Origin of the sequence: Clostridium sp. 29_15 (assembly GCF_001916075.1) — a bacterium.
GTDB classification, from domain to species: Bacteria; Bacillota; Clostridia; order Clostridiales; family Clostridiaceae; genus Clostridium; species Clostridium lentum.
In genome coordinates this window covers 571-58,241 of the sequence record NZ_MNRT01000022.1, presented here as the reverse complement: position 1 = coordinate 58,241, position 57,671 = coordinate 571, and the positions used below count along the sequence as shown (strand labels likewise).

Here is a 57,671-nt window from a genome sequence, read left to right as displayed (position 1 = left end):
TTATTTTTACAAGATGACTTCTGCTTTTGAGTATCTGAAGAGAAACCATTTCCTTCACTAGCACTATTATTAGTAGGTTGAGTATTGCTTGAACATTTAACTATAGGACTTGGAGAACTAGAACTTGAAGCAGAGCTTGAGCTAGTCAAAAATGATAATTGTCCGTTATTTTCCAAAATTGCATACTCAATTTCATTTAAATCAAAGTAACCAGCTAGTCTAAGTTCTTCCATAAGCTCATCTAGATTGATTTGTTGTTTTGAAAGAGCCTTCATATTTATCTTGCCTTTATGAACTAAAATTACTGGCTCACCTTCTAATATTTTTCTCGCCAATTGGCTTTTAAGTTGAAGTTGAGTCAGAATTGTTTTTATAAATAGCAATGTAATTATAGGTATTATACCTAAAATTAAAGGAAGACGCGTATCTTGCATTGGAAGTGCTGCTAAATCTGAAATCATTATTGTTATTACAAATTCGTAAGGTTGTAACTCTCCTATTTGACGTTTTCCCATCAATCTCATCACCAATATTACCAGTGAGTAGAGAATAATGGTTCTTATTAATACTATAAACATATGCTAAAACCACCTCAAAATAAGTATTTGTAAATATTACTCTTTTATGCAAAGTATATCTTTTATAAGCAGAAAGATTTTAAGACAAAATAATATAAAATGATAGAAAAAAATCTTTTTATGTATATAATAAAAATAAGAGGTGAACAGTTTAGGAGGAAGAATTATGGACAATATACGAAATAATTCTAGAACACTACAATTTATATTTATAAAAGCAGTTTTAGATTTATATAAAGATGCAACAGTAACTATGGAACATAGTATAGGAAAATGGGTATTTGGAGAAATTCATAAGAAAGATCCTTTAACTGCTGAAGAAGTAAATGATATTAAGAAGGAAATACAAAAACTAATTGATAAAAATTATCCTATAAAGCGAATTAAGGTAAAAAGAGAAGATGCAATAAAAATTTTTCAAAACTACGGTATGGAGGATAAAGTAAAGCTATTGCAGCAAACAAGCTTTCAAGTAGTAACTTTATATGAATTAGATGGAAGATATGATTATTTTTATGGACCAATGTGGGAATCAACAGGTGTCATTAAAAATTTTGATGTTAAGTTTTATAATGGCGGATTTATTTTAGGATATCCAATAGATGAAAATTTAATGATAGTAAATAAATTTGTAGAACAAAGAAAGCTCACCAATATATTTAGAGAAACTGAAAAGTGGTTAAATATTTTAGGAATAGGGGAAGTTGGCTCATTAAATGAAAAAATATCAAATGGAGAGCTAATTGATTTGATTATGATAAGCGAAGCTCTTCATGAAAAGAAAATTGCTCAAATATCAGATATGATAAGTGATAAAAAAGAGATAAAAGCTGTTTTTGTATCTGGACCAAGTTCATCAGGGAAAACGACCTTTGCCCATAGATTAGCTATTCAGTTGAAGGTAAATGGATTAAGTCCAATACCAATATCTCTTGATAATTATTTTGTTAATAGGGAAGAAACTCCAAGAGATGAAGATGGAGAATATGATTTTGAGTCAGTAAAATCTATAGATGTAAAATTTTTTAAAAATCAAATGAAGGAATTATTTGAGGGTAAGGAGGTAGAAATACCTATATTTAATTTCTTAACAGGATATAGGGAAAAATTAGGTAACAAGGTGAAAATGCCTAAAAATGGCATCCTGATAATTGAAGGAATTCATGGACTTAATCCAATTTTGACATCTTCCTTAGATGAAAATAATATCTTTAAAATTTATATTTCAGCATTAACACAGTTAAATTTGGACAATCATAACAGAATTTCCACAGCTGATGTAAGACGTGTGAGAAGAATTGTTAGGGATAGTTTATCTAGAGGTAAAAATGCAGAAGAAACATTGCTTATGTGGCCAAGTATAAAGAAAGGTGAGGAAAAAAATATTTTTGTTTATCAAGAAGAAGCAGATGTTATGTTTAATTCTACTTTAGTATATGAATTATGTGTATTAAAGAGAAAGGCCCTAGAAGAATTAGATAAAGTAAGTGCAGATAGTAGTGTTTATGATGAAGTAAAAAGGCTAAAAGCATTTTTAGGATTTTTTGATGAGATAGATAAAGCACTGGTACCAGAGAATTCAATTTTAAGAGAATTTATTGGAGGGAGCATCTTTTATAAATATTAATTAATATTTATAAATTGGTAATGGATAATTAGTAATTGATAATTGCTGATGAAAGTCTTGGACTTTCTGAAGAATATATTTGTGAAATTTTCTTAAACAGTTTCATCCATACTTAAACAGTTTCATCCATAATTATCAATTATCCATTATCAATTAAAAAGACTGGGGGTAGTTTATGAAAAGCGTAGGTGTATTTGATATTTTAGGACCAATAATGATTGGACCATCATCATCTCATACGGCAGGTGCAGCTAGATTAGGGAAGATAGCAAGGGCAGTTGCTGGAGGTGATATAAAAAAAGTTATCTTTTTATTACATGGATCTTTTGCTAAAACATATAAGGGACATGGCACGGATAGAGCTCTTGTAGCTGGTATATTAGGTATGGAACCTAGTGACTTAAGGTTAAGGAATGCATTAGATATTGCAGAAAAAGAAGGAATTAAAATAATTTTTCAGGAAGCTGATCTTGGTGATGTTCATCCTAATACAGTTAAAGTATTAATTGAAGGTCGAGAAGGTGAAGAATATGAAATGGTTGGTTCATCCATTGGTGGTGGAAGTATTAATGTTACAGAAGTAAATGGAAGTAATGTTGAGTTTACAGGAGCATATCCAACACTAGTGATTTCACATATGGATGTTCCAGGAGTTGTATCACAAGTTACAGCACTGTTATTTGAGTTAGATATAAATATAGCTTTTATGAAGGTAATTAGAAGCCAAAAAGGAAAAGAAGCAACTATGGTTTTTGAATTAGATGGAGAAATGACTGAGGAAGCTGTAGAACAAATTAAAAGCTTTGGATACATAAAAAAAGTTATTATGATTAATCCAATTAAGGATGGTGAGTAATATGCTAGAAGCTAAAAATGGTGAAGAATTATTAAGAATATGTGAATCAGAAAATATTTCTTTAAGTGAATATGCTATTAGAATAGAAATGGAAAATAGAGAAATAACGAGAGAAGAAGCTTATGCAAGAATGAGAGATGTATTGCAGGCTATGAAAGATGGAGCTAATGAAGGTAGGGCTAAAGAAGTTTATTCAGTTAGTGGACTTATTGGTGGAGATGGTTATAAAATGCAGAAATACCTAGAAAGTAAAGAGACTTTAACAGGTGATGTAATTGTAAAAGCCATGGCCATGGCGTTATCGTCATCAGAGGTAAATGCTTCTATGGGAAGGATAGTGGCTTGTCCTACAGCAGGATCTTGTGGAATATTGCCAGCAGTAGTTTTATCAGCAGGAGAAAGACTTAATAAAAGTGATGATGAATTAATAAATGCTTTATTTACTTCTTCAGCAGTAGGAATGATTATAGGAAGAAATGCAACTCTTTCTGGAGCAGAAGGAGGATGTCAGGCAGAATGTGGTTCAGCATCAGCTATGGCAGCAGCTGCTGTAGTTGAGATGATGGGTGGAACTGCAAAGATGTGCTTAGATGCAGGAGCTATAGTATTAAAAAATATATTAGGATTAGTATGTGATCCTGTAGCTGGTTTAGTGGAGATACCATGTGCTAAAAGAAATGCAGCAGGTGCTGTAAGTGCATTATCAACAGCAGAGTTAGTTATGGCAGGTGTTAGCTCTCATATTCCTTTTGATGATGCAGTAACAGCTATGTATCAAGTAGGTAAAAGTCTTCCATCTTCACTGAGAGAAACTGCTTTAGGGGGAGTTGCAATTACTAAAGCAGGATTGATTTTAAAGAAAAAAGTTTTTGGTGATGAAGAATAAGAAAATAATAAAAAGAAATTAGCTTTTAAATAAATATTAGATATAAAGTTTAAAATAGAAGTGGGCAAATTAATTTGTCCACTTTTATAATCCTTAAATAAAGGTATAATCCTTTAACACTATTGATTAAATATGAATACTATATTATAGGCATGTTGCACTCTAGATAATAAAGTGAGGATAATAAAAAATGAAACTTAGCAAAGAGTCGATTGCTGGTATTTTAGAAAAAGAAAGAAAAACTAACCCGAAAGTACATTATATTTCAGATATGACTAAAGCCAATGACTTTGCAGAAGCAGTGAGGATTTTTAATGGAAGAAGTATAATGGCTTATGGAATAGAAGAAATTCATGAAATAACTGCAGCAAGTAATTCATTAGTAATTGGATTAGAAACGCTGGATAATGGAAAGGTATTAGCAATGGAGAGAGCATTAAGGATAGCTAAGAAACGAAAAGTACCAGTATTATTGGATTTAACTGAAGTAAATATTTCATTATATAGAAAAAATACAGCTTTAAGCTTTTTGAATAGATACACAATAGATCTTGTAAAAGGAACGGTAGAAGAAGTACAGGCCTTGATAAGGTCACAGAAAAAAAATAGATGCAAGAAAAAAAATATAAAGGACGAGTATAGAGATTTTGCCATAAAAAATAAGACTTTTTTAATTGTAGAGGCAGAAGAATACTATATAACTGATGGATATAGTGAGTTTTATATAGAAAATAATAGTATGGATTTAAATAAAAAAATAGGATTAGGCTATATTTTCACTGCACTATTAGCAATAGCTATAGGAGGGGTTGATAATAGGAAAGAAGAAATGGTAGCCATATTGATAGCTGTTATGATATTTTCTATTGGATGCAGTTTAGAGGGAAATAAAATTAATGAGTGTTATAAGGATGGCTTTTTTAAGTTAAAGGAGTTATTTTTGGATGAAATAAAAAATATAGATGAAGAAAGGATATATGCTTTAGGAAAGATTATTTATAATTTTAAAAGTAAAAGAGTAAATGGATGAGAAATATAATAGATGCTTTAGTATAATATTAAAGCATCTTTTTTTGAAAAATATAGAAAAAATGCTACATGTTAATATTTACATAAAAAGATATTTGTATTAAAATAGGATATAATTACCAATGCAATATAGATAATTTTAAGATGTCAATTATAGATTAATGGTTAAAAGAGGAGAGGGAATTATGAAAGAAAAGAAGTTTACATGTGATGAAGAAATATTAAAATGGCTCACTGAAAAAAATTTATCAGGAATAATTAAGGGAATTAATCAAAATAAGGGAATTATAAATGAAAAAATAGCTTCTGTAATATATTGTAGGAGCTTTATTAAGAAATTTGAAGATGAGTATAATAAGATATTTAATAGTTTAGGATTTAAAATATCTAGGATTACTGATGATTATATTTATATAAGCTATATTGATAGCAAAATTGAGTTTTTTATAGCTAGTAGCGAATTTATGAGAAGATATGCTAGATTATTATTTAATAATAAAAATACTATTGATGATGCAATTTTAGACAAGTTTCAGCTTGTTAATACAGAAGAAAATATAAATAAATTTATTGAAAGATGCAATAATATTTTAGAAGATAGTCAGTATAAGTTAAAATCAGAAGTTGTAGATGGGAAAATAAGTAATATTATGAACATATTTAAAGGGGAATTATTGGCAAAAGTAAATGCAGAGATTTTTACAAGGAATATAAAGAAGTATTTAGTGAAAATAAATGGGGATGCTAAAAGAAATACAATTGCTTTCATTGATAGAATTAATACATGGAATAAAGTTACAGTAGAAGTATAGATTATTAAAATATATAATGTTAAAATAATTTTGTATTATTAAGTTTTAGGAGGAAATATTATGGGTGCAAAAATGTTACACACATGTATAAGAGTTGCTAATTTAGAAAAATCTTTAGAGTTTTATAAAGAAGTATTAGAGTTAGTTGAAACACGTAGAAAGGATTTTCCAGAGCATAAATTTACATTAGTTTATTTATCAGATAAGGAAGATGGATATGAGTTAGAATTAACTTATAATTATGATCCAGAAAAGCCATATGATATAGGTGATGGATTTAGTCACATAGCTATAGGAGCACCAAATATTGAAGAACTAAGAGAAAAGCATTTGAGTCTTGGTTATGAAGTTACCCCATTAAAAGGTCTTCCAGGAGAACCACCAAAATACTATTTTGTAACAGATCCAGATGGATATAAGGTTGAAGTTATTAGAACAGAGTGCTAATTATCATAATAGCTTAAGTAGGGTGTTTACTTTTAGTAGTGCTCTACTTAAATTATTACAAGTACTAAAATAAATTAAACAGTGCATATAGCTTTGATTATTCACTTAATTATCGAAGCGTTTAATTTAAAAAAAGGGGGAGGTAATTTTGAGTTTTGAGTATTTGAACTTTAAGTCTATATTAAATGAGCATGAGGAAGTGTTGCAAGAAGATGTATGCTTTGTTTTTTATGAAGGACAATTAATAGTTAAGTTTAATGCTAATGAAATAAATATTCCTAGGAGAAGGGAAATAGAAGAATTAGGTTTAACTATTAATAAAGAGTATTGCTTTGGTGAATTTAATATAGGCAAATGTTACATAGTTGAATGTGAAGACATAAAAAGACTGCCAATGAACTTTCAAATTATATCGTTATATCAATTAGGACAAATTGTAGATGAAGAAATTTTCTTAATAGCAGGAAGGGCTAATCATTTATTAAACTGGGATAATAGCCATAAATACTGCAGTAGATGTGGTTCGCCAAATATAAATAAAGAGGATGAAAGAGCTAAAGTTTGCACAAAATGTGGGACAGTAACATATCCAGTTATATGTCCAGCTATAATAGTAGCTATTACTAGAGGTGATGAAATACTTTTAGCACATAATAAAAATTTTGAAGATAATATGTACAGTATAATTGCTGGTTTTGTAGATGCTGGCGAAGATTTAGAAAGTACTGTGAAAAGAGAAGTTTTGGAAGAAGTAGGAATTAAGATAAAGAATATTAAATATTATGGAAATCAAACATGGGCTTTTCCTAATTCATTAATGATAGGGTTCTTTGCTGAATATGAAAGTGGAGAAATAAAGGTAGATGGCAAAGAGATACTGGATGCAGCATGGTTTAAGAAAGATAATTTACCTAATCTACCAAAGAAGATGTCCATTGCAAGAAAAATGATAAATAATTTTATAGAAAATAAATAATAAAGAAGAGCTACTTAATGGTTAATATCATTAATGTAAAAATTTTATGATAGGTATTTTCGCTTTTAATATTTAATGGTATAATCATATTCTAGTCATTCCTTATGTGATGTATTTTGGTTTTTAGCGAAAGTATTATATCACAAAAGAATGATTTTATTTATGTTTGATGCCTTGCTTGGACAAGCTTCATTGTGTGGGAAATTTTACTATTAAACTCTTTTTTGATATCATTGCATTCATAATACTTTCTAAGTGTTTTAACTGTAACTTAACTAGATATAAATCAAAATTTAATTGTTTAAAAAATTTGTATAATGATAATTTATCTGATATAATTGTATCTTGAAACATTTATGTATAGCTACTTGCTGTCATTGTTGTGTGTAAACTTAGTTATAGCAATAGTTTATCATAAATGTTTTTTATTTTATCTATTTGTAAAATTATTCAAGTGTTTTTGCATTATTATAGAAAATAAATATACATTACAATTTATTTGACAAAAAAATATATAAAATGAGATAATATGACTTGTGTCGAAATATAGGAGGAGTTATGTATAATTTTATAATAATTTTCAATAAAATAATGTTATTTTTATTTTTAACATTATACTCATATCAAATTTTTTATGCCATTATAGGTGTTTTAAAGAAAAGTAAAAATTTTAAAACAGATGTTAAAAATAGATATGCAGTTATAATAAGTGCTAGAAATGAAAGAGTTGTAATAGGTCAATTATTACAAAGTATTAAAAATCAAAATTATCCAAGCCAATTGATAGATATATTTGTGGTAGCTGATAATTGTTCAGATGATACTGCACAAATTGCTAGAGAAGCAGGTGCTATTGTTTATGAAAGAAATAATAAAAAGTTAGTTGGTAAAGGATATGCTTTAGATTATATTTTTAAAATAATAATGAGAGATTATAAAGAAAAAGAGTATAAAGGCTATTTTATTTTTGATGCAGATAATATTTTAGATAATAATTATATTTTAGAAATGAATAAGGTGTTTAATAATGGGTATAAAGCAATAACTAGTTATAGAAATTCAAAGAATTTTAATTCAAATTGGATTTCAGCAGGATATGCATTGTGGTTCTTACGTGAATCTAAATATCTTAATAATTCAAGAATGATTTTAAATACAAGTTGTACTATATCAGGTACTGGATTTTTAATAAGCCATGAAATAATAAAAAAGAATAATGGATGGAAATATCATTTGCTTACTGAAGATTTAGAATTTTCAATGGATATTGTATTAAATAATGAAAAAATAGGATATTGTCATAAAGCGAAATTTTATGATGAGCAACCTTGTACTTTCAAGCAATCTTGGAATCAAAGACTACGTTGGTCTAAAGGATTTTATCAGGTGTTTAAGAAAGATGGATGGAATTTATTTATAAATATATTTAAAAATAAATCTTTTTCATCCTTTGATATGTTGATGACTATAGCACCAGCTATGTTTATTTCTTTACTAGGATTGCTAGTTAATTTTACAGTATTTATAATATCTATATTAAATAAGACTGATATGTTATTAGTACATCAAGCTACATTAAGTATAATATTCACTATTTTTAATTATTATTTAACATTATTTGCTTTTGGTGCATTAACAACAATAACTGAATGGAAAGAAATTAGAGCTACAGCTTTTGAAAAAATACTATATACTTTTACTTTCCCTTTATTTATTGTAACATATATACCAATAGCAATAGTTGCTTTATTTAAAAAGGTTGAATGGAAACCGATAGAACACACAATAATAATAGAAAATACATAATAAGAAAGAGCTGCCATTAAGCAGCTCTTTTAATGTGGAAAAATTAAGCTTTGTTAATTGATCCGAATAATTCCATTTTTTCTTTAACTGTAGCTTTGATAGCTTCGAATCCAGGATTTAATAATTTTCTTGGGTCAAATCCTTTTCCTTCTAAGTCTTTACCAGCTTCTACATATTTTCTAGTAGCTTCTTGGAATGCTAATTGACATTCAGTGTTAACGTTGATTTTAGAAACTCCTAAAGATATAGCTTTTTTGATCATATCTTCTGGAATTCCAGTTCCTCCGTGTAATACTAATGGCATATTTCCGCAAGCTGTATTGATTTCTTCTAAAGCATCAAAAGCAAGTCCTTGCCAGTTTGATGGGTATTTTCCGTGGATGTTTCCGATACCAGCTGCTAACATAGTAACTCCTAAATCAGCAATTGATTTACATTCTTGAGCGTCAGCAACTTCACCTTTACCAACAACACCGTCTTCTTCTCCACCAATTGATCCAACTTCTGCTTCTAAAGATAATCCTCTTTCAGAAGTAACTTTTACTAATTCTTGAGTCTTTTCGATATTTTCTGCTATTGGGTAGTGAGATCCATCGAACATAACTGAAGAGAATCCAGCTTCCATAGCTTTGTAGCATCCTTCGTAGCTACCGTGGTCTAAGTGTAAAGCAACTGGAACTGTTATGTTTAATTCTTCTAACATTCCGTTAACCATACCAACTATTGTTTTGTAACCACACATATATTTTCCAGCACCTTCAGATACTCCTAAGATTACTGGTGAGTTATTTTCTTGAGCTGTTAATAATATTGCTTTTGTCCATTCTAAGTTATTAATGTTGAATTGACCAACAGCATATTTACCTTCTCTTGCTTTGTTTAACATTTCTTTAGCTGAAACTAACATGGCAATACCTCCGTGTACTTTAAATATTAATGGAGAATTAATTTAACTTATGTATACAAAATTCTCCCAAAGTTTATTATACCCTAAATATACAGGAAAGAAAACATAAAATAACAAAAATTAGCTGTTATATAGTATGAATTGTGGACAATACTAGATTAAATGATTAAAATTTAATTATAATAAAATATAAAAAGGGGAGAAAAGTTATGTTAGCAGATTTACATATGCATAGTTATTATTCAGATGGGACAATGTCTCCAAGAGAAATAGTGGAGGATGCAAAAAAAAGAAATGTTCAGTTAATAGCAATTACTGATCATAATGTTTTAGATTCATATACGGAGCTTAAAGAAGCAGCTGAAGAGTTTGGCATTAAGGTTATTAGAGGAGTAGAAATAGATGCAAGATTTGAAGATATAGTAGTACATATATTAGCATATAACTTTAAGGATAATGAAAAGTTATTTAATTTAGTACATAAAGCAAAAAAAGAATTATTAGAAACGAGTATTGAGCTTATAAAGAGAATGGAAAATGATTATGAAAATATAAGCAGTGAAGATTATGAAGCATATGATTATGATAGAAGAAAAGGAGGCTGGAAGGGAATTCATTATTTATTTGACAGAGGTATAACTAGTGAATTGTTCGAAGGTGTAAAATATTATGGACAATATAAATGTGGGCATGAGTATTTTGATTATCCAACTGTTGAAGAAGTGATAGACGCTGTTCATGAAGCTAATGGATATGTAGTTTTAGCACATCCATGTAATTATTATAAAAATAATACTAAAGAAGAGGTATTAGAAAAGTTAGAGAAGTTTAAAAGTATAGGTATTGATGGAGTTGAATGTTATTACCCTGCCAATAGTGAGATGATGACAGAAACTTGTATAGAATTTTGTAAGAATAATAATATGATTATAACCGTAGGTTCAGATAGCCATGGAGATTTTGGAGCTGTAAGTAAGGGCATTGAATACTATATAGGAGCAGTTAAGAAAGATAGTTCTGAATTAAATTTAAAAGATATGATTTAATAGAAAGAATATACATTTTAGGTAATTTTATTAATAGATTAGAGGACAAGAATCTAGAGTTTACAAAGATACTAGTATAAAAATTTTATGCAGTGAAATTTATTATAATAACAAAGTAAAAACTTGATATAGTAAGCACCCTTTAGCACTATAATATGTTATAAGGGTGTTTATTTTATAAAGAGGGTGGTTAGAAAATGATAAGAGCTGCTATAATTTATTTTTCAGGTACAGGAAACACAAAATTTGTAGCATGTAATATGAAAAAAAAGTTGGAAGAGAAGAATATATATACAGATTTGATAAACATTGAAGAAGATACTGTACTTCCATGTAATTATAAATATATAGTTATAGGGGGTCCTATATATGTTGATTTATATCCAGATATATTAGTTAACTATATAAGGAAGAATTTATATGGATATACAGGTAGGTGCATGTTATTTTCCACTCAATCCTCCAATGAGCCATCATCGGCTTTTCAAGATGTTTTAAATAGAGCTTCTTTTCTTAATGTGAAATACTGCCAATTTGTACAGATGCCTAATAATTTTTATAACTTTATGTTTAAAAAGACACCTAAAGATGAAGAAGAAAAACGGATAAAAGATGCTATTAAGGTGGGAAGTAAAGCTATAGAAGATTTTTTAAGTGGTGAAGAAAAAATATATCATACAAATTTTTTAAAAGTAGATTTTGTAAGAGCAGTCTATAAAATATTTTATCCCTATATCACAAAAAGATTAATAAAAAATATAGAAGTTGATTTGAAAAAATGTATTCATTGCAGGATGTGCGAAATTAGATGTCCAAGAAAAAGTATTCATATAAGCAATAAAGTAAGATTTAATGATAAATGCTTATTATGCCAAAGGTGTATGAATAGTTGTCCAAGAAATGCATTTTTATATAAGAAGAAAGTTTATGATAAATATGAACCTAATTTCAAAAAGTATTAATAAAAAATATAGGTTACTAAGAAATTAAGAGGGATACATTAAGTTTATGTATCTCTCTTAATATAAAGTCTATAATATATTAAATTAAAGTAATGTAAGCTTCACCAAGTAATTTAAGTATTGATTTTTCAGGTTGACTTTCTGTTATTATGGCATTAAAGTCAGAAATATTTGCAAAGATAAAACTGCCAGTAGTTTGGAATTTTTCATTTAATGTTACGATATAAAGTTCTTTAGAAATACTCATTATGGCACTTTTAGTATAAGCATCTTCTGAAAGAGCTGTACTGACAACACCATCAGCTAGGCTTATACCTGTACATCCAATAAAAGCTTTTGTACATCGATATTGTTTGATTTGTGCAATAGAATGAGAACCAATACTTCCACCAACAAATGGATTGTAGTCACCACCAATAAAAATAAAGTTTGTTTTACAGTTTTCAGGTATAAGTGATGATATTTCAAGCATATTTGTAATTAATGTTACATCTTTGTTGTTTTTTACAATTAATTTAGCAATCATATAGGAAGCAGTAGAGGCATCTAGAAAGATGGTATCTTTATCAGTAATTTCATTATAGGCTTTAATGGCTAACTTTTCTTTTAAATCTATGTTTTTAGAAACTCTCTTGTTAAATGATTCTACATTTGAATAGGATTGTTTTATATTAATGGCACCACCATAGGTGCGCTGCAATAAATTTTTCTTTTCTAAAAATTGTAGATCTTTTCTAATCATGCTTTCGCTGACATTAAACTCTTTGCTTAAATCTTTCACTAGAACTTTACCGTTGTTATTTAATAAATTTAAAATATGTTCATGACGTTCCTCAGTAAACATTATATGCAGCCCCTTATTAATATTATTTATTATCATTATATTATAAAAAAAATGGGAGTTCAATTGACTAAGTAGAATAAATAATATAAAATGATAATAAATGATAAAAAATGATAAAGAGAGGGAATATATGAAGAAGATAGTTTTTATGAGAAGGTTGGTGTGAATAGTCAATTAATTTTATCAGAATATGATTTATTGTTAATAAGGAAAGTAGGTAGAAATAAGTCTATCTACTTTTTTGATTTTATAAATATGCTGAACAATTATTATGTGAAAAGAAATATAAGTCTATAAAATTTTCAAAACTAGTTTTAAAATAGAATAAAATGGATATAATTTACAGTAAAGAATAATTGTTAATTAAGGAGTGTATTTTATGAGGTTAAAAGGGACAAGAACCGCTGAAAATTTATTAAAATCATTTGCAGGAGAATCACAAGCTAGGATGAGATATACTTATTATTCAAGCTTAGCTAAAAAAGAAGGTTATGTGGAAATTGCTAATATTTTAATGGAAATAGCAGAGCAAGAAAAAGAGCATGCCAAGAGATTTTATAAATTCTTAAAAGAAGATTTTAAAGATGAGGGGATTGAGATAACATCTACTTATCCAGTATCATATCATGATAATACTTTAGATAATTTAAAAGCTGCGGCATCAGGAGAAAATGAAGAATGGACAGTTCTTTATCCAGAGTTTGCAAAGGAAGCAAGAGAAGAGGGGTTTTCTGTTATTGCAACAGCTTATGAAAGAATTGCAGAGGTAGAAAAGAATCATGAAAAGAGATATAAAAAGCTAATTAATAACTTGCAAAATCATACTGTTTTTAAGAAAGAAGAATCAGTGCTATGGATGTGTACTAATTGCGGATACATCTATGAAGGGAAAGAAGCACCAAAGTCGTGTCCAGCATGCTTACACCCACAAGGATACTTTAAAGTTTATAATGAATAATTATAAATTAATGATGAATTATGAATGACAAAACTCACAGAGCTTTTAAATTATATTTTTTAAACTCCCCTAGGGGAGTTTATTACTTAAATTTATCATTTAAATATAAGTTCATAATTCATGAACTATTTTACTTCAATAAAAATTCATTGTTGATTCCAGCCATTATTATCACTCCTTGGAAAAGTTTACATTAGTACAAAGAAAAAAGCTAGTTAAAGTAAGAAACAATAATTTTGAAATTTTATTAACTAATGCTCAATGATAAATTAATAATTATCAAATATAAAATGCACTATTATAGATGTTATTATAAATTTGTTAATTATGTGAAAATAGTATAAAATTAATGATAATATTATTATGAAGGAGTAGGTTTAATGTCAGAATTAGATTTTATTTATAAGAGAAAAAGTATAAGAGATTATAAAGATGCAGTAATTCCAAAGGAAGATATACTAAAGATGTTAGATGCAGCAACTCATGCACCATCACCAAAGCATCAACAAAATTGGCATTTTGTAGTGGTACAAGATAAAGAAATAATAAATAAAATGGCTGAGGCAGTAAGCAAGAGTCATGAATATATTGCTTCATTAACTAAAAATGAAGATGAAAAGAAAAAATTTATGAGAGTATTGCCTTATTATATTAATTTCCAAAGATCATCATGTGCCATATTAGTTTATGCCAATGAATATAAGATGGTGGAAGAGAAAATATTAAGAGAAAATAATGTAGGTGAAGATATAATAGAAGTTATGAAATCTACACAATCTGCAGCACAAGGAATTGGAGCAGCAGTAGAAAACTTTATGTTAGCAGCAACAGCTATGGGATACGGTACTTGCTATATGACGGGTCCAGCTCATGCTAAAAAAGAAATTGAAGAAATAATCAATTTTGAAAAACCTGAATACTCATTAATGTCCATAATTTCACTAGGAGTTCCAGCAGATGAAACACCAGATAGTCCTAAAAGAAAGTCATTAGAAGAGGTTGTAACATTTATCTAAAAAAAATTCTGAAGTAATTTAAGCTTCAGGATTTTTTTCTATTAGTTAAGATAGAGCATTAATTTTGAAGTTTAAAAAGCTCAAAAGGAAATAGATAAATATCTTACCTATCTAGGGTGTATATTATCAGCAGTAAGTGCAATAGTAGTATTAATTCCTTTTATTATCAGTATTATGAGAATTTGATACAATTTTTATTAGATAATCTCTATCTAAAATGGTGTAAGACTTTCCATCTTTAGATAGTATATTTGTATTACAAAATAAGTTAACTACTCTTAATAAGTGACGATAGCTTGCACATAGAAGTTCTGCACATTCTGTTAAGTTATAAGAAAATACTCCATTTTTTTCAGTTCTTAATATAAAAGATGCTAATCTACTTTCTAAGGATTCATAAAGATTTGTACAAGTAGTATTATTCATATAGCTAAGTCTTTTACTAAGATTTTCACAAATATATCTTAAAAAGATAATATCATTTAGAAGTAATTGTCTATATTTCATAGATATGCCTATACAGTGTACCATTGAAGTTGCTTGAACTGAAGCAGTTGGGGATTTTTGCCAAAGGCTACAAGCTTCACCTATAATTTCAAATGAATTAAAATGAGATAAATACATTACTTTACCAGATGTTGAGTATGAAAAAACTTTAATAGTTCCACTTACTAAAAAAAATAGATATTCTGAACATTCTCCTTCGTTAATTAAAAAGTCACCTTTTTTAAATGAAAATAAATCTAAATATTTACTAATATTTTGTGAAAATAGCTTAGTTATACCTGTGCTATTTATATATTCATCTAATAATGCCTTATTCTTAACTTTTGCCATAATTTCCTCCCCATATATATGTAGATTAATTATTAATTGTTCGTTAATTTATAGTAAATATTTTAGCATAACAAAAAATATATAACAATAAAGATGTAAGTTAATAAGTGAAAGAAAATATAATTATATTAAAAAAATGCTGAAAAAATGGCTAATAAAGACGATTTTACAGGAAAAATACGAATAATAAATAAAAAAAATAAAAAAATATACAGATTTTTTCGTAAAAACATGACTTGCGTCATATTTTTTTGTGTTTATAATAATTATAATATAATTGATAAATGAACTATAGGAGATGAAATAATGAAAAAAATAGTAAAGTCTTTATTACTTGTTATGACTGTATTTCTTTTTGCTGGATGTTCTAATTCAAGCAACAATCAATCAGCAGGAAGTGAAGGAAATAATGGAGATTATTCTAAATTAAGAGTAGCTCTAATTTCAGATACAATAGGAACAGAACAGTTTATTCTTCAAGCATATGAAGCTTTAAAAAAAGCAAGCGAAACATATGGATTTAAAATGACATCAATTGAATGTACAGATACTGCAGCATGGGAAGAAAATACAATTGCTGCATCAAATGAAGGATATGACTTAATTATAGGTATAGGTTGGCAAGCTGCTGATCCATTTAGTGCTGCTGCTGACAAATTCCCAAATACAAAATATGCTGTAATTGATACAACTGCGTCTAATGAAAAAGTAACAAGCTTTGGATTTGATGAAGCACAAGGTTCATACGTTTTAGGAGCAATGATTGGAACAGCTTTCCCTAACGAAAGCTTATATGGATATATATCATCATTCCAAACACAAGCTACATACAAATATAGATATGGATTCTCAGAAGGAGTAAAATCTGTTAATCCAGCAGCTAAATTTATGTATAACTATACAAACTCTTACAGTGATACTAACTTAGCTTATGAATATACATTACAACAAAAAGCTGCAGGGGCTAATTTTATATTTGGTGGAGTATCTGCTAGTGCAAACTCAGGTATATATCAAGCTGCTCAAGAATTAGCTAAAAAAGGTACACCAATATACACAACAGGGTTAAGTATTGATCAAACAACTTCTGAAAACCCAAGTATAATAAGTGGATTATTAAAGAATACTGGAGCAGTTATGAATACTATAATTGATAGATTCTTAGTTAATGGGTTAAATGGTGGTGCACAAGTTCTTGGATTAAAAGAAGGTGCATTTGGAGTTGTTGGTGTTTCTCCAGAAGAAATGAACTATAGAAACACAGAAATTATGACTGATGAAGTTTTAGCAGCTGGTAAAGCAGCAGCAGAAAAAATTATTTCAGGAGAATTAGTAATTGAAGTTCCTGAAGAATCTGCAAACTAATAAGAATATAATAAGCACTTAGTGCAGTTATATAAAGAGGTGAAGCAATTTTCGCTTTGCCTTTTATTATATTTTCCTAAATTAATTTAGAAAAGGAGTAAGTTTTACATGATTTTAGAAATGAAAAATATTGTTAAAACCTACGGCAATGTTGTAGCTAATAACAAGGTTAATATTAATCTAAATAAAGGAGAAATACTTGCTGTTGTTGGAGAAAATGGTGCTGGAAAATCTACAATAATGAAGATTCTTTATGGGTTAGAAAAACCAGATTCTGGAGAAATATTTATAAATGGAAAGAAGATGAACTTCCATAATCCATCAGATTCAATGGCACAAGGAATAGGTATGGTTCAACAACATTTTATGCTTTTTGAATCAATGACTGTTGCAGAAAATATTGTATATAAAAATGAAATGAAAAAAGGAGTATTTTTTGATTATAAAAAGAATATTCAAATGGTTGAAGAACTTTCAAAGCGTTATATGTTAAAGGTGGATCCTAATGCTATTGTGGAAGAGTGTCCTGTAGGACTTCAACAACGTGTTGAAATCTTAAAAACTCTTTATCAAAATGCAGATATTATTATTTTTGATGAACCATCAGCAGTTCTTACACCTATTGAAGTAGACGAGCTTTTAAAAACAATGAAGCAATTAGCTAAAATGGGTAAAAGCTTAATAATTATTACTCATAAGCTTCATGAAGTTATGGAAGTTGCAGATAGAGTAGTAGTAATGAGACTTGGTCAAGTTGTTGCTGAAAAATTAAAAAAGGATACAAGTGTTGAGGAATTATCTTATTTAATGGTAGGAAGACAAATTGCCAATAGGGTAATCCCTGAAAAAGAAACTAAAGAAGTTCTTTTAGAAGTTAAAGATTTAACTTTAAAAGGTGAGCATGATAAAAATATTTTAAATAAAGTTAATTTACATATTAAAAAAGGTGAAATAGTAGGTATTGCAGGTGTATCTGGAAATGGTCAATCTGAGCTTATTAGATGTATTACAGGATTAGAAAAGGTTGATGGTGGTAAAGTTACTATTGATAAAAAAGATATTACAAATAAAACTGTAATGAACATAAGAGAAGCTGGTATTGCACATATTCCAGAAGATCGTTATATGTGGGGAAGTGCACCAGAAGCTACTTTAGCTGAAAATGCCTTAATGGGATTTGAGGATACTAAAGAGTTTTCTAAAAGGGGAATATTAAATATTCAAAAAGTTACATCTCATGCAAAAGAATTAATTTCTAAATTCCTTGTTAAAGCAGATTCACCTTCGCAAAAAATAAAAGAACTATCAGGTGGAAATGCGCAAAAACTTATTGTTGCAAGAGAGATGGCCATGGAGACGCCTCTTATTATTGCTTGTGAACCTACAAGAGGTATTGATATAGGGGCTATAGAGTTTATACATGATCAGCTTGTTGCAAAGAGAAATAGCGGAGATAGTGTTTTATTAGTATCTTCTGAATTAAGTGAAATTATGGATTTAAGTGATAGAATTTATGTAATTTATGATGGTGAAATTGTTGGTGAATTTAAAAGAGGAAGCATTGATGAAAAGGCATTAGGTCTTTTAATGGTAGGAGGTAAAAATAATGAAAAGTAAAAACTCGTTATTGGAAGGCAGTGCAAAAAGTAAATTTTTAGCTGTATTTGAACCATTAAAACATCCATTGCAAGCTATATTTGTTGGATTGTTATTAGGTGGAGTAATTATTGCACTTTCAGGATTTAATCCTTTTGAAGCAATCATAGGAATGTTTAAAGGTGGATTTGGTTCAGCTTATTATTTAACTACCACATTAACACGTTCAGTTCCAATTATATTTGCCGGGCTTGCTGGTGCATTAGCTTGGGGATCTGGTTATTCAAGTTTAGGTGCAGCAGGGCAAATGGTTTTAGGTGCTTTTACTTCAGCAGTTGTAGCAGTTATATGTCCAGGACCACCAGCTTTTGTTGTGGCAATGTCTCTTGCTAGTGGAGCTTTAGTAGGTGTTTTATATTCACTTATTTCAGCTTATGTAAGTGAAAGATTTAAATTAGATTTACTTATTATAACACTTATGATGAATTATATTGCTGATTACATAGCTTCTTACTTTACAACATATGTAGTAAAAGATCCTTTAGGAGCAGATTCTTCAGCAATTCAAACTCAAAAATTAATAGACAACATTTTACCTAAAATGTTTGAAGGATATTCATTGCACTGGGGATTTGTAATTGCGGTTATTTGTGTTTTAGTTGTACTTTTCATAATGAAAAGAACAAGCTTCGGATATAAAGCAAAAATGGGAGGTTTAAACGCTAATTTTGCAAATTATGGTGGAGTTAATAGTACTAAAATGATGTATTATGTATTAATGCTTAGTGGAGCTTTAGCTGGACTAGGTGGTGCATGTGAAGTTTTAGGTACAAGATATCGTTACGTAGATAATATGATTACATCTCCAGGATATGCATGGACTGGTATTATAGCTTCATTAATGTCAAGCAATCATCCAGTTGGTATTTTAGTAAGTGGTATTTTCTTAGCTGGAATTACTACAGGGGGAAGTACCATTGAGCGTAGTATGGGAGTACCATCAGAAGTAACAACAATTATTCAAGGTATAATTACTTTATTAATCACTGCAAAGTTTGCTGTTAAGTGGTATAAGAAGAAACAAAATACAACGGATAAGGAAGGAGTAAAATAATGGAGTTAAGTGTAGATTATTTAGCAGTGGTGGCTAATTCAACTCTTCGTATGATGACACCTATTTTATTAGTAACTTTAGCTGCAGCTATATGTACTAGAGTACGTATTTTTAATATTGCAATGGAAGGAACAATGTTAACAGGAGCATTCTTCAGCATTGTTGCCAATTATTATACTCATAATGTATTTTTATCTGTTCTTGCAGGAGCAATTAGTGGAATGATAGTTTCTGCCATTGTAGGATTTTGTATTATTAAGCTAAAAGCATCTCCAGTTGTTGTTGGTATGGCTACTAATACCATGATGGGTGGAGCTACAACATACTTACTTTATATAATTTTCAAAACAAAGGGAGTATTTACAGATCCAAGTTTAGTTAGTCTTCCAAAGATTGATTTACCTATAATTAAAGATATTCCTGTATTAGGAACTATTCTTTCAGGTTTAACATTTATTGATTATTTAGCTTTTATATTAGCAATAGGAATATATATTTTCTTATATAAAACAGTATTAGGCTATAGATTACGTGCTATAGGAATTAATAAAGAAGCTGCAAGAAGTCTTGGTACTCCAGTAGAAAAGTATCAATTCTTAACAATAAGTTTATCTGGAATATTATGCGGGTTAGGTGGAGTTCTTCTTTCTATGGGAACTGTAACTTTATTTATGCAAAATATGACTTCAGGACGTGGATATATTGCCATGGCTGCTAATAATTTAGGAAAGTCTCATCCAATAGGAGTTCTTTTATCAAGTTTATTCTTTGGATTTTCACAAGCAGCAGGAAACGTACTTCAAAATACATCATTAAAAACACAAATTACTGCATCTATTCCTTATGTAGCAACAATTGTTGCACTTATATTATTTAGCATACAAAATAAAAGAAAAAAGAAAAATAAGTAGGTGAATAAGTATGAGGTTTTTACACTTATCAGATATTCACTTTTTAAGAAAATATCATAAAGCTGAAAAAGGATATAATTCTATTTTTAATAATATGACAAACCCTGTAGAACAAATTAAAAGTTGTCTAAAGAAAGTAGATTTAAAAACTATAGATTTTATTATTATTACTGGTGACTTAGTAGAGTCAGGGAGCGCTGAAGACTATAAAGTTTTAAAATATGAATTAGATAGGTTGTTTAAAGGTATTCCATATGTAGTTACATTAGGAAACCATGATAATAAAGAAGCTTTTTATAAGGGTTGGTTTAATAAGGAATCTAATAAATCCTATAATGTTGTTAAAGAAATAGGTGACTTAAGGATAATAAGTTTTGATAATTCCAACTATAAAAATAGTGATGGATTTATTTCAAAAGAACAATATGAATGGATAAATAAACAATTAAAAACTGATTGTAAAAAAGATACCATATTAATGCTTCATCACCACCTTTTAAAAGACCAATTCACTACTCCATCAATAGATTTTGATGATAGTTTTGAGGAAGTTATAAATAGTAGTGATATTATTGGAATTTTTACAGGCCATACTCATCATCCCTTTAAGGGTGTTTTTGCAGACAAGCCTTATTTTACAGCAGGAAGCTTGAGTTTTGTAGGTTATGATGAGAATAATGGTATTGTAAGATTTGAAGAATATCCTAGATTTAGTCTTTGTAAATATAAAGAAGGAAAAATTTCAGTAGAAGTAATTTCAGCTTTAGATGAAAGTAAGTTATTGACAGTAGTTAATTTTAAAGAATAGATTAAACTAGTATGAGTTTTTATAAAATATACATAAAAGTTCATTGAAATAATATAGAGATGTTAAATTACATTTTTGTAATGTTAATGAAAGATAAATCCCTATGATGTAAAGATAAGATAAAGATATAATAACTAATGTAATATAGAAATATATTTCATTAGTTATTTTTTTATTATAAAGAATATGAAAAGAGGAGATAAATATGAAAAATATTTTAACCTTGTACAATAGTAATAAATGATGATTTTTGTGATAAAGCAGAAGTAATTTTAAGTAGGGTGAATGTTAACTTTAAATTAGATAAAGATAAATCACAAGATGAATTAATGAAGCTTATAGATGATTTTAATGATAGAAGATATAGTTACTAAGAAGGTTAGGGGTAAGTAAGAAAAGTATCAATAAGACGATATTTATGCAAACTTTAGTTTACTTTAGTATTCCAGTTGTTTTGGCTTTTGTACATTCGATAGTGGGTATAAAAGTTACAAATACTGTAACAAGATTGCGTAAAAAGTTAGATGGATTAGGTATTCAAAATGTCATTGAAACTAGAAGAGGACTTGGGTATATAATTGAATGAAAGCAAGTGATTTTTTAATAGCAGAATAAATAAATAAGATAATAAAAGCATTAAGCAGAGATATGCACGAAAATGTTAAACATTATCGAGAAATACAAGAAGAGTATAGGGAGTATATTGAAACATGGGTACATGAAATAAAAACTCCAATAGCATCTAGCAAACTTTTAATAGAAAATAATAATAATGATGTTACCAAGAAGATAGATATTCAAATTGATAAAATAGATAATTATGTGGAACAAGTTTTATATTACTCTAGAAGTAATGAAGTTGGTAAGGATTATATTATAAAAGAAGTTAGTATAGAAGATGTAGTAAAAAGGAACTATAGTGATGATAGTATTTCCTAAAAATAATTTTGTAATTAAATAGAATAAAAAATATGGATTGTATAAATAATTTATAATAAGTAAAAAGCAGGCTAATTAATATATACTGTTAATTAGACTGCTTTTTACTTATATATAAATGTCTGATAGTTCAATTTTTACATTTTCACTAAGGTTATCATATGAAGTATATTCAGTTTCTATATTGGAAGTTTCTGTTAAAGGTAATTTTATTAAAAAGCTAGTTCCCTTATTAAGCTCTGATTTAACAGAAATTTTTCCATTATGTAATAATACAAATGATTTTACAATAGATAATCCAATACCACTACCTTCATTTTTTCGAGAAAAGCTAGTATCAAGCTGGGTGAATTTATCAAAAATTCTATTTAAATCTTCTTTAGCAATTCCTATACCATCATCTTCCACTGATATATATAAGTAATCTTTAAAAATTAAATTTATTCTTATTTCACCATAAGGTTTAGAAAATTTAATAGCATTTGATAATAAATTTAATATGATTCTTTCAATTTTATCTGAGTCGAGTTTCAAGATTATATCTTCTTTATTAGTATCAAAAATTAAATTTAAATTTTTAGAGTTTGCATAAGGAATTACAGAACCAACTAATTCTTCTATTAGATTTACTATATTAACAGAAGATAAATTTAGTTTAGTATCATCTAACTCATGTTTTTGTACATCAATTAGATTATTTATTAATCTTAATAATCTTTTACAATTATTATCAATAATAGTTAAAGTATTGTTAGAATAAGAATTATACTCTATATTATTATAATTTATTAATTGTATAGCAGACATAATTACATTAATTGGAGTTTTAAGTTCATGGCTAATGTTAGATATAAAATGAGTTTTTATTTTGTTTGCTTCTTCAGCCTTATGCATAGCATTTATAATTGCTTTTTCATACTGTTTTTTGTAAATAATATACAAAATTAAAGCGCATATCATACTTAAAAGTGCAAGCAGTAATATCAATGAAGCAATAAATATATTTTTATATTCTTTTATTATATTAATTGGATGATTTAGTATAACAGAATCTTTAGGTAGATTAGAAATATTTATATTAAATTTTTTTAAAGCTTTATAATCAAAATAATATTCATTTGCTGTATCATCATCAATTAATAAATCCTTAGCATCATATCCATTTAAAAGATTCAATGCTATGGAGCCAGCTTTTTTTCCTTGTATAAAATGATTTATTACCTTTCCACCAATACTTCCATAACCTACATCATAATTTAAAGTGGAGTAAATTGGAGTAGATGCACAATTTGCAGCAATTAATTTGTTAAGTGAATTCTTATCAAAAGCATCAAGATCTTTAAATTTACTTATGTAAAGTTGTATTATAGCATTATTATCAGAAAGATTAGATAATGTAAATAATACTTCTGATAAAGTTTTATCTTTTGTTAAAATCCATTTAAAATTAATATCAGGATAATCTTTAAGAATTTCTTCATAAGTTGAGTCACCATATGTATCAATAAATGTTATAGTATCTACATTAGGATGAAAAGTTTTAATTAATTCAATATTATCTTTAATAGATTCAACTTCATATACTCCTGAAAAAAAATCACATTCTAAAGCTCGATTTAATCTTTGAAAATCTTGTACACCTAAGAATGAAATGGGAATATTTTTAAATAAATCATCTCTATATTTAATACAAAATTCTGTTGCATCATCATCACCAGCGATTACAGCATCAATTTCAGTATAGTTTTCTAATGAATATTTAAGTAAATTATAGAATTTTTCTTCGTTTTCAATACTATCAAAAGTTTTTGAATTCATATATTGAATTATTACATTAGAGTCTGCAGTTAATCCTTTTTTTATTCCGTTAAATTGGTCTTCAATACTTATAAAACTAGGATCAAATGAACTGATAAAAAGAATGTTTAATACATTTTCTTCTGTGCTTAAAGCAAAAATAGAATTTGTTTTAAGAACAAAGGAATTGCTTATGAATATTAGTAAAAAAATAAATACTTTAAATTTTTTCATATGTTTCTCCAAAATAAATGTTAAAAATTATAAGCATAATTATAACAAATAAAAAAAAGAAAAAATGTAAATTTTTGTCGATGGAAAAAATTAATTTTTTAACTTTCTAAAAGATAATGGAGTTTTTCCGTGAAGTTTTTTAAACATTTTTATAAAATTACCACTATGGTTATAGCCAACTTTTTTTGCAATTTCATCAATGCTTAACTCAGTGGTAGAGAGTAAATTTTCTGCTAAAGCCATTTTAAGTGATGTTGTATATTGGCTGATAGACATATGATATCTAGATGAAAAACCTGCTTTTAATTTTTGCTCATTTAAAAAAATAGTTTTACTTAATGCACTGATAGTTGGTGGATTACAAAACTCATTGGTTAAAATATCATGAGCTTTTTGAATAGCATTTACATCAGAAGCTGTTAAAGTTACAGTGCGATTTTTTCCAATTGTTACATGTCCATAATTTAATTGGTTAGTAAAAACATTTTCTGGAGATGATTGAATTTCTAAATTAATTAAAGCAATACATTCTAAAATTTTACTTTCTAAATATAAAGATGAAAGTTGACCTTTTTCACCACGACTTATTAAAGTTTGAATAATGGCAGTTACTTCAATGGGCAGATAATTATAAGTAAAATTAGTAATGAAAGCATGAAAATCTAAACTGTTTGGAAAATTTTTTAAAATAATTTCATCAAAATACTTTTTATAGATAGTTATTTCTGCACCGTGAAAGTGTTGACCTTTTTTCCAGGATTGCTTTCCTTTTGACCCTTTTTCATTAACAAAAAAAGAAGATGGTGTAAATGAGGAAATAGGGTTATTTTCAATCTCAAATTGAGTTTCTCCACTATAAACAGTACCAAATTTTATAAGTTCTTCATTATGTTCAAATGAAATAGAAAAATCATTTGGAATAGTATAATCACCAATTCCAAAATCATAATATCCTTCTCTTGTATATTTAATAAAATAGCCAAGATTTTTTTTATTTTCATTGGTGTATAGTATGTAATTATCTTTAGGATAAGCTGTAAATGTCATTTTTTTTAAAACATTATTTTGAAATTCTTTTGTACTTTTAGCAATCATTAATTAATCTCACTTTCTTTAGATATAATCATTTCTTTTCTTTAGTTTTGGTAATAATAAATTTAAAGTAATATTTATTATAACAAAAATATTGTTTAAATAGATGATAAAATTATCAAATTAGGTGTATAACTTGAAATGATAATCATTCTCATATACAATTTGAACATAGCAAAATGCAGAAAACAAATGAAGTGTGGAGGTATGCAAAGATGAAAAGAAGTTTATTAAAAACATTAGCATTGGCTTGTGTGACAAGTGTAATGCTTATGGGATGTGGTAAAACTGGAAATGTTGCAGAAAATGTTGCTAAAGAAGATACAATGGTAGTTACAGATGTAAGAGGGGAAGTTGAAATACCATCAAATCCTAAGAGAATAGTTGATTTAAGTGGAAATAGTGATATTTTATCAATTTTAGGATATGATGTTGTAGGTACAGCCAATAGTGATGCTTATGATTATACTAAATTTCCTTCATATTTAGAAGAAAGATTAAAAGGTGCTGAAATTTTAGGATATAGTATGCAAGATACTATGGATGTAGAAGCTGTAATGAATTTAAATCCAGATTTAATCGTTATATCAACAGTTCAAGAAAAAATGTATGATCAATTAAGTGAAATTGCTCCAACAGTAATGATTCAATTAGAAGCTTTAAATTGGAAAGATGATGTTAGAAACTTAGCAAAAGTATTTGATAGAGAAGAAGTAGCTGAAACTTGGTTAAGCAATTATGAAGCAAAAGCTAAAGAAACAGGAGATAAAATTAAAGCTGAATATGGTGAAGATACAACATATCTTTCATTCTTAGCAAGTGGTGGACAATTCTTTGTGTTTGATGGTGCAGGATTTGGAGATGTATTATATAACGATATGGGATTAGCTAAACCATCAGGAATGCCAGAACAAACTGATATAAGCCTTCCAGTTGTTACATACGAAGGATTAGCAGCAATAAACACTGATTATATATTCTTAATAGCAACAGATGAAGATTTAGCAGAACTTCAATCAAATGCTATATGGAATAACTTACCGGCGGTTAAAGCAGGCCATGTGGTAGTATTACCTTCATCACCTTACTTTAATCAAGGATATAGTTCAATAGGAAGAGAAGTCTTAGTAGATGAAATAGGTGACATGTTAAATGAAACAAAGCAATAAACCATTATTAATATTTTTGATTGTAAGTTTATTACTTTTAGTAGGAGGACTGGTTCTAGCCGTAAGGTTAGGATCCGTCCATATTGCTTTTTCAGACATTTTTAACAGTATTTTTAATTATAGTGAAACTTTAGAACTAATGCTTGTTAGAGATGTTCGTATTCCAAGAGCACTTTCTGTTTTAATGACAGGAGGAATACTAGGAGTAACAGGTGCAATGATTCAAGGTGTTACAAGAAACCCTATAGCAGAACCATCTATACTTGGTGTAAGTCAAGGGGCAACTTTAGTAATAGCTATTTTTTATGCAGCAGGAATAGGAATAACAACAAAAAATGTAATGATTGCTTCATTTATAGGAGCACTTATAACTGGTCTTATAGTTTTAGGCTTTATATCTAAAAAAGCAAATAATAATTCCATTGCAAAAATCCTTTTAGCAGGAACAGCCATGAGTACATTCTTCGTATCCTTAACAACAGTAATAGGACTTTTAACAAATCAATCTCAAATGATAGGTTTCTGGGTTTCAGGAGGATTTAGAAATGCAACTTGGGCAGATTTTAAACTTGTATTTATTGTAGGAATTATAGGTCTTATAATTACAATGATATTATCACCAAAGATAAATATTTTAAATCTTGGAGATGATGTGGCCATTGGTCTTGGTGAAAGTCCAGAAAAAATAAGATTTATTACACTTATGGTTATGATACCTATGATTGCAGCAGCTGTTGCAGTAGGAAAGAACATAGCATTTGTAGGGCTTATTATCCCTCAAGTAGTAAGAAAGATTTTAGGTGAAGATTATAGAAAAAATATTCCTTGTTCATTTTTACTTGGAGCAGTGCTTTTAACTTATGCTGATATTGCAGCAAGAATGTTATTTAATCCATATGAAACTCCTATTGGAGTATTTACAGCAATTATAGGAATACCATTCTTTATTTCAGTGGCTAGAAAGGAGAGAGGATAATGAAGAAAAATAAATTTAAAATAGTGTTAGTGATTTTAATGGCTTTATTAATAATCTCCTTTGGAGTGTCCCTATGTTGGGGTACATATAAGGTTACACCTTTAGAAGTTATAAATACTTTACTTGGAAATGGAAGTAAACTTCAAAATACAGCAATATTAAGTATAAGATTACCAAGGCTTTTAGTGGGAGCATTTGTTGCCATTGCATTATCAACAGCAGGAGCAATACTTCAAACCATCACTAAAAATGATTTAGCTGATACAGGAATAATAGGTATAAACGCTGGTGCAGCAGTGGCAGCAGTATTATTCATTACATATTCTACAGGAGCTTATTATAGTGAATTAGGACAACTTTCAATATTTGTACTGCCATTTATGGCCATAGTCGGTGCATCAGTTACAGCTATTATAATTTATATGATGTCAACAACTCATGAAGGAATAAGACCTAAAAGGTTATTACTTATAGGAATTGGATTAAATGCAGCACTTAATGCTTTTATAACTTTCTTTACATTTAGAGGTGGAGTAGGAGATTATAACAGAGTATTAATATGGACATCAGGAAGTCTTTGGGGATCAGGATGGAGCTATGTAAAAGTGATTGTTCCAATAGTAGCTGTAATGTTTATATTGGTTTTATTAAACCATAAAAAATTAGATGTTTTAAATCTTTCAGATGAACTTGCCATATCACTGGGATTAAATATAGAAAAAGAAAGAAAAAAATTCTTAAGCTTAGCAGTTGTTTTAGCAGGAACTGCCACAGCTTTTGCAGGAAATATTGGATTTTTAGGACTTATAGCACCACATATTGCAAAGAAATTAGTGGGACCTTATCATAAAAAGTTTATATCAGTATCAGCAATGATAAGTATAGTAATAGTACTTATTGCAGATGCAGTTTCGAGAAATTTATTTTCTCCAATTGAAATTCCAGTGGGAATAACAGTATCAATATTTGGAGTACCATATTTTATTTATTTAATGATGAAGGAGAAATAATTATGGAAGCTATCAGTGTAAAAAACTTAAGTGTAGCATATGAAAATAACACAATAATTGAAGATTTAAGTTTATCCATACCTAAGGGGAAAATAAGTATAATAATTGGAGCTAATGGATGTGGTAAATCAACATTTTTAAAAACATTAGCTAGAATTAATAAACCTAAGGCTGGAGAAATTTTTATAAATAAAAAAGATATTAAAAAGATAAATGAAAAGAATATAGCAAAGGAAGTGGCATTTCTTCCTCAAGGGCCAGTATGCCCAAGTGGACTTACAGTAAGAGAACTTGTGGCCTTTGGTAGATTTCCACATCAAAAGCTTATTGGTGGCTTAAATAGTCATGATAAAGAAGTTATTGACTGGGCAATAAAAGAAACAGGACTAAGTGAATTTGGAGATAGAGAAGTTGAAAATTTATCTGGTGGCCAAAGACAAAGAGCTTGGATAGCAATGACTTTAGCTCAAGAAACAGAAATAATAATGCTAGATGAACCTACAACTTATTTAGATATGTCTTATCAGCTTGAAGTATTAGAAGTTCTTGAAAAGCTAAATAAAGAAAAGAATATTACAGTGGTTATAGTTCTTCATGAGCTTAATAATGCATGTAGATTTGCAGATAACATTATTGGATTTAAAAAGGGAAAAGTTATTTGTGAAGGAAAACCATTAGATGTAATTACTAAAGAAAATTTAAAGAAAATATACGGAATAGAAGCTAATCTTACAATAAGTGAAGATGGCAAGTATCCAATATGTATGGAATACGATCTTTTTAGGGAGGCTTAATGAGAAATAAAAACTTTTTAATAATAGTAATAGGGCAGATAATTTCTCTCTTTGGAAATGCCATACAAAGATTTAGTATGTCATTATACTTATTAGAGTTTACAGGAAGTACAGCTGTATTTTCACAGATATTAGCAATATCAACAATACCTTATATAATTTTTGCACCTATTTCAGGAAAGCTTTCTGATAGTGTAAATAGGAAAAAAATAATGGTATATTTAGATTTCTTTTGTGCAGCACTTATTGGAATATATGCATTTATATTATTAAGAGGAAATGATAGTGCACTTATAGTTGGTACAGTGATGTTTATATTATCAATATGTTACACATTATATGGACCAGCAGTAACATCTTCCATACCTCAAATAGTAGATGAAGAAAATTTAACTTCTGCCAATGGAATAATAAATCAAGTAGGATCAATAGTAAATGTGGTAGGACCTATTTTAGCTGGAATACTTTATGGATTACTTGGAATAAAAGTTATTGTAATAATAAATGCTGTAAGTTTCTTATTATCAGCAATTATGGAAATGTTTTTAGATATTCCAGATGTGGCTAAGAATGATGAAAGTACAGAAAAACTAGTATCAATGGACTTTATAAAGAAATCATTTGGAGATATGAAGGATAGCTTTGTATATTTAAAAAAGGAAAAGAAAGTTGTTCTTGCAATTATAGCTTCATATGCATTTTGTAATATATTCTTAGTACCTATTTTATCAATAGTTGCACCATATTTTATTAATGTATTACTTGCACTTCCATCAGAGATTTATGGAATTGTTGAAGGTGTATGTGTACTAGGTATGATATTAGGAGGATTCTGGATAAGTATAAAGCCAAAGATGTTCTCAATGAAAAAGGTACATTATACATATTATCCTATGATAGCTGGTGTTACACTAATGTCTATTTTAGGATTTATAAAGATAAATAATTATGCAATGGCAACAATTTTTGCCTTTGGTGGATTATTAATTATGTTATCTTTATCATTATCAAATGTACTTACATTAACATTTATACAAAAACAAGTTCCATCAAATATGCTTGGACGTGTATCAGCATTTTCAGTGGCAGTGGCAACGATAAGCGTTGCGCCGGGGCAATTATTATACGGACAAGTTATTGATATGGGAATACCACTTGGAATAATTCTTATTGTAACAGTGATATTTAATATTGGACTTGTTGTCTTTATTAAGAAGAGGGTAAGTGACACAGTTGTGGAAAGTGAAGAAAAAGCAGCTTAAGATAATGATGAAATATTAGTGATAAATGATGAATTGAGGAATAAACTCATAAGTTTAGAAAACTGTATAATTAAGAATGAAAAATTAAAAATGAATATGCTTAATTAATTGAAAATTGATAATTAAGGATAAAAGTCTTTCAAAGTTTGGAAAGATGAAGAAATAGCTGAAAGTAGATTTAATAAGGGGAAGTGTTGCCCTTATTGTAATCATTACAAAATATCTAAATACGGAAAATACCATGGAAAAATGGCATTAAAATTTTACAATGCAAGGGAAGCAAGGAAGCGTGGAAAAGAAATAAATACAAGAGGTATATCCAAGGAATTTGCCTGTGTGTTATGTGGTGTAGATAGATTAGGTAATTTATACACTGGATTAATATATGATGGTAGACCTAAATATACCGATATAAATAGGGCTCTATTAAATGTTGTTGAAGAGAATTCTATATTATGTACTGATAATCATAGGAGCTATATCTCCTTTGCAGCTCAACATAATTTTGAATTACATCAAATTAGAGATGGAAGAAAAACTATGGATATTTACAATATTCAAAGAGTTAATGCCTTTCATAGTAGTTTAAAAAGATGGATAAACAAGTTTAATGGAGTCTCAACAAAATACCTAACTAACTACTTATTCTGGTATAAGTGGAGGCAATTATTTAAAACAGAAATGGAAAGAAATAAGCCTAAAAAATTCTTTATTCATGCTAATTCAACATATTCTATATCTTTAATAAAGGATTTTAAAATCAGAAGACAAATATATATATATAAGGTAAGATATGTTTTATTTTACTGTTTTTTAATGTGCAATTAATATAATGATTGATGAACAATCTAAATGAATTGCGAACTAAAAAAATACCGCATATTTTTTATTTAATAATACGGTATTTTCATTAATTTTATTTTCTTAATATATTAAATTTTATAATAAACTACCTAGAATTTATTTAAAATAATTTAAATTATTCCAAATGAGTTTTTCTGAATTGGATTCTGTATCTCCAAAGTAGTCTATAAAATCTTTGTAATGTTTTGCACCCATTTTTTCATAAATTCTCTTTGCATTATCATTTCCTTTTACAATACAAATACTCATATGTTCATAAGCTTTAATATAAGCATAGCTTCCTACTGTATTGATAAGTTTTGTTCCAACACCTTTTCCTCTTGAAGTTTCAGAAACATGCAGTGAATCTAAATATAAGCAATTCTTTAATTCTTCATCTTCCTTACATGCAGAAAAACCTAAAATTTTTTCGTTTTCATACGCAACAAAGATCCTATGTTTTTCTTTATTAAGATATTCTTGCCATTTCTTTATTCCTTCATTAACAGTCAATCCATTCAAAAAGTTATCTGGTAACAAACCTACATATGTTTTTTTCCAATTCATAACATATAAACTTGCAATTGGTTCAATATCTTCAGCATTTGCTTCTCTAATATTCACTATATTCACCACCTAAAATTTAATTTATATAAATCAAGTTTAATATTATTATAAATAAATTATAGCACATTTTTTAATACCGTATTATTCAATTTTCAAAGATCATTTAGTTCGCAATATTAAAATATTGCGATTTAAATGGACGTCTATTGGACATCCCTTTATGTTATACTTATTTCCACATTATTTTAAAACAAAGCTAAAAATAATTGAAGCAGGAAAAGTTAATAAAAAAGAAGTAATAGTTGGAGATTGGTATCTTTAATTGTTACTTCTTTTTTGTGAAATTGTAAATTTTGAATGAGGACAAGTGAACCGTACCATAAATAAGTGAGGTTTATAGCTTTGGGCATTGATATAACTTGCCTAAGGCTATTTTTTTATCTAAAAATAACGTATCATAAGTAAGGTTATATTTACAAATTATGCTATAATAAACTTAAAGTGAAAGGTAAATAGGAACTACTGATTTTATAGGAGGAAAGTGATGGATTATTATGCACGTGCAAAAAAATTTATATTAAAGAATGCAAGACCTCTTGATATGGCAAGATGGAACTACTTATTCGAAAATGGAAGTAAGGAAGATGTTATTAATATTTTAAAAACTTATCAAAATACTGATGGTGGATTTGCAAATGCACTTGAACCTGATTGTTGGAATATTAATTCAACACCATTGCAAACCTGGGCAGCAACTAGAATCATAAAAGAAATTAATTTAGATGATAAAAACCATCCAATAATAAAAGGGATTATAGATTCTTTATCATCTAATGATGAATTTGATGGTCATAGATGGAATGGTTTAAATACAGTAGTAACAAATGATAATTATCCTCATGCCCCCTAGTGGTCTTATAGCCAAAAGCAAGAATTGAAATATAATCCTACAGCGAGTCTGATAGGTTTTATATTGAAATATGCAGAAAAACATACTGCTATATATAAGTTAGCCTGTGAGTTATCAAAAGAAGCCTATGATTATTTTAAAAAGAGTTTCCCTTTAGAGTCTATGCATGAAAGCGCTTGTTTTATAGAATTATATGATTATATGAAAGAATGCTCTATATCCAATTTGATAGATATGGAAGAATTTAATAAATTATTACAAAAACAAATTAAACAAGTTATAACATATGACACTAAAAGATGGAGTAATGATTATATATGCAAGCCGTCATTGTTCATAGACAGTAAGTCAAGTGATTTTTATTTAGAAAACAAGGATATATGTGATTTTGAATGTCAATTTATTTTAAATATTCAAAATAATGATGGTTCTTGGAATGTTACATGGGATTGGAATAATTATCTTGAAGAGTGGGCTATAAGCAAAAATTGGTGGAAATCAGATATTATTATAAAAAATATTAAGTATATTAAGGAATTTCAGTGATAAATTCTATTTGTGGAGGTGTTAGAATGAATTTTTCGCTTGTTACTATTATTGATGAAGACTTAAATCAGTATAAAGCAGACATGCAAGAAGCATTCCAAAAAGGGTTTGAAGATGTTTTTGGTAAGACTGAGGATATTATTCTTCCTGAAAAAGATATTGACAATTCTTTAAATCAAAAGAACTCAGTTGCATATAAAGCAGTTGTTGATGGTGAAATGGTTGGAGGTGCTGTTGTGGTAATTGATGAAAAAACTCAGCACAATCATCTTGATTTTCTTTATGTTAAGTGTGGCACTAGTAGTAAAGGTATTGGTAAGGCAATGTGGGATGAAATTGAAAGATTGCATCCTGAAACAAAGGTATGGGAAACTTGCACCCCATATTTTGAGAAAAGAAACATTCATTTTTATGTAAATAAATGTGGATTTCATATAGTAGAATTTTTAAATGAAAAGAATCCAGGATTAGATATGCCAGAAGATTTTATTGGTGATGGCGGACAGGGTATGTTTGTATTTAGGAAGCAAATGTAATGTGACAACTAGGAATTTGCACGTGGGATTGTTATATATTCTAAGAAGGGATTATAAAGCTAAAATTGAGCCAATAATATTAAAAGTATTATTGGCTTATGTTATAATTGTTGTAATTAAATAGTGGAAAATATAATTAAGGAAGTGATGGTTAATTCTTGAGATATTTAAATACAAATAAACAATTTGAAAACTATAAAGAACTTGTTAATGAAGAATATTTTGTAGATAAATCAATGATAATTAAAATGCTGAATGAAAAAATATCTACTAAGAGCAAGTATATATGTATTACAAGACCAAGGAGATTTGGTAAATCAAGTATTGCAGATATGCTGGGAGCATACTATTCTAAGGCTGTAGAATCTAAAGCAATTTTTGATAAATTAAAGATAAATGTATGCAAAAGTTATGAAGAAAATTTAAATAAATATAATGTGATAAATATATCATTCAATAGCATATCAGATAGAGGAAATACATATGATGATTACATTAAAATGATAAAAACTACCTTGGTAAATGATATTGTAGAAATGTATCCTTATATAAAACCAGAAAAGTATTTTACAATAAGCGATATGCTTTATGATACAAAAGAAAAATTTGTTTTTATCTTTGATGAATGGGATTATATTTTTAATAATAATTTATTTGAAGAAAATCAAAATGATTTTTTAGAGTTCTTAAGAAATCTTTTAAAAGATCAACCATATGTAGCTCTTTGCTATATGACAGGGGTGTTACCTATTAAAAAATATTCTAGTGGTAGTGCACTAAATATGTTTGATGAGTATACATTTTTAAAAGATAGAAAATTTGGAGAGTATTTTGGTTTTGTAGAAGAGGAAGTTATAGAGCTTTGTAATAGAAATGGTAAGATGAACTTTAAAGATCTAGAGAGTTGGTATAATGGATATTTTACTGCTACTGGAATAAGAGTTTATAATCCAAGATCAGTTGTTAAAGCACTACAAAATAATTATTGTGAAAGCTATTGGACTAATACAGGAGCAATGGATGAAGTAAGTGAATATTTGAAATATAATATTTTAGAAATTAGAGATGAAGTTATTGAAATGGTTGCAAGTGAAGAAATAGATGTAATAATAAAAGAAGAGTTTAGAGCAGGGCAAGGGACACCTAAAACTAAAAAAGAAATTTATTCAGCTATGATAGTGTTAGGGTTTTTATCTTATTATGATGGATATTTAAAGATACCTAATAAGGAGCTTATGTTAGAGTTCGAGAAAGCATTAGAAGATGAATCTTTTGGATATGTTTCTAAGATAATAGAAAATTCAAAAAGTATGTTAAAAGCAACTGTTAATAAAGATGTGAAGATAATAGAAGAAATACTTCATGATATTCATAATTCTGAAATTCCAATTTTGCAATATAATGATGAAAATAGCCTTTCTTGTGTACTTACACTAGCATATCTTTCAGCTAGAGATAATTATAGAGTAGAAAGAGAAGAAAAGACTGGAAAAGGGTATGCAGATTTTACTTTTCATCCAAGAAGGAAAAATGATACGGCTTTTATTGTGGAACTAAAAAAAGACGAAAAACCAGAGATTGCATTAAAACAAATAAGAAGTAAAGAATATGTTGAAAAGTTTAAAAGAGAAAATATGGGTAAAAAAATATTAGCTGTGGCTATTTGTTATGATTCCAAAGAGAAAGAACATCATTGTCTTATAGAAGAAATAGATTAGAAAATGATAAACTTAGTTAATGATGAATTGAGGAATAAACTTAGAGAGTTTGTAAGAATTAAAAATGTAAAATGAATAATTAATGTAAATGAAAAATTATGTGAATAGAGAAGTAATAGTTAGGGGGAAATGCCTGTAGCTATTACTTCTTTTTTACATATTTATAGATTTATAATAATAAAATTTAATTTTTAATATAATTTATATTTATATATAATGTCAAAAAAGTAAGAGAAATAGTTATAAAATTAATATTGAAAAAATTATAATTTATTACTAAAATTTAAAAAGATAAGTCGAATATTGTAGAAAAATGGAGGGAAACATGAAAAAAAGACAAGTGTTTTAGTATTAACAGGTGCAATAACAATAAGTAATATAGGATTAACAACATCTTTTGCAGATGTTAATGATGAAACTTTATTAATTCAAGAAAAGAGTACTATAGTACATAGTCAAGTATCTATAGAAACAGATGGATCAGCTAGAATTGCTGGACAAGATGGTCAATTAGGAACTGCAGATGATGTATTTGTTAGACCAGGAGCAAATGGACAAGCTCCACATGTTGATCAATTTGGAAATGTAACAGTACCAACTGGAGGACGTGTAGAGCTACCAGACGGAACTATAATTTATGATAGAGGTAATGAACAGTCAATAATAGTTCCAGGGGGAACTGTTATTACACCAAATGGTAATGGTGGTGTACCAATGGTAAATCCAGATGGAACTGTTAATGTGCCAGAAGGAAGTATGGTAGTATTACCAAATGGGGATGATGTAACTCCAGGAAGTGGAAGTGTTGTAAATCCCAATGGAAGCGTTGCAAACAAAGATGGAAGTATTATAAACCCAGATGGAAGTATTACAGGTGGAAATACAAACAAACCAGGTGAAGATGTAAATAAGCCCAAGCGAAGACACAAATAAACCAGGTGAAAATATTACAAAACCAAGTACAAATCCTAACACAGGAGATAGATCTGTAATGGGGATGTTAGTAGTAGGATCAATGGCGTTATTAGCTTTAGTTAAAAATTTAAAAATAAAGGAGAAGTTATTTTTAAAATAGAAAACTATAGATATAGCAGATGAAGAAATTTCTTCATCTGCTTTTTTACTAATTAAATATAATTTTATTGAGCTTTAGTCATCCATAGTCCATGAAGATTACAGTAAGCATAAACTTCTTGTAATTTTTCATCAGGACATAAAGCAAATTCAATAACAGGATCAGTATTAGCTTTTAAAAATTTACGTTGAGCACCTTGATTAGTAACTATATAAACCCAACCTATCATATGAGCTTCTTCCATAGGATGTTTAACGCTACCTACATCTACTTTTACAATATTTCCATTAATCTGAAATTGTGGAACGTGTTTTTCTTGTGCTGCATTTGTAGAATTAGCTATTAATTCCTTCATAGGTTTATTATCACAACATATTTCACAGCCATTAGTTGATATTACTTCCACTATATCTTTCTTATCTTCACTTATTAATAATTTATTTTTAAACATTATAAAACCTCCATAACTATTTTTTTTAGTATGTGCTTTAATTAAAAAAATTATTTATCTACAAAGATTTTAGGCTAAAATTGAATAAGAAGTTGTTTTATGTTATTATTTTATGCAAAGTTACTTAATTAATGATAAAAGGTTAGATAAAGTAAAATAAAAGTATTAAAATATTAGAGGTACATTATGAAAAATAATAAAAAATGTAAAAATAAATACAAACAGATTCTTATAGCTGTTTTTTCAGTAATTATAATTTGTTTGGTAGTCCTTGGAGCGGGATATATGTATATTAGAGCTAATATATATAAGAAAACAGAGCCGTTAACATCAGAACATTTACAAGCACCTGTTAAAACAAAAGAAGAAACTATTGAGTATACAGAAGTTGAGGGAATTACTAATGTATTATTAGTAGGTGTTGATGGAATTGATTTTGATGAAAAATATCAAAGATCAGATTCTATGATTATTGCTACTTTAGATAGTAATAAGGAGAAAGTAAAATTAACATCTCTATACAGGGATACATTAGTTTACATTCCTGGTTATGGAGAAGAAAAGATGAATTTAGCCTTTAGTTTAGGGGGACCTGAACTTGTGATGGAGACTATAAAGTATAATTTTGATGTAAATATAGAGAAATATATAATGATAAATTTTGCTGGTTTTGAAGCTATAATTGATCAAATAGGCGGAGTAGAAATTGATGTGAAGGAATATCAATTACATGAATTAAATAAATATATAGGTCAAGCTACTGGGGGAGGCGATTGCCCAGTGGAAAAAACAGGTTTACAAATTTTAAATGGTAAACAGGCTTTATCTTATGCAAGAATAAGAAAAGGTGTTGGCGATGATTATGAAAGAACTGAAAGACAGAGGGAAGTACTTTTTAAAGTGGTAGAAAAATTACAAAAAACTGATGTTATTAAGTATTTTTCTATAGCAAATAAGATGTTAGATTATCTTAGAACTAATATAGGGATTATGGATGGTCTGAATATGGCGTATACTATTTCAAAGTTTTCAAACTTAGAAACAGAACAATTAAGTATACCAGTGCAAGAACTTTGTGTTGATGAAGAAGTTAATGGAAATATGGCTTTAAGAATGGATAGATATGAAAATGCATTAATACTTAATGATTTTATTTTTAATGATACTTTACCTGATTTTATTTTAAATAGAAGCACTGAAAAAAATCAAAGTATTTATTATGAATATGAAGGGTTTGGAGAGTAAAATTACGAATATTATAAAAAGTAAGGGGTTATTATGATGAATAAAAAAATAAAAGAATTAAGCAATAATATTAAAATGCCAGCCATTGGATTTGGAACATATAAGTCAGGCAATGAGGATGAAACAGCAGAAATAGTTAGTTATGCTTTAAAAGTAGGATATAGGCAAATTGATACAGCTTCATTTTATGGCAATGAAATTGGCATTGGCAAAGGAATAAAAAATAGTGGAATTGATAGAGAGGAAATATTCATTGTAACAAAAATTTGGAATTATGACCATGGATATGAAAACACTATAAAAGCTTGTAATGAATCATTAAAGAAGTTACAAGTGGAGTATTTAGATTTATATCTTATACATTGGCCTAATGAATTAAATGCAGAAACATGGAGAGCTTTAGAATATCTTTATAAGTGCGGAAAAGTTAAAGCAATTGGTGTTTGTAATTTTAAAATAGGTCATTTAGAGGAGCTTAAGAAAACTGCACAAATAATGCCAATGGTAAATCAGATAGAAATACATCCATTAAGTAATAAAGAAGGAATGCTTCAGTATTGTCAAAATAATAATATACAATTAGTAGCTTGGAGTCCTATAATGAGAGGAAGAGTATTTTCCAATGAGTTAATTATAGGTCTGTCAGAGAAATATAAGAAAACAATAGCCCAAATAATTTTAAGATGGCATGTACAAAGAGGAGTTATTCCTATACCAAAATCATCAAATAAGGAAAGAATAAAAGAAAATTTAAATATATTTGACTTTGAAATTTCTAATGAAGATATGGAAATTATCAATTCTCTTAATGAAGGTGATAGTGTATCAGTGTCAGGAGTACCAGATAATACAACATATCTTAAATACTAGTCAATCAATAAAAACATTTATCTAAATTAGGTAGATGTTTTTTATTATGATAATAGTAAAAATATTATATTAATATTGGATTCATTTTTGAAGATATGAGAGCATATAATAGTATTTGAACTTATAATATAAGGAGCATTTTAATTAATAAATATTTATAAAAAAGAGTAAGTAATATAATAATAATTAGATTTAATTCTGAAGTAATAAGTAAAGTAATAAAAAATATTAAAAATTATACAATTTAGTGTAGGCTTAATAATTTTAAAGGGGAGAAAAAGATGATCGATGTGCATGTACATTTAGAAAATGGGCCATATACAAAGGAATGGTTAGATCAATTTGTTAACAAGGCCATTGAAAGAAAAATCAAAGAGGTATATTTTTTAGAGCATACTTTCGTTTTTAAGGAATTTTATTTTTTATATGATGAAATGAAGAATTATAATGCATATCAAAATAATTGGTATGGAAATAAAGTGAAAAAAGCACGTAATATTAATGAATATATTAAATTTGTGGAAGAGATGAAAAAATATAAGTTTCCAATAAAAATGAAATTTGGACTTGAAGTATGTTATTCACCAGAACATGAAGAACAAATAAAAGTATGGAAGGAAAAACTGCCATTAGATTTTATGGTTGGTGCAGTTCATTTTATTGATGGATGGGCGTTTGGTCATAAGATGCAGAAGTGGAAATGTGAAGATTACGATATGAATAAGATATATAAACGCTATTTCCAGTTATTTATAGATTTAGCGAAATCTAAATTATTTGATGGATTGGCCCATCCAAATGCATTGCAATGTTTTGGTGCTTTTCCACCAGGTGGTTTTTATCCAATGTATGTAGAATTAGCAAAGCAGATTAAGGCTAATAATATGTATATAGAAGAAAGTAGTGGACTTTCTATTAATTATGGAAATATGCCCTTAGGTATGAACTATGATATGCTAGAGGCTATGAGAAAGGAAGGAGTAGAAATTTGTACAGCTTCTGATGCTCATAATCCTAAAGATTTAGGAAAATATATCAAGGAAATGGAAAAATATATTTTACTACGATAAAATTGAATACTTTTTATAAAGATGGCACTATTAGTATTTTCAGTGTTTGAATTTAATCTTGCAAATGTAATATTAACAGCTTTAAAAATTTTATAATAAGTATTTTTGATTTTAATATTTAATGGTATAATCATATTCTAGTCATTCCTTATGTGATGTATTTATGTTTTTTGTGAAATTATTATATCACATAAGGGATAACTTTATTTTTACAAATTTTGTTTATTCAATAACCTATAATGAAACAAAAAAGTTATTAGAATGCTTAAAATGAGGAGTTAATAGGATGAAATTTTATTTTGCACCACTAGAAGGTGTTACAGGATACATATATAGAAATACATATAATAAGTTTTTTGGCGAAGAAATAGATAAATATTTTACACCGTTTATAGTACCAACAATGAATTATTGTTTTACCTCAAAAGAATTAAATGATATTAAGCCTGAACACAATAAAAATATTAAGGTAATTCCTCAAATACTTACTAATAATGCAGATTATTTTTTAAGCACAACAGAAAAGTTAAATGAATTTGGTTATGATGAAATAAATTTAAACTTAGGATGTCCATCAGGAACTGTGGTTTCTAAGTTTAAGGGCTCAGGATTTTTAGCTAAAAGAGAAGAATTAGATATGTTTTTAGAAGAGATATTTTCAAAAACAAATTGTAAAATATCTTTAAAAACAAGAATAGGTAAAGATTCACCAAATGAATTTTATGAGCTTATTAAAATATTTAATAAGTATCCGTTAGAAGAGCTAATAATTCATCCAAGAATAAGACAAGACTTTTATAAAAATACTCCTAATATGGAGGTTTTTAAGGATGCAATAAAATTAAGCAAGAACCCTTTAGTTTATAATGGTGATATTTTTTCAGTGGAAGATTTTAAGAAATTTAAGTCTGAATGTCCAAGTATTGATACAGTTATGCTAGGAAGAGGACTTATGGCTAATCCAGGACTTATAGGAGAAATAAAAGAAAAATCTATAGTACATAAGGATACTCTAAGAGCTTTTCATGATGAAATATATGCTAGATACAAAGAAGTTCTTTCTGGTGATAAAAATGCTTTATATAAAATGAAAGAGTTTTGGTTTTATATGATTCATAGCTTTGAAGACAGTGAAAAGTATGCTAAGCGTATAAGAAAGTCTAAAAGTGCGGCAGAATATGAAGGGATAATAGTGAGCCTATTTAATGAACTTGATATTTCAGGAGATAATGAAAGAGGATTTTCTCTAATAAAATAATTGAATTATATATAGCAAATATTAAATGATAAAAGAAGAAGGAAAGGTGAGAGCTATGAAAAGAGGAATTGGGGCATACATATCAGCAATATTAATTATATTAAATGGAGTTATATGTATTGTTAATCATCAGCAAATTTATAAATGGATTCCAAGCCTTTGTGGAGCTATATTATTGATAAAAGGAATAATAATGCTCATAGAAGGTATAAGATCAAAGGATTATGCCACTTTAGAAGGAAAAAAAATTGAAAGGGCAATAGTTATTATTGCTATAGGTATAGGAATAATTATAAGACAAAGTGATGCATTATTTATTGTTGGTGTATTTTGGGGATTAGAAGGCTTAAATAAGGCAACTAATTATTTAAACGAAGGATTATACTATTTTACTAGGAAAGAAAAGTTTATTTTTCCAATGAGTAAAGCTATAATTGAATTTGTTTTATCTAGTATATTAATATTTGATCCATTTTCTAAGATAGCAGAACATGTAGTGATATTAGGTTTAGAACTGGTATTAGAAGGAGTATCTGAATTTGTAAATATTTATAAAGGAAAAGAAGAACTGTTAGCATAATATTTATTGAAAAGAAGCTTCCGTGGAAAGGAAGCTTCTTTTCAATATTTAAATAGAGTTTTGTTTTCTAAAGAATATATATAAAATTATTACTAATTTTCCTTTTTACCAAAAACTTTTTCTTGAAGAGCTTTACCAGTTGGTGTAATAGCACATCCACCTAAAGCAGTTTCTCTTAATTCTTCAGGTAAGCCTGTACCAACTTTGTACATAGCAGCAACAGCATCATCAAAAGGTATCTTTGAATTAACACCTGCCATAACCATATCAGCAGTACATAAAGCATTTATTGCACCAGAGACATTTCTCTTTGCACAAGGTATTTCAACAAGACCTGCAACAGGGTCACAAACTAATCCTAATACATTTTTAAAGATGATAGCAGCGGCATCTAAACTCATCTTTGGTGTTCCACCCATAAGTTCAACTACAGCACCTGAAGCCATAGCAGCAGCAGAACCACATTCAGCTTGACATCCACCTTCAGCACCTGAGAATGTAGCGTTCATTCCGATAATCATTCCAATGGCAGAAGCGGCAAATAAACCTTGAATTAATTCATCATCAGTTTTGTTTAATAAGTGCCCAGTTGTTAGAATTACTGCAGGAAGAATCCCACAAGATCCAGCTGTTGGACAAGCAACTATTTTACCCATAGCACCATTTACTTCTGAAGAAGAAATAGCCATAGCCATAACAATTCCGTTACCCATTAATGAGTTTCCAGTATTGCAGTATTGTTGAAGACGGTAAGCATCTCCCCTTATAAGCCCGCTTAAAGAGTAAACCTTCTTTTCTCTACCAGCAGTAGCTGATTCTTTCATTGCATCAAGAGTTATTTTCATTTGAGCAAAAAGATCTTCACGAGAAACATTTTTAAGTTCCATTTCTTGACGAATAGCATATTCACTTAATGAAATTTGTTCAGCAGCACAGATTTCTAAAAGTTCTTTACCTGATCTAGCAATTTTCATTATTAATTACCTCCTAAAGAATTTATTAAAATAACACGGTTTACACCTTCAACTGCTTTGATTGCAGCTATTAATTCTTCTGATACATTGTTATCTACTTCGAAAGTCATTGTAGCATCTTTACCTTTTTGACTTCTTACAAGAGTCATATGAGCTATGTTAATATCGTTATCGTAGAATAATGTTGAAACTTTTGATACAGTACCAGGAATATCATCGTAGCATGTGATGATTGTTGGATATTCTCCAGTTATTTTAACTTTATTTCCGTTTATTTCGTATATTTCAACTAGTCTACCACCGATAGATGAGCCGAGCACTTCCCAATTAATATCATCACAATCTGTCATAAGGATTTTTACTGTATTAGGATGAACTTGTCCTAAATCTGCTGGTAAGAAGTGTACTTCTAATCCTTCTTTCTCAGCAATTAAAAGAGCATCTCTTAATCTTTCATCATCAGGCACCATTCCTAAGATACCAGCAACTAATGCACGGTCTGTCCCATGTCCTTTATAAGTTTCTTTAAAAGAACCATGAAGTAAGAATGTTACATCTTTAATAGGTTTGTTAACAATAGTTCTTGCTATTTTACCTAATCTAGCAGCACCAGCTGTATGTGAAGATGATGGACCAATCATAATTGGGCCTAAAACGTCAAATATTCCAATGTTAGCCATAGTGTTTATCCTTTCTTGTGTAAAAATTTAATATTTATTATAAATAAAAATCTAAGCCTTAGAATTTTCTAAAATTGTAATTATTTTCCTTGTTAATTATACAACAATCGACAAAGTATGTAAAATGTTTTAAATTTATAAAAATACTTGCTATGGAGTTAACTTCAAGTGATAGGATTAATTCATAAGGTATAGAATAAATTTTCAAGAAGTAATCTCATAGTTTATAATTAATATGAAAGAAAGGGAGGAAGTGTTTTGGAGGAGCAATATATTGAGTATATTTTAAAACAGTATTTTAATGATATAAATTATAGTGTAAAGGATGTAAATAGTGGTATGAATAATACCACCAAGTTTTTAGTTATAAATGAAGAAGAATATGTCTTGAGGATATATGAAAGTCATAATGATAAGAAAAAAGTAGGTTTTGAGCATAAGATATTAGAGGAATTAAATAGAAGAAATCTTTCTTTTGTTATACCTAATCCTAAAGTTAATTTTAAGGGCGATACAGTAGCTTTAAGTATTGATGGTAAATTAGCATCTCTTTCCAAAGCCATTAAAGGAAATAATCCTTATTTGAAAGATAAAAAACAATTTTATAGTCTTGGTAAGGCTGTAGGAGAAATAACTAGAGAATTATCTCAAGTAAAGATAGAAATACAATCTAGCTACCAGCCTTGCTATGAATTAGAAAAATCGTATCCTACATGCCCCTTAAAAGATGTAATAGATTTTTGTGATAATCCTTCTGAGGATTTTAAGAGTGAAAGAGGTATTTTAGGGGGATTGAAAAAATATTTTATTGAATTTAAAGACATAATACCAATATTAAGAGAGCTTCCTCATCAGTTTATTCATGGTGATATTAATAGTTCTAATGTGCTAGAAGATGAAAAAAGAAATATTTGTGCAATTCTTGATTTTGAGTTTACTGCTAGAGATTTAAGATGTATGGATTTAGCCATATGCTTATCAGAAGCTATTGCCAATGATGAAGATGATAAAGTTAAATTTGATAATATAACAAACTTTATGACAGGATATAAGAAGTTTATCTCTTTAACTGATGATGAAATAAAAGTAATGCCATATTTGATTATGTTACGTAGGCTAGATGTGATTATTCATTTTTTAGTTAGATATAATGAAGGAATTAATAATAGCTATATAACTGCTGATAAAGTATTAAGAGAGCAGCTAATTAAAGGTAGACGCTTATGTAGATGGGTAGAAGAAAATACGAATCGTATAAGAGAAATTTTAAAATAAAATTGACTTATTAAAAAGTATTGAAAATTTTTGAAAATGGGCACTTTTTATAAAGATGACAACTATAATAATTTTAAGTATACTTTAAATATAGGTATAATTTATGGAGGGTGAAAGGTATTGCATATGATAGATAGAAAAGCAAAAGCTGCAGAGCTACATAGCAATAGATATACATGTTCACAAGCTGTTGCTTGTGCATTTTGTGATGTAGTTGATGTTGATGAAGAAACAATGAAAGTCATAGTAAGAAAATATAGTGGAGGAGCTTATAAGGTATGTGGAGCTGTAATGGGAGCATATGTTATAGCTAACTTTATAAAAGATAATAGAAATATGGAGGATCCAGCAGAGTGGAATGAAGATGATATTGAGTTGTTACAAGAAATAGCAAGGAGATTTAAAGAAAAAAACTCCACTGTAATGTGCAGGGAATTAAAAGGGATAGGGACTGGGATAGTATTACGTCCATGCAGAGGCTGTGTAGAAGATGCAGCAGAAATTCTTGAAGAAATTTTAGAGGAAAGAAGTTAAAAAATATGAGTACATGATGTTAAGGCATTATGTACTCATTTTCTTTTTTAATTTCAATGCTAAGATGTTTCCAAACTGTTAAAATCATTGTTGAATAAGCAGCTATTCCCCCAATAAAATTAGAAATAGGTTCTGCTAAAAATACTCCATTTGTACTTAAATTAAATAATCTAGGAAGTAATATAGTAAGTGGAACCACAACTATTATTTTACGAAGTAGTGAAAAGAAAATTGCTTTTTTAGATTCCCCTAGAGCTACATAAGTTGATTGAGCTGACATTTGCAGGGACATCATAAAGAAACCAAAGAAATAAATATTCATACAATGAGTAGCCAAGGCAACTAAATTAGCTTCGTTATTAAATATCTTAATAAAAAATTGTGGAAAGATCATTAATATAAACCAAATAGAAGTAGTATAAATTATGCAGGCGATGGAACTAAATTTTATGGCGCTTTTAACTCGTATATATTTCTTGGCACCAAAGTTAAAGCCAAGAACAGGTTGAGATGCGCTGGTAATACCCTTCACTGGCATCATAATTATTTCTCTTATGGAATTAAGTACAGTCATAACTCCTACATATAAGTCACCACCGTAACTTTGAAGAGTAACATTGCAGACCATTTGAACAATACTATTAGTTATGGACATAATAAATCCTGATAAACCTAAGGTAATTATATTTTTAAAATGAATAATATTTATTTTAAAATATGTCTTTTTTAATTTTAGTATGGCATCATTGCTCCTTAAAAAGCGAAATACCCAAATGGCAGAGAGAAACTGTGAAAATATGGTGGCTAAAGCAGCTCCTTTTACGCCCATATGTAGTAGGAAGATGAAAATTGGGTCTAAGATTATATTAGTTATGGCACCTACCAAAATAGTCATCATACCAATGCGACCAAAACCTTGGGAATTAATAAAGCTATTCATACCTAAGCTGATCATTACAAAAACGCTACCTAACAGATAAATTGTTATATAATCATTAGCGTAAGAAAAGGTATTATCACTTGCACCAAGAAGATATAGTAGGGGCTTTTTAAAAATTAATATAACAATAGTAAGCATTAATCCAGTAATCAGTAATAAAGTAAAAGAATTACCCATAATTTCTTCTGCTTTTTCATTATTTCCTTTTCCACGTTCAATGGAACAAAGTGGAGCACCACCCATTCCGTATAAATTAGCAAAGGCCATTATTATGGTTATAATAGGAAAAGTTATTCCAACACCTGTGAGAGCTAAACTTGATGCATTAGGAATTCTTCCAATATACATCCTGTCAACAATATTATAAAGAATATTAATGAGCTGAGCTAAAGTCATAGGAACTGCTAATTTTAAAATATTTTTAGATACACTTCCTTTTGAAAAATCTTTACTTATAGACATGAAGAATACCTCCTAAAAACTTAATTCTATCATAAAATCAAGAAAAATAAAAAATTTATAGGAGATATTAAGTAACTTAAAAAATTTAATATTAGTATTTTAGTCTTGCTCATACGATAATATAGTGCCGTCAATAGCATTTATATCATAATTATATTCTCTATTATTATAGTAAAATTCTACTTCATATATATGTATACCATCATCATAATCTTGAGATACTTTAATAAAAGTAACTTGATTATCTGTTAAGTTAGCATGTTGCAATGCTATATTTTTTGCCTCATCAGAACTTATTAAATTTTGTGTAGAAGAGCTTTGAGAATTTGAATAAGAAATAGTATTAGATGGATTATAGTATTCTGCATCATAGTCAAATTTTAATATTTCACCACTGTAAGCATTTATTTCATAATCGTATTCTGTATTATTATAGTAAAATTCAATTTCATATTTATTAATACCATCATCATAATCTTGAGATACTTTAATAAAAGTAACTTGATTATCTGTTAAGTTAGCATGTTGTAGTGCTATTTGTTTGGCTTCATCAGAACTAATCATATTTTGAGTAGATAAATTTTGATTAGTTGAATAAGGTATATTATTAGTATTTATAGTGTTGCTATTAGTATTTTCACTTGAATTATTTAATGAAGTTGTAGTACTTGATTCATATGAATTATTCAATCCAACTGTATTAGAGCAACCAACAAAACCTAAACAAGTACTAAGTATAATTGTAGATATAGTAATTTTTTTCATTGTTATTCACCTCTAAGTTAATTATATTATGAATAATTTATTTTTTTATAAAGTGCAGATTAAAATATAATTAAAAATTTTTAATATTTAATTATAATTAAATATTAAATAAGGCTATTAGCTTTAATTGTTCGTTTAATTATTTTATAAATTCGCGAAAAAATTATTTTTGATATTAAAAAAATAATATATAATAAAATTACGAAAATAAAATTATTTACCAATAAAGTGAAATATAAAATTTTAAAAATGTAAATAATTTAAAATTACAACTAGGGGGAAATTATGAATAAAGGAAAAATATCATGCATTTTAGCTGCTGCTATGATAACTACTCAATTTAGTCCAGTTGCAGCTTTTGCAGATAATAAAGCTGAGTTGATAAGTAATGTTTCTGCTGAAGATTCATCAAATGAAACTAAATATGATAATACTCAATCTTTTGATGAAGAATCAAAAGAAAATCAAGATTCTAATGAACGAGATGACAATAATTCAAATTCAGAGGAAGACTCAAAAGATAATTCATCAGAAAAAGATAATAATGAGCAAAAACCAAGTGATAGTATTGATTCAAATAAAAAGGTGAGTGTAACTGGTAAGTTAGAACTAGACATGAATTTTGCTATGCCAATAAAAAACACTGATAAAGAAAAAACAAATATAAAAGTTACTTTAATGAAAGATAGTGAAAAGGTAGGAGAAGTTCAACTAGGTAATGATAATTTAGAAGGAACAATAGGGAATGTTAACTATACTCTTCAAGCATTAAATGGAAAGAGAATAGCAATTGAAAATGATGCTGAAGAATTAAATTTTTATCAATTAACATTTACTAACTTAGATTTAGGACAGTATTCTCTTAAAGTTGAAGGAGCAGGATATACTACAGCAAATGTTAGTAATATTGATATAACAAAATCATCAAAAAGAGTTAAGATAGGGACAAGCGATAATAGAATAGTACTATCTGATAATAATTCAGAGAATGAATCAGAAGCTAATGTTGAATATTATCCAGGTGTATTTTTAGCAGGAGATGTTAATGGAGAAAACTCTGTAACAAAAGAAGATTATGAAGCTGCTAAAGCAGAAATGAAAAATAAAACAAATACTACTACATATGACATAAATAGAGATTCAAAAGTTGACATAACAGATTTAACTTACATACATGGAAATATAGGAGCAACAGTTAAGACAGCAGAAATAGTTGATACTGATCCAATTATAAATCCAGAAGCTGTAGATGTTAAGTTAGATGATACTAAAGTTTCTATAGGAGAAGGACAAGATATAAAGAATATTTTAGTAGGTGATGGTTCAAAAATATCATTATCAACAAAAACAGTTGATGGTGAAGAGGCTCCAGAAATATCTGAAGAAAATCCAATAAGCATTCCAATGAGTTTAGCAGGTTCAACAAGTGATTCAGAAATAGAAACAGCGTCTTTAAGAACTGCTGCAGAAAATACTATAAACATGGAGCAAGTGGTGATAAAGGCACCTAGAAATACAAGACCAGCATCAGGAAGTGTTGTTATTGATGGTGTAGAATACAAATATGATGAAAGTAATGTAAAACAAAGTTTAGCTAGAACAGCTTCAGGTGAAGCAATGGATGAAATAGTTATTGACTTAGGAAAGCAAGTAGCCGTTAGTAAAATAACTATAAATGTTACTGGTAGTAGAAGTAATAAAAATTTAACAGAAATTGCAAAGGTTGAATTTTTAAATAATGTATATAAAGAATTACCAAAACCAAATATGAATATACCTGTAATTAATAGATTTACAAGTTCAACTGCTGTTGGAAATGAAGCTATGACTATAGGATGGGATCACCAACCAAACGTAACAGGATATGAAATAAAAGTTGAAGAGCTTAACGAAAGTGGAAATGTAGTTTCAACTAATCACTATAAAACAAGCGAAAATACATTAAACATAACTCAAGTAAAACCATATAGTGTTTATAGATTTAGTATTCAATCTCTAAATGGTAAGGATTGGGCAAGTGGATATAAAGATGAGCAAGATGATTATGATGCTAATGCAACAGGAGAAACAAATTTAGCAACTAATGTAAATGATAAAGATGGTAAACCAGATAATGTTGATAATAACTATATGCCACATGCATGGAACTCTACATCAGGTAATTTAGATACAAATGCAAAAGATGAAGTAGCAAATAAAAATTATTTTGGTGCAGATTCAATTGTTGAATTACAAGTTATACCAGAAACAGCACCGGAAGGTCCAGAAGGAATAACTGTTACTGGAACATATAAAGGTTTAAAAGTTAGTTGGAAAGCACATCAAAAAGCTAAAGACTATGATTTATATTATAGAAAAATTGGAACAGGTGCATGGATAAAGGCAAATGATCCAAATGATCCTAAATATGTAGATAGTGATACAACTAATGATGTACCAGATGGAGCTTATGATTTAAGTACAGAACAAAAGAAAGATTCAGATGAATTAATAAGAGGTACAAGTTATGAAATAACTGGTCTTGAAGATCAAACAACATATGAAATTAAGATGACAGCAACTAATCATCATGGTACAGGTGGATTATCGAAAACTTATTTAGGAAAGACAACAGCAATAGTTCCACCTAAGTTTACAAACTATGGATTAATAAATACTGTTGAAGATGGTAAGGTTACTCATATAGAAAAAGTTACAGTAAAAGGAAGTGGTGCATTAGAACTTTCAAATAATGATGGTATGAGTATATTTGATAATGATTACTCAACTACATGGGTACTTAATGATTGGGATTCAGGAGTACATTATGGACAAAGAGCTCCAATAGTAACATTTGATAAGGAATATACATTTGATACTATAAGATTTGCTACAAAGTTAGAAAATACTTCTAAATACCCACTACCATGGCAAGCTAAATTAAGAGTATACTCAAATGATGATACAACATATAATAATCCAGTTGAAGTAATACAACTTAGCGATATTAGAGTTTCTAGTAAAAGAGCAGAAAATGGAGTTAATTATGTAGAAGTAAAATTACCAAAGCCTGTAACAGCAAAGCAAGTTGAGCTTAATCTTGCAGGAGGACGTAATTTAAGTATATCAGAAATGAAATTCTATAATTATGATAGCTTAGAAGATGAGGTAAATGGATTATTTGCAGATGACTTAAAGCTTGTATTAAAAGATGAAGTAAATCAAGCGAAGATTGATGGACTTGTAGAAAGAGCTAAAGCTATAGATCCAGTTAGCTTAGAGTACCATCCAAATCAAAAAAATATTTTAGATGAATTAGAAATAGCACAAAAGATTTTAGATGATGTAAATTTAAATAAAGAAGTGTTAACTATTGATGGAAGTATACTTGATTTTTCACCAAATTTAGGTCAAGCAAATGCATGGCAATCATTGGGAGTTGTTGCTAAACCAGGTGAAACTATAAATATTTATGTGGGAACTGAAGAAGGAAGAGCACACACCAAATATGAAGTATTATTTACTCAAAACTATGCAGAAAGTGGAACATGGAACTTAGGAACTGTACAAATTGGAAATGGTAAAAATGAAGTAACTGTACCAAGTGGTAAGTTTAATATGGATGTTGAAAAAGGTGGAAATGTATATATAAGACCTGTTTCAGGATGGTATGAACAACAAAAAATAAATGTGCGTGTAAGTGGTGGAAGTAAGATTCCGCATTTAAATGTAAATAATATAATAACTGATAGTAATAAACAAGAAGAAGCTAAGAATTTAATAAGAGAATACATAAGAAATCTTAAATTATATGTATCTGATTTACCAAGTCTTTACCCAACAGTAGAAGATAAGGAAAATAATCAATACAAATATGATGAAAAGACAGCTGTATTAAATAGTACAGAAATTGAAAGTGAAAGAGTAATGTTAACTCTTAGCGCAACAGAAGTTTTAACAGGTATTACACAAGGACTTAATGGAGATGAAAATGCTGAAGTTGACAGATTATATGATGCACTTTTAGCTTGGGAACAACTTATGGAAATTTCATATTCATTAAAAGGTGTAACAGAAACAGCTATTGACTTTAATAATAATGGAAGAATAGATAATAATAAATCTGATACTGCTAGTCTAATTGATGGATTAACAGAACAAGAATACTTTAACAAACATAGAGCTCCAAGAAGCCGTATAAATATAAAATATCAAAGAATGTTTACAGGAGCATTTATGTATGCATCTTCTCATCATGTTGGAATAGATGCAGGCTCTGGTATTGGATTAGTACAAGGTGTACCATTTAAATTTAATGCTACAGGAAATATAACTAATCCTAATGAAGGTAGTTTATATGGATGGGGTATATCTCATGAAATTGGACATACTCAAGATGTAGCAGGATTAACTCAAGCTGAAGTTACAAATAATATTTTAGGGTTAATTGTACAAACATTTAATGGAAATGCAAATTCAAGACTTGAAAATGGAACTTATACTACAATGTATGACAAAGTAACATCAGGTAGTGTTGGAGCAACTAGTGATATAGGTGCAAAACTAGGAATGTATTGGCAATTACATTTAGCATATGATAATAATGAAACTTATAAAATGCTAGAAAATAATAAAGATACAGATCCAAATAATGATTCATTCTATGCTAAGTTATATAGAGCTAATAGAATGAAAGCAGCAGCACCGAAGGAAGAAGGATATGATGCAGTAGAACAAACATTTATCATGAGAGCTTCTGATGCAGCACAAAAGGATTTAAGAGAGTTCTTTGAGAAGTGGGGAATATTAGCAAGCCCTAATACTAATAAATATTTAGATGAAATGAAGTATGAAAAAGAAACAAGAGCTATATACTACTTAAATGATGAAGCAAGAAGAAGAAGATTAGATACATCTAATACTGAAACTATGGCTAAGGACACAGCAGTAGTAGCAAACTTTGGAACAGATAATGAAGGAAATCAAATTACTTCTAAATCTTACTTAAATCAAAAGGAAGTTCCATTAAACTTAAGTGTAACAAAAGATTCAGATAAGATTTTAGGATATGAAATTATAAGAAAAGAATCAACATCAACAGGTATTGTGGAATCCCCAGTAGGTTTTGTTGAAAGAGACAGAACAAGTGAATCAGGGGTAACAACTTATGTTGATTCAATAGATACATTAAATAATAGAGTTGTAGCATATAAGGTTGTTGCTTATGACTATGATTTAAATAAAACTGAAGAAACAGTTATAGGAGAACTTAAAATAGCTCACAATGGAAGTATTTCTGAAACTGATTGGGTATTAAGTACTAATACAACTAATGATGAAGATGAAAGAGATGAACATAGTGGTCATGGAACAATGCAACATGGTGTAATAAAGAGAATCAATGACAATAATACAGATACAGTGTTCCAAGGTATGAAAGATGGAAGAGAAGATCCATATGTAATTATTGATTTAAATAAAAATAATTCATTAGTAGGTTTAACTTACACAGCACCACAAAATACTGCTAAGAAATTCTCATTTAGAAATCTATTCAGTAGAAATACAGAAAAAGTATATACACCTATATCAAAATATGAAGTGTATACAAGTTTAGATGGAAATAGATGGACATTAGCAAGCAGTGGAACATTTGACAACACTAAGACTACTCAAACAGTATATTTTAGCGAAGATGGTAAAACAGAAGCACAACAACTTTGGTCATATGATGCAAGATATGTTAAATTAGTTGCTAAAGGAAATTCTGAAATATCAATAGCAGAGTTAGATTTATTAACGGCTGCTGGTGATAATATAGAAATTGGAACAGATAATAATGAACAATTATCTAAAAATGGAATTGGTAGATTAAAATCTGATTATGAATATGAATCTGGCAAAGTTATTCCAAAGGGGTCTATAATTGTAACAGGTGAGTATAGAGGAAATCCTGCATTTAATATACCTTTAGTATTAAATGAAAATGATGAAAACTTTGCAATAAAAGCAAATACTATACTTTTAGCTACATTACCAGAAAATTCAGAGCTTTCAGAAGTGGCAAAAGGAACTTGGATTTATTGGATAGAACCTAATAATCAAGGAAAAGTAGAGAGCGATAAAGGTCAGGTAGATAATATAGAAGGAACTTCAATTAAAGCTGAACTTTACAGATACAATAAATTAGATAATAATGGAGCACCAGTAGGTCAAAGATTAGTAAGTGATACGTTCTTATATGAATTACCAAGTGATTTAAACACATTACCTGAAATAGAGTTTAATAGTTCTAATGCAAGAGCAATTAAAAATGAAAACACAACAGTAATGGAAATAAATGGTGAATTAATGAACAAAGCATTTGAAAATAGATAATAGTAATGGGGGAATAACTTATGAAGAGAGCAAGGACAAGAGTTAAAGTTGCAATTGCCTCAGCATTAGCTATATCTTCGACGGCGGCAGTTATATATGCCGCTCCGGAGATAATGAAGGCAGCTACTTACAGAGCTTCAGAAGAAGCTGTATATCTTGATGTTGAAAAGTTAACTAGTAATACAGTAAAGGTATCTTTAGATAATATTCAAGATATAGCTAAATCTATGCAATTTAGTATTAAGCTAGATGGAAATGTAAAGATAAAATCTAATGAAGATGGAACATATAAAATAGCTGATTTACTTACAAAAACAGTAGAGGCAAAAACTAGTGAAAGTGAAAAGCCATCTAAGAATAGCATATTTACAGATTATACATATAACGAAGCAGACAATACTTTAAATGTTATTATTACATCAGATAGTGCATTACCTAAAACAGGAAATAAAGTAGAATTATTTACATTAGAAATAGAAGCAAAGGATTCTAATAACAGAACATATAATATAATTCCTAATACTAATGAATTATTCAAATATGTTGCAAAAGATAATACAGAATATTCTGATTTAGCAGTTAATTATAATGAAAAGTCTATAAATTTAAATACAGCACCAAAAGTTACAACAAATAAAGATGTAATAGATATATATGATGGTGAAAAGCTAGTATTTAATGATATAAAAGAATTACAAAAGACAGACGAAGATAATGATGAAGTCACTTTAGAAGTAAGAGATATTACTAATGTAACTGACGAAAGTAAAGAAGATACTCAACCACTTATAACAGAATTTACTTCGGAAGAAGTTGGAACACATACATTTAAAGTTTATGCTGTTGATAGTATGGGTGAAAAATCAGAGCCTATTAAATTAATGGTAAATGTAAAGTATAATACAGAACTTGAAAAACCAACAATTACAGGAGCTGAAAAAGTTGAAATTGAAAGTGGAACAGTATTTAATTTATTACAAGGAGTAACTGCAACAGATGCTAAAGGAAGAAATCTTCAAGTAAATGTAACTGGAGATTTAAACTTAAATCCAGAAGAAGATACAAAATATACATTAACATATTCTGCAACTGATAAGTATGGAAAAACTACTGAAGTACAAAGAGAAGTATCTGTTAAAGTTAATAAGGCACCAGTAATTAATGGGGCAGATAATAAGGTTATTAATATAGGAGAAAGCTTTAATCCAAAAGCAGGAGTAACTGTTACTGATGATAGAGATGAAAATTTAACTTCACAATTATCTATAGATGGAAAAGTAAATACTGCAGTACCAGGTGAATATAAATTAAATTATTCTGTAACTGACTCAGGAAACAAAACTACTAAGCTTCAAAGAACAGTAAGAGTTAATAGAGCGCCAATAGTATCAGGGCAGGATAGTGCTATTGTTATAAAGAGTGGAACAGTAGTAACAGAAGAAATGATTTTAGGTGGAATTAATATAACTGATGAAACAAGTTACACAACGAGTGTTAAAGTTCCAGAGATAAATGGAGAAGGTAGATATGATGCTGAAATCAAAGTAACAGATGCAGATAATGCAGTAACTACAGTTACAAGAAAGATTGTTGTTAGTAATGGAAGTACAGCAGAATTACCTAATAGTGGACAAGGTTCATCAAAGGAAGAATCAATAGCTGTACAAGTTATAGATGCTGATGGAATAACTTCATTAAATGAAAAATTAAGTAAAGCAACTAAAGATTATAAGATAACTAGCGCTAAGAAAGAGTTTTCAAATTATGTTCAATATAGCTTTGAAATGACTAAAAAGGAAGCTGTATTTAGAAATTCTGGAACAGTATATTTAGAAGTAAGAGTTCCTAAAGAGATTGATAATAGTACAGGTGGAATTGTTATTACAGAATATGTTGAAATATTAGCAACAAATGTTACTATAAACAATAAAGAAAACTTAAATCATTATATAAAGAGTGAGGATGAAATTGAATTAACTGCAACAGTTACACCTGATAATGCAACTAATAAAGAAATAGAGTGGAATAGTTCTAATGAAGAAGTTATTGCAATTGAAAAAACTGAAAATGGTGTTAAGTTAGTAGCAAAAGGATATGGTATTGCAACTGTTACAGTAAGTGCAGTTGATGGTAGTGGAGCATTTGATGAATTTACATTTAGTGTATCACATGACTTCAAGGAGTTACCAGAGGATATAACTGTAGTTGGTGGAGAAGGAACAGAAGAATCACCAGTAATATATAAAACAGAAAATATTAATTCATTAAAGGAATTATTAAATCTTGCAAAAGACGAATATAAAGTTATGCTACAAGATAAAGAAACTATAAGTGAAAGTGAAATTGAATATAAGTTAGTTTTAAAAGAGAAGAGTAGCTTATTTAAATTATTAAGAACTGCTAATATTGATGAAGAGTCACATTATATTTCAGTAAGAGTGCCAAATAGTGATGAATTTGAAAATGAAATTTATAAGTTAACTAAAAATGATATAAAGGCACCAACTCTTATTTATGATGGTGCATCACAATTGATAGTTGAAAATGGTTCTAAATTTAAAATGCCAGATGTAAAGGCAAAGGATAATTTAGATAAAAATGTTACTGTAACACATGTAATAAAAGATGAAAGTGGTAAAGTTGTAAAAGATATAGATTCAAATGTAGAAGGATTATACACAATAACATATAGTGCAACTGATTCAAGTGGTAATAAATCATCAGAATTGATTGTTAAAGTTAAAGTATTAGAAGCTGATAAGGAAGCACCAGTATTTGAGTATAATGGTGATAAAATTATAGTTTTAGAAAATGGAAGTGAATATGTAGAGCCTGAAGTAACAGCATATGATAATGTTGAAGGTAATGTAGCAGTTACAAAGGAAATAAAAAAAGGTGATGAAGTTGTAGAAAGTATAGATACAACTGTATCAGGAGAGTATATAATTACATATACTGCGTCTGATAGTAAAGGAAATAAAAATGTACTAGAGATAACAGTAATTGTAAAAGAAGTTCAGAATATTCCAACACCAGATGTGCCAGAAACTCCAGAAAAACCTGAAGAACCAGATCAAAATCCTGAGACACCGGATGAACCAAATCAAAAACCAGAAACTCCAGAGAAACCACAGGATAAAGAAGCACCAGTTTTTGATTATGAAGGTGAAACAGACATAGTATTAGAAAATGGACAAATATACAAAATTCCTGAAATAAAGGCAAATGATAATGTAGATGGTGAAGTCAAGGTTGTAAAAACTATAAGAAAATATGATTCTAATGAAGTTGTTGAATCAATAGACACTAACATTGCAGGAAAGTATACTATAACTTATGAAGCTGTAGATAATAGTGGAAA

Annotated in this window: 49 protein-coding genes and 3 pseudogenes (1 of these 52 running past the window's edge); 39 read left to right on the top strand and 13 right to left on the bottom strand. The window is 28.4% G+C overall.

Features of this window, described 5'->3' with window-relative positions:
- Positions 1-578, bottom strand: the 5' portion of a protein-coding gene (locus BHW04_RS04205; RefSeq protein WP_302698995.1) for a YetF domain-containing protein. The gene continues 226 nt to the left of window position 1, outside the view; 578 of the gene's 804 nt are visible here — the first part of the coding sequence; it begins with the start codon at positions 576-578; the stop codon falls past the left edge of the window.
- Positions 579-744: 166 nt separating this feature from the next.
- On the opposite strand from BHW04_RS04205, the gene BHW04_RS04200 reads away from it, so the two are divergent.
- From BHW04_RS04200 to nudC, 7 genes are all read left to right on the top strand, one after another.
- Positions 745-2,205, top strand: coding sequence for a nucleoside kinase (locus tag BHW04_RS04200; protein WP_022212922.1), 1,461 nt, complete (start codon positions 745-747; stop codon positions 2,203-2,205).
- Positions 2,206-2,380: 175 nt separating this feature from the next.
- The gene (sdaAB, locus tag BHW04_RS04195) at positions 2,381-3,061 is read left to right on the top strand and encodes an L-serine ammonia-lyase, iron-sulfur-dependent subunit beta (RefSeq protein WP_022212923.1); all 681 of its coding nucleotides are present in this window, start codon (positions 2,381-2,383) and stop codon (positions 3,059-3,061) included.
- Between the two features lies 1 nt (position 3,062).
- Positions 3,063-3,947 (top strand): L-serine ammonia-lyase, iron-sulfur-dependent, subunit alpha, encoded by an 885-nt coding sequence (sdaAA, locus tag BHW04_RS04190; protein ID WP_022212924.1) that lies wholly within the window; start codon positions 3,063-3,065, stop codon positions 3,945-3,947.
- 190 nt (positions 3,948-4,137) lie between these two features.
- Positions 4,138-4,977 carry a hydroxyethylthiazole kinase gene (locus BHW04_RS04185; RefSeq protein WP_302698993.1) on the top strand — a complete coding sequence of 280 codons (840 nt, stop codon included), beginning with the start codon at positions 4,138-4,140 and terminating at the stop codon, positions 4,975-4,977.
- 184 nt (positions 4,978-5,161) lie between these two features.
- Positions 5,162-5,788 carry a hypothetical protein gene (locus tag BHW04_RS04180; RefSeq protein ID WP_302698991.1) on the top strand — a complete coding sequence of 209 codons (627 nt, stop codon included), beginning with the start codon at positions 5,162-5,164 and terminating at the stop codon, positions 5,786-5,788.
- A 60-nt stretch (positions 5,789-5,848) separates the two neighbouring features.
- Complete coding sequence (gene gloA, locus BHW04_RS04175) at positions 5,849-6,235, top strand: lactoylglutathione lyase (protein WP_022212927.1); 387 nt, start codon at positions 5,849-5,851, stop codon at positions 6,233-6,235.
- Between the two features lie 148 nt (positions 6,236-6,383).
- Positions 6,384-7,211: an NAD(+) diphosphatase gene (nudC, locus tag BHW04_RS04170; protein WP_022212928.1), complete on the top strand. Its 828-nt coding sequence runs from the start codon at positions 6,384-6,386 to the stop codon at positions 7,209-7,211.
- A 163-nt stretch (positions 7,212-7,374) separates the two neighbouring features.
- Here the strand turns inward: nudC and BHW04_RS12285 are convergent.
- Positions 7,375-7,565, bottom strand: a pseudogene (locus BHW04_RS12285) (IS701 family transposase); the annotation flags it as partial.
- Between the two features lie 204 nt (positions 7,566-7,769).
- On the opposite strand from BHW04_RS12285, the gene BHW04_RS04165 reads away from it, so the two are divergent.
- Positions 7,770-9,017: a glycosyltransferase family 2 protein gene (locus BHW04_RS04165; RefSeq protein WP_022212929.1), complete on the top strand. Its 1,248-nt coding sequence runs from the start codon at positions 7,770-7,772 to the stop codon at positions 9,015-9,017.
- A 43-nt stretch (positions 9,018-9,060) separates the two neighbouring features.
- On the opposite strand, the gene fba is transcribed toward BHW04_RS04165, so the two are convergent.
- Positions 9,061-9,924 (bottom strand): class II fructose-1,6-bisphosphate aldolase, encoded by an 864-nt coding sequence (gene fba / locus BHW04_RS04160; RefSeq protein ID WP_022212930.1) that lies wholly within the window; start codon positions 9,922-9,924, stop codon positions 9,061-9,063.
- A gap of 209 nt (positions 9,925-10,133) precedes the next feature.
- On the opposite strand from fba, the gene BHW04_RS04155 reads away from it, so the two are divergent.
- Together BHW04_RS04155 and BHW04_RS04150 are read left to right on the top strand one after the other, a co-directional pair.
- Positions 10,134-10,970: a PHP domain-containing protein gene (locus tag BHW04_RS04155; protein ID WP_302652692.1), complete on the top strand. Its 837-nt coding sequence runs from the start codon at positions 10,134-10,136 to the stop codon at positions 10,968-10,970.
- A 197-nt stretch (positions 10,971-11,167) separates the two neighbouring features.
- The gene (locus tag BHW04_RS04150) at positions 11,168-11,932 is read left to right on the top strand and encodes an EFR1 family ferrodoxin (protein ID WP_022212932.1); all 765 of its coding nucleotides are present in this window, start codon (positions 11,168-11,170) and stop codon (positions 11,930-11,932) included.
- A gap of 79 nt (positions 11,933-12,011) precedes the next feature.
- On the opposite strand, the gene BHW04_RS04145 is transcribed toward BHW04_RS04150, so the two are convergent.
- Complete coding sequence (locus BHW04_RS04145; protein WP_022212933.1) at positions 12,012-12,776, bottom strand: DeoR/GlpR family DNA-binding transcription regulator; 765 nt, start codon at positions 12,774-12,776, stop codon at positions 12,012-12,014.
- Positions 12,777-13,155: 379 nt separating this feature from the next.
- Here BHW04_RS04145 and rbr point away from each other — a divergent pair, with 379 nt between their 5' ends.
- Positions 13,156-13,734: a rubrerythrin gene (rbr, locus tag BHW04_RS04140; protein ID WP_022212934.1), complete on the top strand. Its 579-nt coding sequence runs from the start codon at positions 13,156-13,158 to the stop codon at positions 13,732-13,734.
- 380 nt (positions 13,735-14,114) lie between these two features.
- Positions 14,115-14,750 (top strand): nitroreductase family protein, encoded by a 636-nt coding sequence (locus tag BHW04_RS04135; RefSeq protein ID WP_302698988.1) that lies wholly within the window; start codon positions 14,115-14,117, stop codon positions 14,748-14,750.
- 150 nt (positions 14,751-14,900) lie between these two features.
- Here the strand turns inward: BHW04_RS04135 and BHW04_RS04130 are convergent, their stop codons facing one another.
- The gene (locus BHW04_RS04130) at positions 14,901-15,587 is read right to left on the bottom strand and encodes a cyclic nucleotide-binding domain-containing protein (protein ID WP_302698986.1); all 687 of its coding nucleotides are present in this window, start codon (positions 15,585-15,587) and stop codon (positions 14,901-14,903) included.
- A 306-nt stretch (positions 15,588-15,893) separates the two neighbouring features.
- Here BHW04_RS04130 and BHW04_RS04125 point away from each other — a divergent pair, with 306 nt between their 5' ends.
- The 7 genes and pseudogenes from BHW04_RS04125 to BHW04_RS04095 form a co-directional block, all read left to right on the top strand.
- On the top strand, positions 15,894-16,952 hold the full coding sequence (locus BHW04_RS04125; RefSeq protein ID WP_022212937.1) for a BMP family lipoprotein: 1,059 nt from the start codon (positions 15,894-15,896) through the stop codon (positions 16,950-16,952).
- A gap of 108 nt (positions 16,953-17,060) precedes the next feature.
- A complete protein-coding gene (locus tag BHW04_RS04120) occupies positions 17,061-18,569 on the top strand; it encodes an ABC transporter ATP-binding protein (protein ID WP_022212938.1) in 1,509 nt (502 codons plus the stop codon).
- Positions 18,559-19,662 carry an ABC transporter permease gene (locus tag BHW04_RS04115; protein ID WP_022212939.1) on the top strand — a complete coding sequence of 368 codons (1,104 nt, stop codon included), beginning with the start codon at positions 18,559-18,561 and terminating at the stop codon, positions 19,660-19,662. Before BHW04_RS04120 ends, BHW04_RS04115 begins: the two co-directional genes overlap by 11 nt.
- On the top strand, positions 19,662-20,573 hold the full coding sequence (locus BHW04_RS04110; protein ID WP_186834489.1) for an ABC transporter permease: 912 nt from the start codon (positions 19,662-19,664) through the stop codon (positions 20,571-20,573). The genes BHW04_RS04115 and BHW04_RS04110 overlap by 1 nt, the downstream gene beginning before the upstream one ends.
- A gap of 10 nt (positions 20,574-20,583) precedes the next feature.
- The gene (locus tag BHW04_RS04105; protein WP_022212941.1) at positions 20,584-21,381 is read left to right on the top strand and encodes a metallophosphoesterase family protein; all 798 of its coding nucleotides are present in this window, start codon (positions 20,584-20,586) and stop codon (positions 21,379-21,381) included.
- A 418-nt stretch (positions 21,382-21,799) separates the two neighbouring features.
- Positions 21,800-21,967, top strand: a complete 168-nt coding sequence (locus BHW04_RS04100) for a hypothetical protein (RefSeq protein WP_302632219.1) — start codon at positions 21,800-21,802, stop codon at positions 21,965-21,967.
- A 29-nt stretch (positions 21,968-21,996) separates the two neighbouring features.
- Positions 21,997-22,305 (top strand): annotated as a pseudogene (locus BHW04_RS04095) (sensor histidine kinase); the annotation flags it as partial.
- Between the two features lie 123 nt (positions 22,306-22,428).
- Here the strand turns inward: BHW04_RS04095 and BHW04_RS04090 are convergent.
- Both BHW04_RS04090 and BHW04_RS04085 read right to left on the bottom strand, forming a co-directional pair.
- On the bottom strand, positions 22,429-24,351 hold the full coding sequence (locus BHW04_RS04090) for a sensor histidine kinase (protein ID WP_302698984.1): 1,923 nt from the start codon (positions 24,349-24,351) through the stop codon (positions 22,429-22,431).
- 90 nt (positions 24,352-24,441) lie between these two features.
- Entirely contained in the window at positions 24,442-25,446 is a 1,005-nt protein-coding gene (locus BHW04_RS04085) for a helix-turn-helix domain-containing protein (RefSeq protein ID WP_302698982.1), read from the bottom strand.
- A 212-nt stretch (positions 25,447-25,658) separates the two neighbouring features.
- Here BHW04_RS04085 and BHW04_RS04080 point away from each other — a divergent pair, with 212 nt between their 5' ends.
- The 6 genes and pseudogenes from BHW04_RS04080 to BHW04_RS04055 form a co-directional block, all read left to right on the top strand.
- A complete protein-coding gene (locus tag BHW04_RS04080) occupies positions 25,659-26,612 on the top strand; it encodes an iron-hydroxamate ABC transporter substrate-binding protein (protein WP_302698980.1) in 954 nt (317 codons plus the stop codon).
- Positions 26,596-27,588 (top strand): FecCD family ABC transporter permease, encoded by a 993-nt coding sequence (locus tag BHW04_RS04075; protein ID WP_302698978.1) that lies wholly within the window; start codon positions 26,596-26,598, stop codon positions 27,586-27,588. The genes BHW04_RS04080 and BHW04_RS04075 overlap by 17 nt, the downstream gene beginning before the upstream one ends.
- A complete protein-coding gene (locus BHW04_RS04070) occupies positions 27,588-28,598 on the top strand; it encodes a FecCD family ABC transporter permease (RefSeq protein WP_022168572.1) in 1,011 nt (336 codons plus the stop codon). The genes BHW04_RS04075 and BHW04_RS04070 overlap by 1 nt, the downstream gene beginning before the upstream one ends.
- Positions 28,599-28,600: 2 nt before the next feature.
- Positions 28,601-29,392, top strand: a complete 792-nt coding sequence (locus tag BHW04_RS04065; protein WP_302698976.1) for an ABC transporter ATP-binding protein — start codon at positions 28,601-28,603, stop codon at positions 29,390-29,392.
- Entirely contained in the window at positions 29,392-30,654 is a 1,263-nt protein-coding gene (locus BHW04_RS04060; RefSeq protein WP_022212948.1) for an MFS transporter, read from the top strand. The genes BHW04_RS04065 and BHW04_RS04060 overlap by 1 nt, the downstream gene beginning before the upstream one ends.
- Positions 30,655-30,807: 153 nt before the next feature.
- Positions 30,808-31,482: pseudogene (locus BHW04_RS04055) on the top strand (IS1595 family transposase); the annotation flags it as partial.
- Positions 31,483-31,614: 132 nt separating this feature from the next.
- On the opposite strand, the gene BHW04_RS04050 reads toward BHW04_RS04055, so the two are convergent.
- The gene (locus BHW04_RS04050) at positions 31,615-32,121 is read right to left on the bottom strand and encodes a GNAT family N-acetyltransferase (protein ID WP_302698974.1); all 507 of its coding nucleotides are present in this window, start codon (positions 32,119-32,121) and stop codon (positions 31,615-31,617) included.
- 487 nt (positions 32,122-32,608) lie between these two features.
- On the opposite strand from BHW04_RS04050, the gene BHW04_RS04045 reads away from it, so the two are divergent.
- From BHW04_RS04045 to BHW04_RS04025, 5 genes are all read left to right on the top strand, one after another.
- Positions 32,609-32,974: a hypothetical protein gene (locus tag BHW04_RS04045; RefSeq protein WP_302698972.1), complete on the top strand. Its 366-nt coding sequence runs from the start codon at positions 32,609-32,611 to the stop codon at positions 32,972-32,974.
- Positions 32,975-33,037: 63 nt separating this feature from the next.
- Positions 33,038-33,520: a hypothetical protein gene (locus BHW04_RS04040; protein ID WP_302698971.1), complete on the top strand. Its 483-nt coding sequence runs from the start codon at positions 33,038-33,040 to the stop codon at positions 33,518-33,520.
- A 26-nt stretch (positions 33,521-33,546) separates the two neighbouring features.
- Positions 33,547-34,056, top strand: a complete 510-nt coding sequence (locus BHW04_RS04035) for a GNAT family N-acetyltransferase (protein ID WP_302638566.1) — start codon at positions 33,547-33,549, stop codon at positions 34,054-34,056.
- Between the two features lie 158 nt (positions 34,057-34,214).
- Complete coding sequence (locus BHW04_RS04030) at positions 34,215-35,774, top strand: AAA family ATPase (protein ID WP_302698969.1); 1,560 nt, start codon at positions 34,215-34,217, stop codon at positions 35,772-35,774.
- Between the two features lie 714 nt (positions 35,775-36,488).
- Positions 36,489-36,707, top strand: coding sequence for a hypothetical protein (locus BHW04_RS04025; protein WP_302652705.1), 219 nt, complete (start codon positions 36,489-36,491; stop codon positions 36,705-36,707).
- 206 nt (positions 36,708-36,913) lie between these two features.
- Here the strand turns inward: BHW04_RS04025 and BHW04_RS04020 are convergent, their stop codons facing one another.
- On the bottom strand, positions 36,914-37,300 hold the full coding sequence (locus tag BHW04_RS04020; protein WP_302698967.1) for a desulfoferrodoxin family protein: 387 nt from the start codon (positions 37,298-37,300) through the stop codon (positions 36,914-36,916).
- A gap of 186 nt (positions 37,301-37,486) precedes the next feature.
- On the opposite strand from BHW04_RS04020, the gene BHW04_RS04015 reads away from it, so the two are divergent.
- The 5 genes from BHW04_RS04015 (at position 37,487) to BHW04_RS03995 (ending at position 42,323) form a co-directional block, all read left to right on the top strand.
- Complete coding sequence (locus tag BHW04_RS04015; protein WP_302698965.1) at positions 37,487-38,545, top strand: LCP family protein; 1,059 nt, start codon at positions 37,487-37,489, stop codon at positions 38,543-38,545.
- A 36-nt stretch (positions 38,546-38,581) separates the two neighbouring features.
- A complete protein-coding gene (locus BHW04_RS04010; RefSeq protein WP_302698963.1) occupies positions 38,582-39,415 on the top strand; it encodes an aldo/keto reductase in 834 nt (277 codons plus the stop codon).
- A gap of 281 nt (positions 39,416-39,696) precedes the next feature.
- Positions 39,697-40,485: a PHP domain-containing protein gene (locus BHW04_RS04005; protein ID WP_022212454.1), complete on the top strand. Its 789-nt coding sequence runs from the start codon at positions 39,697-39,699 to the stop codon at positions 40,483-40,485.
- Between the two features lie 286 nt (positions 40,486-40,771).
- Positions 40,772-41,743, top strand: a complete 972-nt coding sequence (locus BHW04_RS04000; protein WP_302652710.1) for a tRNA dihydrouridine synthase — start codon at positions 40,772-40,774, stop codon at positions 41,741-41,743.
- A gap of 55 nt (positions 41,744-41,798) precedes the next feature.
- A complete protein-coding gene (locus BHW04_RS03995; protein ID WP_302698960.1) occupies positions 41,799-42,323 on the top strand; it encodes a DUF308 domain-containing protein in 525 nt (174 codons plus the stop codon).
- A gap of 92 nt (positions 42,324-42,415) precedes the next feature.
- Here BHW04_RS03995 and sdaAA (BHW04_RS03990) read toward each other — a convergent pair whose 3' ends face one another.
- Positions 42,416-43,297 (bottom strand): L-serine ammonia-lyase, iron-sulfur-dependent, subunit alpha, encoded by an 882-nt coding sequence (sdaAA, locus tag BHW04_RS03990; protein WP_302698959.1) that lies wholly within the window; start codon positions 43,295-43,297, stop codon positions 42,416-42,418.
- Between the two features lie 2 nt (positions 43,298-43,299).
- Positions 43,300-43,977: an L-serine ammonia-lyase, iron-sulfur-dependent subunit beta gene (gene sdaAB / locus BHW04_RS03985; protein ID WP_302698957.1), complete on the bottom strand. Its 678-nt coding sequence runs from the start codon at positions 43,975-43,977 to the stop codon at positions 43,300-43,302.
- Positions 43,978-44,235: 258 nt separating this feature from the next.
- Between sdaAB (BHW04_RS03985) and BHW04_RS03980 the strand changes: the two genes are divergently transcribed.
- On the top strand, positions 44,236-45,252 hold the full coding sequence (locus tag BHW04_RS03980; protein WP_302698956.1) for a phosphotransferase: 1,017 nt from the start codon (positions 44,236-44,238) through the stop codon (positions 45,250-45,252).
- A gap of 126 nt (positions 45,253-45,378) precedes the next feature.
- Positions 45,379-45,786 carry a C-GCAxxG-C-C family protein gene (locus tag BHW04_RS03975; protein WP_302698954.1) on the top strand — a complete coding sequence of 136 codons (408 nt, stop codon included), beginning with the start codon at positions 45,379-45,381 and terminating at the stop codon, positions 45,784-45,786.
- A 19-nt stretch (positions 45,787-45,805) separates the two neighbouring features.
- Here BHW04_RS03975 and BHW04_RS03970 read toward each other — a convergent pair whose 3' ends face one another.
- Together BHW04_RS03970 and BHW04_RS03965 are read right to left on the bottom strand one after the other, a co-directional pair.
- Positions 45,806-47,188, bottom strand: a complete 1,383-nt coding sequence (locus BHW04_RS03970) for an MATE family efflux transporter (RefSeq protein ID WP_302698952.1) — start codon at positions 47,186-47,188, stop codon at positions 45,806-45,808.
- Positions 47,189-47,287: 99 nt separating this feature from the next.
- Positions 47,288-47,953, bottom strand: coding sequence for a PepSY domain-containing protein (locus BHW04_RS03965; protein WP_302698950.1), 666 nt, complete (start codon positions 47,951-47,953; stop codon positions 47,288-47,290).
- A gap of 285 nt (positions 47,954-48,238) precedes the next feature.
- Here BHW04_RS03965 and BHW04_RS03960 point away from each other — a divergent pair, with 285 nt between their 5' ends.
- The gene (locus tag BHW04_RS03960; protein WP_302698949.1) at positions 48,239-54,310 is read left to right on the top strand and encodes a M60 family metallopeptidase; all 6,072 of its coding nucleotides are present in this window, start codon (positions 48,239-48,241) and stop codon (positions 54,308-54,310) included.
- Between the two features lie 20 nt (positions 54,311-54,330).
- Positions 54,331-57,671 (top strand): immunoglobulin-like domain-containing protein (locus BHW04_RS03955; RefSeq protein ID WP_302698948.1); only part of this gene is annotated, 3,341 nt, incomplete at its 3' end.

Excerpts from the sequence above, each read along its gene's own strand:
- BHW04_RS04200 (WP_022212922.1), top strand. The coding sequence starts at position 745 with ATGGACAATATACGAAATAATTCTAGAACACTACAATTTATATTTATA.
- sdaAB (WP_022212923.1), top strand. The coding sequence starts at position 2,381 with ATGAAAAGCGTAGGTGTATTTGATATTTTAGGACCAATAATGATTGGA.
- sdaAA (WP_022212924.1), top strand. The coding sequence starts at position 3,063 with ATGCTAGAAGCTAAAAATGGTGAAGAATTATTAAGAATATGTGAATCA.
- BHW04_RS04185 (WP_302698993.1), top strand. The coding sequence starts at position 4,138 with ATGAAACTTAGCAAAGAGTCGATTGCTGGTATTTTAGAAAAAGAAAGA.
- BHW04_RS04180 (WP_302698991.1), top strand. The coding sequence starts at position 5,162 with ATGAAAGAAAAGAAGTTTACATGTGATGAAGAAATATTAAAATGGCTC.
- gloA (WP_022212927.1), top strand. The coding sequence starts at position 5,849 with ATGGGTGCAAAAATGTTACACACATGTATAAGAGTTGCTAATTTAGAA.
- BHW04_RS04165 (WP_022212929.1), top strand. The coding sequence starts at position 7,770 with ATGTATAATTTTATAATAATTTTCAATAAAATAATGTTATTTTTATTT.
- fba (WP_022212930.1), bottom strand. The coding sequence starts at position 9,924 with ATGTTAGTTTCAGCTAAAGAAATGTTAAACAAAGCAAGAGAAGGTAAA.
- BHW04_RS04155 (WP_302652692.1), top strand. The coding sequence starts at position 10,134 with ATGTTAGCAGATTTACATATGCATAGTTATTATTCAGATGGGACAATG.
- BHW04_RS04150 (WP_022212932.1), top strand. The coding sequence starts at position 11,168 with ATGATAAGAGCTGCTATAATTTATTTTTCAGGTACAGGAAACACAAAA.
- BHW04_RS04145 (WP_022212933.1), bottom strand. The coding sequence starts at position 12,776 with ATGTTTACTGAGGAACGTCATGAACATATTTTAAATTTATTAAATAAC.
- rbr (WP_022212934.1), top strand. The coding sequence starts at position 13,156 with ATGAGGTTAAAAGGGACAAGAACCGCTGAAAATTTATTAAAATCATTT.
- BHW04_RS04135 (WP_302698988.1), top strand. The coding sequence starts at position 14,115 with ATGTCAGAATTAGATTTTATTTATAAGAGAAAAAGTATAAGAGATTAT.
- BHW04_RS04130 (WP_302698986.1), bottom strand. The coding sequence starts at position 15,587 with ATGGCAAAAGTTAAGAATAAGGCATTATTAGATGAATATATAAATAGC.
- BHW04_RS04125 (WP_022212937.1), top strand. The coding sequence starts at position 15,894 with ATGAAAAAAATAGTAAAGTCTTTATTACTTGTTATGACTGTATTTCTT.
- BHW04_RS04120 (WP_022212938.1), top strand. The coding sequence starts at position 17,061 with ATGATTTTAGAAATGAAAAATATTGTTAAAACCTACGGCAATGTTGTA.
- BHW04_RS04115 (WP_022212939.1), top strand. The coding sequence starts at position 18,559 with ATGAAAAGTAAAAACTCGTTATTGGAAGGCAGTGCAAAAAGTAAATTT.
- BHW04_RS04110 (WP_186834489.1), top strand. The coding sequence starts at position 19,662 with ATGGAGTTAAGTGTAGATTATTTAGCAGTGGTGGCTAATTCAACTCTT.
- BHW04_RS04105 (WP_022212941.1), top strand. The coding sequence starts at position 20,584 with ATGAGGTTTTTACACTTATCAGATATTCACTTTTTAAGAAAATATCAT.
- BHW04_RS04100 (WP_302632219.1), top strand. The coding sequence starts at position 21,800 with ATGCAAACTTTAGTTTACTTTAGTATTCCAGTTGTTTTGGCTTTTGTA.
- BHW04_RS04090 (WP_302698984.1), bottom strand. The coding sequence starts at position 24,351 with ATGAAAAAATTTAAAGTATTTATTTTTTTACTAATATTCATAAGCAAT.
- BHW04_RS04085 (WP_302698982.1), bottom strand. The coding sequence starts at position 25,446 with ATGATTGCTAAAAGTACAAAAGAATTTCAAAATAATGTTTTAAAAAAA.
- BHW04_RS04080 (WP_302698980.1), top strand. The coding sequence starts at position 25,659 with ATGAAAAGAAGTTTATTAAAAACATTAGCATTGGCTTGTGTGACAAGT.
- BHW04_RS04075 (WP_302698978.1), top strand. The coding sequence starts at position 26,596 with ATGAAACAAAGCAATAAACCATTATTAATATTTTTGATTGTAAGTTTA.
- BHW04_RS04070 (WP_022168572.1), top strand. The coding sequence starts at position 27,588 with ATGAAGAAAAATAAATTTAAAATAGTGTTAGTGATTTTAATGGCTTTA.
- BHW04_RS04065 (WP_302698976.1), top strand. The coding sequence starts at position 28,601 with ATGGAAGCTATCAGTGTAAAAAACTTAAGTGTAGCATATGAAAATAAC.
- BHW04_RS04060 (WP_022212948.1), top strand. The coding sequence starts at position 29,392 with ATGAGAAATAAAAACTTTTTAATAATAGTAATAGGGCAGATAATTTCT.
- BHW04_RS04045 (WP_302698972.1), top strand. The coding sequence starts at position 32,609 with ATGGATTATTATGCACGTGCAAAAAAATTTATATTAAAGAATGCAAGA.
- BHW04_RS04035 (WP_302638566.1), top strand. The coding sequence starts at position 33,547 with ATGAATTTTTCGCTTGTTACTATTATTGATGAAGACTTAAATCAGTAT.
- BHW04_RS04025 (WP_302652705.1), top strand. The coding sequence starts at position 36,489 with ATGGTAAATCCAGATGGAACTGTTAATGTGCCAGAAGGAAGTATGGTA.
- BHW04_RS04020 (WP_302698967.1), bottom strand. The coding sequence starts at position 37,300 with ATGTTTAAAAATAAATTATTAATAAGTGAAGATAAGAAAGATATAGTG.
- BHW04_RS04015 (WP_302698965.1), top strand. The coding sequence starts at position 37,487 with ATGAAAAATAATAAAAAATGTAAAAATAAATACAAACAGATTCTTATA.
- BHW04_RS04010 (WP_302698963.1), top strand. The coding sequence starts at position 38,582 with ATGAATAAAAAAATAAAAGAATTAAGCAATAATATTAAAATGCCAGCC.
- BHW04_RS04005 (WP_022212454.1), top strand. The coding sequence starts at position 39,697 with ATGATCGATGTGCATGTACATTTAGAAAATGGGCCATATACAAAGGAA.
- BHW04_RS04000 (WP_302652710.1), top strand. The coding sequence starts at position 40,772 with ATGAAATTTTATTTTGCACCACTAGAAGGTGTTACAGGATACATATAT.
- BHW04_RS03995 (WP_302698960.1), top strand. The coding sequence starts at position 41,799 with ATGAAAAGAGGAATTGGGGCATACATATCAGCAATATTAATTATATTA.
- sdaAA (WP_302698959.1), bottom strand. The coding sequence starts at position 43,297 with ATGAAAATTGCTAGATCAGGTAAAGAACTTTTAGAAATCTGTGCTGCT.
- sdaAB (WP_302698957.1), bottom strand. The coding sequence starts at position 43,977 with ATGGCTAACATTGGAATATTTGACGTTTTAGGCCCAATTATGATTGGT.
- BHW04_RS03975 (WP_302698954.1), top strand. The coding sequence starts at position 45,379 with ATGATAGATAGAAAAGCAAAAGCTGCAGAGCTACATAGCAATAGATAT.
- BHW04_RS03970 (WP_302698952.1), bottom strand. The coding sequence starts at position 47,188 with ATGTCTATAAGTAAAGATTTTTCAAAAGGAAGTGTATCTAAAAATATT.
- BHW04_RS03965 (WP_302698950.1), bottom strand. The coding sequence starts at position 47,953 with ATGAAAAAAATTACTATATCTACAATTATACTTAGTACTTGTTTAGGT.
- BHW04_RS03960 (WP_302698949.1), top strand. The coding sequence starts at position 48,239 with ATGAATAAAGGAAAAATATCATGCATTTTAGCTGCTGCTATGATAACT.